The sequence below is a fragment of the Halorubrum sp. B53 genome, assembly GCF_059752395.1.
Genome location: NZ_MWTH01000016.1, coordinates 1 through 55,548 on the forward strand (window position 1 = coordinate 1; position 55,548 = coordinate 55,548).

The 55,548-nt window shown below is 70.9% G+C and carries 58 protein-coding genes (1 of these 58 only partly in view); 33 read left to right on the forward strand and 25 right to left on the reverse strand.

The genetic code is table 11. The features are described from left to right. The coding region (locus B4V06_RS16455; protein ID WP_498170654.1) for an RNA-guided endonuclease TnpB family protein at positions 1-664 on the forward strand (664 nt) is incomplete at its 5' end. A 181-nt stretch (positions 665-845) separates the two neighbouring features. On the opposite strand, the gene B4V06_RS16460 is transcribed toward B4V06_RS16455, so the two are convergent. Continuing rightward, positions 846-2,027, reverse strand: coding sequence for a PGF-CTERM-anchored ABC transporter substrate-binding protein (locus B4V06_RS16460; RefSeq protein WP_498170656.1), 1,182 nt, complete (start codon positions 2,025-2,027; stop codon positions 846-848). Between the two features lie 62 nt (positions 2,028-2,089). Here B4V06_RS16460 and btuC point away from each other — a divergent pair, with 62 nt between their 5' ends. The 14 genes from btuC (at position 2,090) to B4V06_RS16530 (ending at position 17,256) form a co-directional block, all read left to right on the forward strand. Then, positions 2,090-3,256 (forward strand): vitamin B12 ABC transporter permease BtuC, encoded by a 1,167-nt coding sequence (btuC, locus tag B4V06_RS16465; protein WP_123114456.1) that lies wholly within the window; start codon positions 2,090-2,092, stop codon positions 3,254-3,256. After that, positions 3,253-4,569 carry an ATP-binding cassette domain-containing protein gene (locus B4V06_RS16470; RefSeq protein ID WP_123114455.1) on the forward strand — a complete coding sequence of 439 codons (1,317 nt, stop codon included), beginning with the start codon at positions 3,253-3,255 and terminating at the stop codon, positions 4,567-4,569. The genes btuC and B4V06_RS16470 overlap by 4 nt, the downstream gene beginning before the upstream one ends. Positions 4,570-4,956: 387 nt before the next feature. Then, complete coding sequence (locus B4V06_RS16475; RefSeq protein WP_123114454.1) at positions 4,957-5,952, forward strand: substrate-binding domain-containing protein; 996 nt, start codon at positions 4,957-4,959, stop codon at positions 5,950-5,952. Position 5,953: 1 nt separating this feature from the next. Continuing rightward, on the forward strand, positions 5,954-6,760 hold the full coding sequence (locus B4V06_RS16480; RefSeq protein WP_123114453.1) for an ABC transporter permease: 807 nt from the start codon (positions 5,954-5,956) through the stop codon (positions 6,758-6,760). Between the two features lie 7 nt (positions 6,761-6,767). Further along, positions 6,768-7,550, forward strand: a complete 783-nt coding sequence (locus B4V06_RS16485) for an ABC transporter ATP-binding protein (protein ID WP_255212578.1) — start codon at positions 6,768-6,770, stop codon at positions 7,548-7,550. A gap of 324 nt (positions 7,551-7,874) precedes the next feature. Continuing rightward, entirely contained in the window at positions 7,875-9,056 is a 1,182-nt protein-coding gene (locus B4V06_RS16490; RefSeq protein ID WP_123114451.1) for a LeuA family protein, read from the forward strand. 355 nt (positions 9,057-9,411) lie between these two features. After that, positions 9,412-11,226: a biosynthetic-type acetolactate synthase large subunit gene (ilvB, locus tag B4V06_RS16495; protein ID WP_123114450.1), complete on the forward strand. Its 1,815-nt coding sequence runs from the start codon at positions 9,412-9,414 to the stop codon at positions 11,224-11,226. Next, complete coding sequence (gene ilvN, locus B4V06_RS16500; RefSeq protein ID WP_123114449.1) at positions 11,223-11,936, forward strand: acetolactate synthase small subunit; 714 nt, start codon at positions 11,223-11,225, stop codon at positions 11,934-11,936. Before ilvB ends, ilvN begins: the two co-directional genes overlap by 4 nt. 24 nt (positions 11,937-11,960) lie before the next feature. Next, positions 11,961-13,019, forward strand: coding sequence for a ketol-acid reductoisomerase (gene ilvC, locus B4V06_RS16505; RefSeq protein WP_123114448.1), 1,059 nt, complete (start codon positions 11,961-11,963; stop codon positions 13,017-13,019). 61 nt (positions 13,020-13,080) lie between these two features. Further along, positions 13,081-14,502, forward strand: a complete 1,422-nt coding sequence (leuC, locus tag B4V06_RS16510; RefSeq protein ID WP_123114447.1) for a 3-isopropylmalate dehydratase large subunit — start codon at positions 13,081-13,083, stop codon at positions 14,500-14,502. After that, positions 14,499-15,155: a 3-isopropylmalate dehydratase small subunit gene (gene leuD / locus B4V06_RS16515; protein WP_123114446.1), complete on the forward strand. Its 657-nt coding sequence runs from the start codon at positions 14,499-14,501 to the stop codon at positions 15,153-15,155. Before leuC ends, leuD begins: the two co-directional genes overlap by 4 nt. Continuing rightward, entirely contained in the window at positions 15,152-16,150 is a 999-nt protein-coding gene (locus B4V06_RS16520) for an isocitrate/isopropylmalate family dehydrogenase (RefSeq protein ID WP_123114445.1), read from the forward strand. Before leuD ends, B4V06_RS16520 begins: the two co-directional genes overlap by 4 nt. 88 nt (positions 16,151-16,238) lie before the next feature. Beyond that, positions 16,239-16,613, forward strand: coding sequence for a DUF555 domain-containing protein (locus tag B4V06_RS16525; protein WP_123114444.1), 375 nt, complete (start codon positions 16,239-16,241; stop codon positions 16,611-16,613). Between the two features lie 103 nt (positions 16,614-16,716). Continuing rightward, positions 16,717-17,256 (forward strand): CBS domain-containing protein, encoded by a 540-nt coding sequence (locus B4V06_RS16530; RefSeq protein WP_123114443.1) that lies wholly within the window; start codon positions 16,717-16,719, stop codon positions 17,254-17,256. Between the two features lie 4 nt (positions 17,257-17,260). Here the strand turns inward: B4V06_RS16530 and B4V06_RS16535 are convergent, their stop codons facing one another. The 4 genes from B4V06_RS16535 to B4V06_RS16550 all read right to left on the reverse strand — a co-directional run bounded on the left by B4V06_RS16535 (position 17,261) and on the right by B4V06_RS16550 (position 21,290). Continuing rightward, positions 17,261-17,497, reverse strand: a complete 237-nt coding sequence (locus B4V06_RS16535) for a DUF8595 family protein (protein ID WP_498170658.1) — start codon at positions 17,495-17,497, stop codon at positions 17,261-17,263. A 105-nt stretch (positions 17,498-17,602) separates the two neighbouring features. Then, entirely contained in the window at positions 17,603-18,655 is a 1,053-nt protein-coding gene (gene purM, locus B4V06_RS16540) for a phosphoribosylformylglycinamidine cyclo-ligase (RefSeq protein WP_123114441.1), read from the reverse strand. 129 nt (positions 18,656-18,784) lie between these two features. After that, a complete protein-coding gene (locus B4V06_RS16545) occupies positions 18,785-19,453 on the reverse strand; it encodes a metalloprotease (protein WP_498170661.1) in 669 nt (222 codons plus the stop codon). 25 nt (positions 19,454-19,478) lie between these two features. Then, positions 19,479-21,290, reverse strand: a complete 1,812-nt coding sequence (locus B4V06_RS16550) for a TraB/GumN family protein (protein WP_498170663.1) — start codon at positions 21,288-21,290, stop codon at positions 19,479-19,481. A gap of 109 nt (positions 21,291-21,399) precedes the next feature. Here B4V06_RS16550 and B4V06_RS16555 point away from each other — a divergent pair, with 109 nt between their 5' ends. From B4V06_RS16555 to B4V06_RS16565, 3 genes are all read left to right on the forward strand, one after another. Continuing rightward, the gene (locus B4V06_RS16555) at positions 21,400-22,098 is read left to right on the forward strand and encodes an ArsR/SmtB family transcription factor (RefSeq protein ID WP_498170665.1); all 699 of its coding nucleotides are present in this window, start codon (positions 21,400-21,402) and stop codon (positions 22,096-22,098) included. Positions 22,099-22,180: 82 nt separating this feature from the next. Next, complete coding sequence (locus B4V06_RS16560; RefSeq protein ID WP_123114438.1) at positions 22,181-22,633, forward strand: bifunctional nuclease family protein; 453 nt, start codon at positions 22,181-22,183, stop codon at positions 22,631-22,633. A gap of 86 nt (positions 22,634-22,719) precedes the next feature. After that, positions 22,720-23,202, forward strand: coding sequence for an acyl-CoA thioesterase (locus tag B4V06_RS16565; RefSeq protein ID WP_123114437.1), 483 nt, complete (start codon positions 22,720-22,722; stop codon positions 23,200-23,202). A gap of 45 nt (positions 23,203-23,247) precedes the next feature. On the opposite strand, the gene B4V06_RS16570 is transcribed toward B4V06_RS16565, so the two are convergent. The 14 genes from B4V06_RS16570 to glpA form a co-directional block, all read right to left on the reverse strand. After that, positions 23,248-23,787, reverse strand: a complete 540-nt coding sequence (locus B4V06_RS16570; RefSeq protein WP_123114436.1) for a GIY-YIG nuclease family protein — start codon at positions 23,785-23,787, stop codon at positions 23,248-23,250. Further along, positions 23,784-24,218 (reverse strand): thioredoxin domain-containing protein, encoded by a 435-nt coding sequence (locus B4V06_RS16575; protein ID WP_123114435.1) that lies wholly within the window; start codon positions 24,216-24,218, stop codon positions 23,784-23,786. Before B4V06_RS16575 ends, B4V06_RS16570 begins: the two co-directional genes overlap by 4 nt. Before the next feature lie 85 nt (positions 24,219-24,303). After that, positions 24,304-24,588 carry a DUF7545 family protein gene (locus B4V06_RS16580; RefSeq protein WP_123114434.1) on the reverse strand — a complete coding sequence of 95 codons (285 nt, stop codon included), beginning with the start codon at positions 24,586-24,588 and terminating at the stop codon, positions 24,304-24,306. A gap of 96 nt (positions 24,589-24,684) precedes the next feature. Further along, a complete protein-coding gene (locus B4V06_RS16585) occupies positions 24,685-25,767 on the reverse strand; it encodes a metal ABC transporter permease (protein ID WP_498170667.1) in 1,083 nt (360 codons plus the stop codon). Further along, positions 25,767-26,507, reverse strand: coding sequence for a metal ABC transporter ATP-binding protein (locus B4V06_RS16590; protein WP_123114433.1), 741 nt, complete (start codon positions 26,505-26,507; stop codon positions 25,767-25,769). Before B4V06_RS16590 ends, B4V06_RS16585 begins: the two co-directional genes overlap by 1 nt. Before the next feature lie 94 nt (positions 26,508-26,601). Next, a complete protein-coding gene (locus B4V06_RS16595; protein ID WP_498170668.1) occupies positions 26,602-27,612 on the reverse strand; it encodes a metal ABC transporter substrate-binding protein in 1,011 nt (336 codons plus the stop codon). A gap of 183 nt (positions 27,613-27,795) precedes the next feature. After that, positions 27,796-28,287, reverse strand: a complete 492-nt coding sequence (locus B4V06_RS16600; RefSeq protein WP_123114431.1) for a YbaK/EbsC family protein — start codon at positions 28,285-28,287, stop codon at positions 27,796-27,798. Positions 28,288-28,401: 114 nt separating this feature from the next. Then, entirely contained in the window at positions 28,402-29,127 is a 726-nt protein-coding gene (locus B4V06_RS16605; RefSeq protein ID WP_498170670.1) for a ribosome assembly factor SBDS, read from the reverse strand. A gap of 92 nt (positions 29,128-29,219) precedes the next feature. Then, positions 29,220-29,420, reverse strand: a complete 201-nt coding sequence (locus B4V06_RS16610; RefSeq protein ID WP_123114429.1) for a DUF7576 family protein — start codon at positions 29,418-29,420, stop codon at positions 29,220-29,222. Between the two features lie 98 nt (positions 29,421-29,518). Then, the gene (locus B4V06_RS16615; RefSeq protein WP_498170671.1) at positions 29,519-30,964 is read right to left on the reverse strand and encodes a CRTAC1 family protein; all 1,446 of its coding nucleotides are present in this window, start codon (positions 30,962-30,964) and stop codon (positions 29,519-29,521) included. Positions 30,965-31,124: 160 nt separating this feature from the next. After that, on the reverse strand, positions 31,125-32,105 hold the full coding sequence (locus tag B4V06_RS16620; RefSeq protein ID WP_498170672.1) for a hypothetical protein: 981 nt from the start codon (positions 32,103-32,105) through the stop codon (positions 31,125-31,127). Between the two features lie 117 nt (positions 32,106-32,222). Next, positions 32,223-33,791, reverse strand: a complete 1,569-nt coding sequence (locus B4V06_RS16625) for an anaerobic glycerol-3-phosphate dehydrogenase subunit C (RefSeq protein ID WP_498170673.1) — start codon at positions 33,789-33,791, stop codon at positions 32,223-32,225. Beyond that, a complete protein-coding gene (glpB, locus tag B4V06_RS16630) occupies positions 33,788-35,167 on the reverse strand; it encodes a glycerol-3-phosphate dehydrogenase subunit GlpB (protein ID WP_123114425.1) in 1,380 nt (459 codons plus the stop codon). Before glpB ends, B4V06_RS16625 begins: the two co-directional genes overlap by 4 nt. Next, the gene (glpA, locus tag B4V06_RS16635; RefSeq protein WP_498170674.1) at positions 35,167-36,906 is read right to left on the reverse strand and encodes an anaerobic glycerol-3-phosphate dehydrogenase subunit GlpA; all 1,740 of its coding nucleotides are present in this window, start codon (positions 36,904-36,906) and stop codon (positions 35,167-35,169) included. Before glpA ends, glpB begins: the two co-directional genes overlap by 1 nt. Positions 36,907-37,314: 408 nt before the next feature. Here glpA and glpK point away from each other — a divergent pair, with 408 nt between their 5' ends. Beyond that, entirely contained in the window at positions 37,315-38,856 is a 1,542-nt protein-coding gene (gene glpK / locus B4V06_RS16640; RefSeq protein WP_123114423.1) for a glycerol kinase GlpK, read from the forward strand. Further along, positions 38,857-39,963, forward strand: a complete 1,107-nt coding sequence (locus B4V06_RS16645) for a DUF7973 family transport facilitator (protein ID WP_123114422.1) — start codon at positions 38,857-38,859, stop codon at positions 39,961-39,963. It abuts the gene before it with no gap. Between the two features lie 16 nt (positions 39,964-39,979). Here B4V06_RS16645 and B4V06_RS16650 read toward each other — a convergent pair whose 3' ends face one another. Continuing rightward, positions 39,980-40,381 carry a hypothetical protein gene (locus tag B4V06_RS16650; protein WP_498170675.1) on the reverse strand — a complete coding sequence of 134 codons (402 nt, stop codon included), beginning with the start codon at positions 40,379-40,381 and terminating at the stop codon, positions 39,980-39,982. Between the two features lie 175 nt (positions 40,382-40,556). On the opposite strand from B4V06_RS16650, the gene B4V06_RS16655 reads away from it, so the two are divergent. From B4V06_RS16655 to B4V06_RS16670, 4 genes are all read left to right on the forward strand, one after another. Next, entirely contained in the window at positions 40,557-40,763 is a 207-nt protein-coding gene (locus tag B4V06_RS16655) for a hypothetical protein (RefSeq protein WP_498170676.1), read from the forward strand. An 88-nt stretch (positions 40,764-40,851) separates the two neighbouring features. Next, the gene (locus B4V06_RS16660) at positions 40,852-42,024 is read left to right on the forward strand and encodes a Cdc6/Cdc18 family protein (RefSeq protein ID WP_123114419.1); all 1,173 of its coding nucleotides are present in this window, start codon (positions 40,852-40,854) and stop codon (positions 42,022-42,024) included. Between the two features lie 122 nt (positions 42,025-42,146). Further along, complete coding sequence (locus tag B4V06_RS16665) at positions 42,147-42,830, forward strand: HAD-IIB family hydrolase (RefSeq protein WP_123114418.1); 684 nt, start codon at positions 42,147-42,149, stop codon at positions 42,828-42,830. 554 nt (positions 42,831-43,384) lie between these two features. Next, entirely contained in the window at positions 43,385-43,894 is a 510-nt protein-coding gene (locus B4V06_RS16670; protein WP_498170677.1) for an MOSC domain-containing protein, read from the forward strand. 43 nt (positions 43,895-43,937) lie between these two features. On the opposite strand, the gene B4V06_RS16675 is transcribed toward B4V06_RS16670, so the two are convergent. Beyond that, on the reverse strand, positions 43,938-44,222 hold the full coding sequence (locus B4V06_RS16675; protein WP_123114416.1) for a DUF357 domain-containing protein: 285 nt from the start codon (positions 44,220-44,222) through the stop codon (positions 43,938-43,940). A 145-nt stretch (positions 44,223-44,367) separates the two neighbouring features. Here B4V06_RS16675 and B4V06_RS16680 point away from each other — a divergent pair, with 145 nt between their 5' ends. The 5 genes from B4V06_RS16680 (at position 44,368) to B4V06_RS16700 (ending at position 47,968) form a co-directional block, all read left to right on the forward strand. Further along, positions 44,368-45,093, forward strand: coding sequence for an RNase P subunit p30 family protein (locus tag B4V06_RS16680; protein WP_498170679.1), 726 nt, complete (start codon positions 44,368-44,370; stop codon positions 45,091-45,093). Next, positions 45,077-45,700, forward strand: coding sequence for a class I SAM-dependent methyltransferase (locus B4V06_RS16685; RefSeq protein WP_498170680.1), 624 nt, complete (start codon positions 45,077-45,079; stop codon positions 45,698-45,700). Before B4V06_RS16680 ends, B4V06_RS16685 begins: the two co-directional genes overlap by 17 nt. Positions 45,701-45,707: 7 nt before the next feature. Continuing rightward, positions 45,708-46,187 (forward strand): Rpp14/Pop5 family protein, encoded by a 480-nt coding sequence (locus tag B4V06_RS16690; RefSeq protein WP_123114414.1) that lies wholly within the window; start codon positions 45,708-45,710, stop codon positions 46,185-46,187. Positions 46,188-46,191: 4 nt separating this feature from the next. Further along, positions 46,192-46,983, forward strand: coding sequence for an archaeal proteasome endopeptidase complex subunit alpha (gene psmA / locus B4V06_RS16695; protein WP_498170682.1), 792 nt, complete (start codon positions 46,192-46,194; stop codon positions 46,981-46,983). 91 nt (positions 46,984-47,074) lie between these two features. Further along, positions 47,075-47,968 (forward strand): SDR family oxidoreductase, encoded by an 894-nt coding sequence (locus B4V06_RS16700; RefSeq protein WP_123114412.1) that lies wholly within the window; start codon positions 47,075-47,077, stop codon positions 47,966-47,968. Between the two features lie 2 nt (positions 47,969-47,970). Here the strand turns inward: B4V06_RS16700 and B4V06_RS16705 are convergent, their stop codons facing one another. Beyond that, entirely contained in the window at positions 47,971-48,495 is a 525-nt protein-coding gene (locus B4V06_RS16705; protein WP_123114944.1) for a DUF7984 family protein, read from the reverse strand. Positions 48,496-48,730: 235 nt separating this feature from the next. Between B4V06_RS16705 and B4V06_RS16710 the strand changes: the two genes are divergently transcribed. From B4V06_RS16710 to B4V06_RS16720, 3 genes are all read left to right on the forward strand, one after another. Further along, positions 48,731-50,656, forward strand: a complete 1,926-nt coding sequence (locus B4V06_RS16710; RefSeq protein ID WP_498170684.1) for a beta-CASP ribonuclease aCPSF1 — start codon at positions 48,731-48,733, stop codon at positions 50,654-50,656. A gap of 80 nt (positions 50,657-50,736) precedes the next feature. Beyond that, on the forward strand, positions 50,737-51,108 hold the full coding sequence (locus B4V06_RS16715; protein WP_123114410.1) for a methylglyoxal synthase: 372 nt from the start codon (positions 50,737-50,739) through the stop codon (positions 51,106-51,108). A gap of 76 nt (positions 51,109-51,184) precedes the next feature. Further along, a complete protein-coding gene (locus tag B4V06_RS16720; RefSeq protein ID WP_123114409.1) occupies positions 51,185-51,688 on the forward strand; it encodes a DUF7332 family protein in 504 nt (167 codons plus the stop codon). Between the two features lie 24 nt (positions 51,689-51,712). Here the strand turns inward: B4V06_RS16720 and B4V06_RS16725 are convergent, their stop codons facing one another. The 3 genes from B4V06_RS16725 to B4V06_RS16735 all read right to left on the reverse strand — a co-directional run bounded on the left by B4V06_RS16725 (position 51,713) and on the right by B4V06_RS16735 (position 53,667). Next, positions 51,713-52,363, reverse strand: a complete 651-nt coding sequence (locus tag B4V06_RS16725; protein ID WP_255212552.1) for a DUF6517 family protein — start codon at positions 52,361-52,363, stop codon at positions 51,713-51,715. 98 nt (positions 52,364-52,461) lie between these two features. Continuing rightward, positions 52,462-52,782: a transcription factor S gene (locus B4V06_RS16730; RefSeq protein ID WP_123114408.1), complete on the reverse strand. Its 321-nt coding sequence runs from the start codon at positions 52,780-52,782 to the stop codon at positions 52,462-52,464. Between the two features lie 84 nt (positions 52,783-52,866). Continuing rightward, complete coding sequence (locus B4V06_RS16735) at positions 52,867-53,667, reverse strand: alanyl-tRNA editing protein (protein WP_123114407.1); 801 nt, start codon at positions 53,665-53,667, stop codon at positions 52,867-52,869. A 162-nt stretch (positions 53,668-53,829) separates the two neighbouring features. Here B4V06_RS16735 and B4V06_RS16740 point away from each other — a divergent pair, with 162 nt between their 5' ends. Beyond that, positions 53,830-55,548, forward strand: partial view of a DUF7289 family protein gene (locus B4V06_RS16740; RefSeq protein ID WP_498170686.1) — the 5' portion only. The gene runs 81 nt beyond the window's last position; the window shows 1,719 of its 1,800 coding nt (coding positions 1-1,719); its start codon is at positions 53,830-53,832; the stop codon falls past the right edge of the window.

A 55,548-nucleotide genomic window follows, 5' to 3' on the forward strand; every position in this document is an offset into this window, starting at 1 on the left:
CAACTTCGCCGCCGTCTCGTTCGGCGGTGAAGCGGTGTTGTATCCCGGTGGCGCACTCAAAGAGGACGAATACTACTTCACGAAGAAGAAGGCTAAGTGCGACGATTCCTCGTCTCGTGAGGCAGCCCGTCTTGACCGCAAGCGGAGGGGTCGCCGGACACACTTCTTGCACGCACTCTCGAAAGCGATTGTCGAGGAGTGCGTTGAACGAGGTGTTGGAACGCTTGTCGTTGGCGACCTCGGCGGGATCCGAGAGGGCGACGAGAACGGCGAGTCTCGAAACTGGGGCGACCACGGGAACCTCGACTTACACGGCTGGGCGTTCGACCGCTTCGCGACGCTGCTCGACTACAAGGCAGAAGCCGAAGGCATCGACGTGGAGTTGGTGTCGGAGTGCGATACGTCGAAGTCCTGTTCGGCGTGCGGCCACACAGACGATAACCAACGGGTCGAACGTGGCTTGTACGTGTGCGAGGAGTGCGGCACGGTTGCGAACGCGGACGTAAACGGTGCGGAGAATATTCGACAAAAGGTACTCCCGAGTCTCGCCACGGATGGCGGCGATAGGGATAACGGCTGGTTGGCACAGCCAGCGGTTCACCTGTTCGACCGTAGTGAGGGCCGTTTCGCCCCACGAGAACAGGTCGTGAACCGCGAACCATAATATCCCAACTCAGCGGTGCGGTACCGTGGGATTCCCGCGTCTTCAGGCGCGGGAGGATGTCAAGCGGGCGGTAGACTCCGCCCGGACCGCGCGGCGGGATTCGTCTCCGATCGGCCACCGCACGATCGGTCGGCAGTCAGCACGCAGTCGGCGTCACTGCGGTCAGCGCCGCCGCGCGCGATCAACGCCGTCGTGCAATCAGCGCCGTCGCGATCGCGGCGATCAGCGCCGCGACGACGCCGAACCCGGGCGCCGAGTCACCGGTCGATCCCTCACCGGTCGACCCGTCGCTCCCGTCCTCCGTCGATCCGTCGTCGCCGTCGCTCGTGGTGTCTCCGTCGCCGCCGTCGTCTCCGTCGGCGCTCTCGTCCTCACCGTCGGTCGCGCCGTCGCTCTCGGTCTGGAGCTCCTCGACGGCGGTCGAGAGCGTGGTCGTGGACTCGATCACGCTGCGCGGCGCGGGCTGGTTGAGGTAGTTGACGTTCATCACGACGTAGTTCCCCTCCGTCCCGGCGGTCGTGCTCGCGTACGGCTCCTCCTCTAAAATCACCGCGTCGGGGGTCGTCACGAGGATCAGTTCGGGGTCGGTCTGGAGGATGACCTCGTTGGAGAGCTGCGGGTAGCCGTCGCCCTCGGCGGCCGCGACGTTGGTCACGCCGCCGGCTTCCATGATGGAGTTGATGAACGTGTTGCCCGCGGCGACGTAGCCGTCGCCGAGCGGGTACAGCGCGTTCGGCCGGTCGAGGCCGGCGGTCCGGTTCTCGGCGGCCGCGACGGCCTCGTTCATCTCCGCGTTCGTCTCGGCGGCGGCCTCGCAGTTGCCGACGAGCCGCCCGGTCGTCTCCGTCTTCTCCGCGATGGCCTCGATCGAGGTCGCCTCGGCGTAGTGGTACACAGTGAGGTTCTGGGCGCGGAGGGTCTCGGCCGTGCTCGCCGAGGAGGCGTTCGGGACGAGCACGAGGTCCGGCTCGGTGTCCACGACGCGCTCGACGCTGACGCCGAAGCCCTCGGCCGAGACGTTCTCGCGCTCGCTCGCCCCGTCGAGGTACGCGGCGTACTGGGTCACGCCGACGACGCGGTCGCGGGCGCCGATCTCCCAGAGCGTCTGGGCGGCCGACGGGTTCGTCGTCGTGATCCGCTCGGGCCGCTCGTCGAGCGTGATCGTCGTCCCCGTCGCGTCCGTGATCTCCAGCGGGAACTCGCACGCGGCGTCCGTCTGCTGGGCGCCCGGCCCGTCGGTCGAGTGGTCGATCGTCGGCGACGCCGTCGTCGTCGGCTGTGCGCCCGCGGCCGGGCCCGCGACGCCGCCCACCAAGGCGGTCGTCACGAGCAGGGCCATCGCGATGACGTACCTGTGTCGCATCGGATCGATGAGACGCCTCGTCCAATAAGTATTTACCTACTACAAGTTTTGTTGGAGAACGAATGAGTGCCTGGAGGCGGGCGTCGGTCTGGTCGGCGGGCCTAGCGGCCGCGCTGGGCGTCGTGATAACGGTGAGCGCCGCGATCGGCCCCGCGCCCATCTCCCCCGCGGAGACGGTGAAGGCCGTGTTGAACGCGATCGTCGTGCCGGCCGGGATCGAGACGACGGCCGCCGGGATCGGTACCCTACGGCTCCCCGGCGTGGGCCCGCTGACGCTGCCCGGCGTCGACCTCGCGTACGCCTCGCCGTTCGCGTACCCGGTCGACGACGTCCACGCGCGGATCGTTGTCGGGGTCCGGCTCCCCCGCATCTTGATGGCCGCGCTGGTCGGCTTCGCGCTCGCGGCGGCCGGCACCGTCATGCAGGGGTTCTTCCGGAACCCGATGGCGGACCCGTCGATCATCGGCGTCTCCTCCGGCGCGGCGGTCGGCGCCGTCGCCTTCATCGTCTTCCCGACGGCGCTGTCGGCGACCGTGACGCTCCCACTGATCGGCGCGGTCGACGTGGGGCTCTCGTACGGCGCGGGCGTCAGCCTCTTCGCGTTCGTCGGAGCCCTCGCGGCCGCCTTCGGCGTGTACGCCATCGCGACCCGTCACGGGCGGACGCCGGTGGCGACCCTGCTGCTCGCCGGCGTCGCGGTCCAGACGTTCCTCGGCGCGGTCATCTCGTACCTCCAGCTGCAGGCCGGCGAGTCGCTCCGGCGGATCGTCGCGTGGCTGATGGGCCACCTCTCCGGCGCGTCGTGGAGCGAGGTCGCCGCGACGGCGGTCGTGGTGCCGCCGCTGTTCGTCCTCCTCTTAGTGTACGCCCGCGACCTCAACGTCCTCCTCCTCGGCGAGGAGGAGGCGCGCGGGCTCGGCATCGCGGTCGAGCGCACCAAGCGGATCCTGCTGGGCGCCTCCGCGCTGATCACGGCCGCGGGCGTCGCCTTCGCCGGCGTCATCGGCTTCGTCGGGCTGATCGTCCCGCACATGCTCCGGCTGGTCGTGGGCCCCGACCACCGGGTGCTGCTGCCGACCGCGGCGCTCGCGGGCGGGTCGTTCCTCGTCGCCGCCGACACGGTCGCCCGCGCCGGGAGCACGGAGCTGCCGGTCGGCATCGTCACCGCCGCGGTCGGCGCGCCCTTCTTCATCTACCTGCTCTCGAACCGGGAGGTGCACGAGCTGTGAGCGCCGACGAGCGCGCGGAGGGGAACGAGGGCGAAGCGAGCGACGGCCCGTCGGCAACCGACGCCGGCGGCGGCCCCCTCGTCGGAGTCACCGACCTGACCGTGTCGTTCGGCGACGTGCCCGTCGTCGCCGGCGTCGACCTCCGGGTCGAGCGCGGCGAGTTAGTCGGGCTCGTCGGCCCGAACGGCGCCGGGAAGACGACGGTGCTCCGGGCGATCAAGGGAACGCTCGCGCCCGACTCGGGGGAGGTCCGGCTGGACGGGACCGCCGCCGCCGACCTCTCCGCGCGCGAGGCCGGCCGCCGGGTCGCCAGCGTCCCGCAGGACACGAGCCTCGCGTTCGACTTCCGGGTGCGCCACGTGGTGGAGATGGGACGGACCCCGCACCTCGGGCGGTTCGACGGGCACGGCGCCGACGACGACCGGGCGGTGCGAGAGGCGATGGACGCGGCCGGCGTGGCGCGCTTCGCCGACCGATCGATCGCGGAGGTCTCGGGCGGGGAGCGTCAGCGCGTCCTGCTCGCGCGAGCGCTGGCGCAGGGGACTCCGGCGCTGCTGCTCGACGAGCCGACCGCGAGCCTCGACGCGAACCACGCCGTGCGCACCCTCGAACTCGTCCGCGACCTCGTCGACGACGGGCGCGGCGCGCTCGCGGCGATCCACGACCTCGACGTGGCGGCCCGGTACTGCGACCGGATCGTCGTCCTCGCGAACGGCGGCGTCCACGCCGCCGGGCCGCCCGGCGAGGTCCTGACCGCCGACGCGCTGCGAGCGGCCTTCAACGCCGAGGCGTTCGTCGGGCGCAACCCCGCGACCGGGACGCCCGCGGTCACCGCCTTCGACGCGGTCGGTGCGGCCGGCACGTCGGGCGCGACCAACGAGCGCGACGCGGACCGCGACGAGACCGGGCCGCGACGCCTCCACGTCGTCGGGTCCGGGCGGGACGCCGCCCGGGTCATCGCGCGCCTCGCGGCCGCGGGCCACGAGCTCTCGGTCGGCGTGGTGCCCGAGGGCGACGCCGCCGCCGAGACGGCCCGCGACGCCGGCGCCGAAATCGTCGCCGCGCCCGCGTTCGAACCGGTGGGAGCGGAGGCCCGGGAGGCCGCGGTCGCGCTCGCGAGCGACGCCGACGCGGCGATCGCGGTCGGCGGCGGAGCGGGCGGCGACGGAACGCGGGTCGAAGGGGACCGGGCCGACCCGAACGCGGCGGTCCTCGCGGCCGCCGACCGGGCGATCGAGATCGACCGCGACGTCGACGACGCCGACCTGCTCGACGCGGTTCGTGACCCGGGCGGCGACCTCGACTCGACATAACTCGACCGCGTCGGCGGCCCCTCGCGACCCGACTCTCGGCGGGCGGTGAGCCGTTCGGCTATCGAGACGGCGTCGCCGCGGATCGGTTTATAAATGCGACCGTCCGATCGCCGCGCGTCGCGCTCTCGTCGCCGGGCCGTCGCGCGTCGGTCGGATACCACCTGACGGCAATCGACTCCGGTATCGGACACGGCGGGCGCTCGGCGGTTCAGCGGGGCCGAGCCGAGTGATCGGGACAGATCGACGCTACACGACCTGAACCGCCGGGTTCGTCCCTGTGTTCGTCTCTCACGGCGCACAATTGATTACTGTTAAACATCATAGCTGCAGATAAATATTCTTTATAAGCATATGCCCTTATGAATGGCACCGGTACGAGGTGGTACGATGGAACGAAGACAGTTCCTGCGCGGCACCGGCGCGACGATCGGCGGCTCGCTGCTCGCCGGCTGCGCCGGGAGCGACGGACGCACCGTGACGGTCGACTACGCCTACTACAACCCGGTCAGCCTCGTCCTGCGCGAGAAGGGGTGGCTGGCGGAGGCGTTCGCGGAGACGGACGTCGACGTGGAGTGGGTGCTGAGCCTCGGCAGCAACCAGGCCAACGAGTACTCGCAGGGCGGGGAGGCGGAGGTCGCCTCGACCGCCGGGATCGCGGCGCTGATGGCGCGGTCGAACGGCGTGCCAATCACGACGCCGTACGTCTACTCCGAGCCCGAGTGGACCGCGCTCGTCACGTTCGCGGAGACGGGGATCGAGTCGGTCGCCGACCTGGAGGGCAAGCGCGTCGCCGCCACCCGCGGCACCGACCCGTACTTCTTTTTGCTGCAGGCGCTCGACGACGCCGGCCTGAGCGAGGACGACGTCGAGGTCGTCCACCTCCAACACCCCGAGGGGCAGTCGGCGCTGGTGGGGGGCGACGTCGACGCGTGGGCCGGGCTCGACCCCCACATGGCCGAGCTGGAGCTGGAACACGACGGCGCGGAGCTGTTCTTCCGCGAGCCCGCGTACAACACCTACGGCTTCCTCAATTTCCTCGACGGCTTCCTCGCGGATCACCCGGAGGACGCCCGACGCGTCCTCGAGACCTACGAGCGCGGCCGCAGGTGGGCGATCGACAACCCCGAGGCGACCGCGGGGATCCTCGCGAGCGAGTCGGAGATGTCCGAGGCGGTGGCCGAGCGCGTGTTCACGAAGCGGACCGACCTCTCGGAGCCGATTCCGGGCGACCCGCACCGCGACCTGCTCGCCGACCTCGCGCCCATCCTAGAGCGCGAGGGACTCGTCACCGACGACGCCGACCCCGCGGGGAGTATCGACGACCTGCTCGACCCGGAGTTCGCGAGCGAGACCGTGAGCGACGCCGGTTCCGGAGGCGAGTGAGATGGCGACGACGCGAGAGACGGGACGGGCGAGCGCCGACGCCGCCGCCGAGACCCTCCCCGACGCCGACCGGTTCCGGTGGCTGATCGGGTTCGTCGTGCCCGCGGCGATCGTCGTCGCCTGGCACCTGCTGGTCGCGACCGGCGTCTTCGCCGCCCACCAGCTCCCGGCGCCGCTGCGGGTGGTCGAGACGCTCTACGGGCTCGGCGCCTCGGGCGAGCTGTGGGGCCACGTCGCGATCACGGTCCAGCGCGTGTTCCTCGGGGTGCTCCTCGGCGCGAGCGTCGGGATCGCTCTCGGAACGCTCACCGGACTCTCCGAGCTTGCCGCCGACCTGCTCGATCCGCTGCTCCAGAGTCTCAAGAACATCCCCTCGCTGGCGTGGGTGCCGCTGTTCCTGCTGTGGTTCGGGATCGGCGAGGGCGCGAAGGTGCTGCTGATCGCCGTCGGCGCCTTCTTCCCGGTGTACCTCAACCTCTCGGCGGGGATCGGCGAGGTGAGCGAGGACCTGCTGGAGGTGGCCGAGGTGTACGACCTCGGCCGGATCGAGTCGCTCCGACGGGTGGTGTTCCCGGCGGCGGTACCGAGTCTGCTCGTCGGGATCCGCGGCGGCGTCGGACTGGCGTGGATGTTCGTCGTGGCCGCGGAGCTGATCGCGGCCAGCGAGGGGATCGGGTTCCTGCTGAGCGACGGTCGCGTGCTCGCGCGGCCGGACATCATCGTCGGTTCGATCCTGCTTTTCGCCTTCCTCGGGAACCTCTCGGACCTGGCCGTCAAGGAGGTGGAGAACCGTGTCGTCGGTCGGTGAGGGAGCGATCCCGGACGGCGACGCGAGCGAGGAGAGGCCGGAGTCGACGACCGACCCGTCGCTCGCGGTGCGCGGGCTCACCAAGCGCTACGGCGAGACGGTCGCGCTCGACGGCGTCGACCTCGCGGTCGACGAGGGGGAGTTCGTGGCGGTCGTCGGCCCCTCCGGCTGCGGGAAGTCGACGCTGCTGCGCGTGCTCTCCGGGCTGGAGGAGCGCTTCGAGGGCGAGGCCGCGGTCGGCGGGACCGACGTGCGGAGGGCCGGCAGCGACCACGTCGGGATGGTGTTCCAGGAGCCGCGGCTCCTCGCGTGGGCCGACGTCCGGGAGAACGTCGCGATCGGGCTCCCGGCGGACGTCGACCGCGACGACCCCGCCGCCAGCGACCGCGTTGACGACCTGATCGAGACGGTGGGGCTCGACGGGTTCGCGGAGAGCCGCCCGGGCGAGCTCTCCGGGGGGATGGCCCAGCGGGTCTCGCTGGCGCGGGGGCTCGCCTACGATCCGGAGGTGTTGCTGCTCGACGAGCCGTTCTCGGCGCTCGACCGGCTGACGAAGTACGAGCAGCAGGACCACCTGCTCGACGTATGGGCGGAGCGGGGAACCACGGTCGCGCTGGTGACGCACGACGTCGAGGAGGCCGCCTACCTCGCCGACCGCGTGGTCGTCCTCGGCGGTCAGCCCGGGACGGTCGAGGCGGTGATCGACGTCGACGCCGACCGCCCCCGCGACCGGACCGACGGGGGACTGCTGGCGGCGCGCCGCGAGATCACCGACGCGCTCGGGCTCTGAGCCGGACGGACCTGACCGCATCGAGCCGACTCGGACCGGGTTCGCCTCCGCTCGCGCGCCCCGGCCGCGGCCGAAACGAAACGAACGTCGATACCCCTTATTAACCGGGTTCCGAAATCACAGTCCCAGATCGCGCCGGGACGAATATAAATAATATAAGGAGTACCCACGACGTTGGTGTCGTGCGGTTTTCCGCCGACCGCGATCCCCGCAGCCCTGTCGCCGCGGAGTCGTTTTTGCGAACGGCACAAGCGTTAAGTTCTCCACCGTACTGTCGTGAACCGATGACAGACATCACGGAGGCTTCGTCGGACACCCCGGCGGATCGAGTTCTTCCAGGGCACGATAGCTTCTAACATCGAAATCGGTCCTGTACGGATCTTCGACACGACGTTACGAGACGGAGAACAGTCACCACGGACGTCGTTCAGCTATGACGAGAAACGCCGCATAGCGGCGACGCTGGACGACATGAACACCCACGTCATCGAGGCTGGGTTCCCGGTGAACTCGGACGCGGAGTTCGAGGCCGTGAGCGACATCGCCGCCGCGACGGACACCACCGTCTGCGGGCTGGCGCGGGTCGTCGAGGGCGACATCGACGCCGCGATCGACTCCGGCGTCGAGATGGTCCACGTGTTCGTCTCCACCAGCGACGTGCAGCTGGAGGACTCGATGCACGCGACCAGAGCCGAGGCGAAGGAACGCGCGGTCGACGCCGTCGAGCAGGTGAAAGACGCCGGCGTCGAGTGCATGTTCTCGCCGATGGACGCCACCCGGACGGACCCGGACTACCTGACGGAGATCGTCGAGGCGGTCTCGGACGCCGGCACGGACTGGATCAACATCCCGGACACGTGCGGCGTGGCGATGCCGACGAGCTTCGGGAAGACGGTGAAGGCCGTCGTCGAGGCGACCGACGCCCGCGTCGACGTGCACACGCACGACGACTTCGGGATGGCCGCGGCGAACGCCGTCACCGGCTTCGAGAACGGCGCCGAGCAGGCGCAGGTGTCGGTCAACGGGATCGGCGAGCGCGCCGGCAACGCCGCCTACGAGGAGGTCGTGATGGCCGTCGAGTCGGTGTACGGCGTCGACACCGGCATCGACACGACCCAGATCACCAAGCTGGCGCGGATCGTCGAGGAGGCGTCCGACATCCCCGTGCCCGCGAACAAGCCCGTCACCGGGCGCAACGCGTTCGCGCACGAGTCGGGCATCCACGCGGCCGGCGTCATCGAGAACGCCGACACGTTCGAGACCGGCGTGATGACCCCCGAGATGGTGGGGGCCGAACGGGAGTTCGTGCTCGGGAAACACACCGGCACCCACAGCGTGCGCAAGCACCTGGTGGAGGCCGGCTTCGACCCGAGCGACGGAGAGGTCCGGCGCATCACCAAACGCGTCAAGGAGTACGGCTCCGGCAAGCGGCAGGTGACCGCCGGCGACGTCGAGCGCTTCGCCGAGGAGGCGGGCATCGACCGCGAGGAGGAGGTCCGGGTCTGATGGCCGCCCCCCTGACCGGGGAGCCCGCCGAGCGACCGCCGTCAGCGTCGACGGCGGCGCTCGCGGTCCCGTTCGTCGCGGGCCGATCGACCGGATCGGCGTCCCGACAGGGATTTATATCGCGGCTCCGTTGGTCAGGGCGAGATGCGACGGCACACCGCGGTCCCGACGACAGCCGACGTCGCCGGAGCCGTCGCGCCGATTATTGTAGGGGTATAAGCCCCTACACTACCCCTTCCTCACCGACCCGACGTACCGACGAACGCCAGCGGACGGGCGGCCGTCCGCCCGCGGTTCCGGCGTTCGGACCGAACTTCGACGCGTACGAGATGCCACACCGAACACCACCACGACAATGAGCGACACAGCAGCACACCCACGAGAGGACGACCCCGAGGGCGCCGAAGAGCCGGCGGAGGGAGCCGACGACGCCCCCGCCGCCGACCCCGACGAGACGCCCGCCGCGGGGGCGGTCTCGACCGGCGCGGAGTCGGTCGTCGCCGCCCTCGAGGCGGCCGGCGCGGAGACCGCCTTCGGCGTCCAGGGCGGCGCGATCATGCCCGTCTACGACGCCTTGTACAGTTCGTCGATCGACCACGTCACCATGGCCCACGAGCAGGGCGCCGTCCACGCCGCCGACGCGTACGGCGTCGTGTCCGGCGAACCGGGGCTCTGCCTCGCGACGTCCGGCCCCGGGGCGACGAACCTCGTCACCGGGATCGCCGACGCCGACATGGACTCCGACGCGATGCTCGCGTTGACCGGGCAGGTGCCGACCGAGTTCGTCGGCAACGACGCGTTCCAGGAGACCGACACCATCGGCGTCACGCGACCGATCACGAAACACAACTACTTCGCGGGCGGCGCCGACACCGTCGGCGACACCGTCGGCGAGGCGTTCGAGCTGTCGCGGGCCGGTCGCCCGGGACCGACGCTCGTCGACCTCCCGAAGGACGTCACGCAGGACGAGACCGACGAGACGCCGGGGCCGGCCGCACCGCCGGCCGGCACCGACCCCGACCCGAACGCCGACGCCGACGCGGTCGAGGCGGCCGCGCGGGCCATCGAGGAGGCCGAGCGCCCCCTCTGTCTGTTCGGCGGCGGCGTCATCAAGGCCGAGGCGAGCGACGCCGCGCGGACGTTCGCGCGGACGTACGGGATCCCGGTGACGACGACGATGCCGGGGATCGGCTCGTTCCCCGAGGACGACGAGCTCAGCCTCTCGTGGGCCGGGATGCACGGCACGGGCTACGCGAACATGGCGATCACCCACACCGACTGCCTGATCGCGGTCGGCACCCGATTCGACGACCGGCTCACCGGCGGCATCGACACGTTCGCCCCGGAGGCGGAGGTCGTTCACGTCGACATCGACCCGGCCGAGATCTCGAAGAACGTCTACGCGGACCACCCGCTGATCGGCGACGCGGAGCGCGTCCTCGACCAGCTGACCGCGGCGGTCCGCGAGGCGCCCGACGCCGAGGCGTGGCGCGAGCGGTGCGCAGAGTGGAAGGAGACGTACCCGCTCACCTACGCGACGCCCGAGGACGAGCCGCTGAAGCCGCAGTTCGTCGTCGAGGCGTTCGACGAGGCGACTGACGACGACACCATCGTGACGACCGGCGTGGGCCAACACCAGATGTGGGCCTCCCAGTTCTGGACGTACACGGAGCCCCGGACGTGGGTCTCCTCGCACGGCCTGGGCACGATGGGGTACGGCGTGCCCGCCGCGGTCGGCGCGCGCGTCGCCGCCGACAACATGGGCGAGCCCGACCGCGACGTGATCTGTTTCGACGGTGACGGCTCCTTCCTGATGACGATGCAGGAGCTCTCGGTGGCCGTCCGCGAGGACCTCGATATCACCTTCGCCGTGCTCAACAACGAGTACATCGGCATGGTGCGCCAGTGGCAGGACGCCTTCTACGAGGGGCGCCACATGGCCTCCGACTACACGTGGATGCCCGAGTTCGACAAGCTCGCCGAGGCGTTCGGCGCCCTCGGGCTCCGCGTCGACGACTACGACGAGGTCGCGCCGGCGGTCGAGGAGGCCCTCGACTACGACGGGCCCGCCGTGATCGACTTCCACGTCGACCCCGAGGAGAACGTCCTGCCGATGGTGCCGAGCGGGGGCGCGAACGGCAAGTTCGCCACCGCGGAGGACCAGCTATGAGCGGCGATTCGTCCGACTCCCGACCCGCGACCGACGGCGGCTCCGCCGCCGATGCCCCCGACGACGACTCCCGGCCCGCGCCGAGCGAGCAGCCCGGCCCCGAGGAGCGACCCCACCCGGAGGGGCGTCGGAACCTCGAGGGGATCCGGATCGACCCCGTCGTCGAGGCGGAACACGAGTCGCGGCGCGCCGTCATCTCGGCGCTCGTGGAGGACGAGCCGGGCGTGCTCGCGCGCGTCTCCGGGCTCGTCTCCCGCCGCCAGTTCAACATCGAGAGCCTCACCGTCGGCCCGACGACCGTCGAGGGCCACTCGCGGATCACGATGGTCGTCGAGGAGACGGACCCCGGCATCGACCAGATCGAAAAGCAGATGGCGAAGCTGAAACCGGTTATCTCCGTCGGCGAGGTGTCCGGCGACGCCGTCACGGCCGAGCTGGTCCTGCTGAAGGTCGAGGCCGACGACCCCGCCGCGGTCCACGCGGTCTGCGACATGTACGACGGCCGGACGCTCGACGCCGGGCCGCGGACGATCACCGTCCAGCTCACCGGCGACGAGGCGCGGATCGACGACGCGCTGGACGCGTTCCGCCAGTTCGGCATCATCGAGATCGCCCGGACGGGCCAGACCGCGCTCGCGCGCGGCGATACCCCGACGGCGCCCGGAGAGAAACCCGGAACGGCCGGTGAACCGACGACGCACGACAGCTGACGCAGTTCCAACACACGATACACAATGAGCGACAACGACATGCAGACGGTCGAATCCAACGTATATTACGACGAAGACGCGGACGGCGAAGCGATCGCCCAGAAGGTCGTGGCCGTCCTCGGCTACGGCTCGCAGGGGCACGCGCACGCCCAGAACCTGAACGAGAGCGGCGTCGACGTAATCGTCGGCCTGCGCGAGGACAGCTCCTCGCGGGAGGCCGCCGAGAGCGACGGGCTCGAGGTTGCGACGCCCGCCGAGGCCGCCGAAGCGGCCGACATCGTGAGCGTCCTCCTCCCCGACACGGTCCAGGCGGACGTCTACGAGGAGTCGATCGAACCGAACCTCGAGCCCGGCGACACGCTCCAGTTCGCGCACGGGTTCAACATCCACTACAACCAGATCCAGCCGCCCGAGGACGTCGACGTGACGATGATCGCGCCGAAGTCGCCGGGCCACATCGTCCGCCGGAACTACGAGAACGACCAGGGGACGCCGGGACTGCTGGCGGTGTACCAGGACGCCACGGGCGAGGCCCACGACGAGGCGCTCGCGTACGCGGCCGCCATCGGCTGTACCCGCGCCGGCGTCGTCGAGACGAGCTTCCGGGAGGAGACCGAGACCGACCTGTTCGGCGAGCAGGCCGTCCTCTGCGGCGGCATCGCCTCGCTGATCAAGCAGGGGTACGAGACGCTCGTCGAGGCGGGGTACTCCCCCGAGATGGCGTACTTCGAGTGCATGAACGAGATGAAGCTCATCGTCGACCTGATGTACGAGGGCGGGCTCGGCGCCATGTGGGACTCCGTCTCGCACACGGCGGAGTACGGCGGGCTCACCCGCGGCGACGAGATCATCGACGACCAGGTCCGCGCGAACATGGAGGAGGTGCTCGAGGGCGTTCAGAACGGCACCTTCGCCCGCGAGTGGATCTCCGAGAACCAGGCCGGGCGGCCGGCGTACACCCAGCTGCGTAACGCCGAGAAGAACCACGAGATCGAGGCCGTCGGCGAGGAGCTGCGCGGCCTGTTCGCGTGGCAGGAAGAGGGCGAGGAAGAGGAAGAAGAGTCGGCGGAGGTGACCGCGTGATGGGCGTACGCGGCGACGCGAACCGAGCCACTGTGACCGCGTCCCGCGCGGGTGATCCCCGATGAGCGAGGGGACTCTGTACGACAAGGTGTGGGACCGACACAAGGTGACGGAGCTGCCGACCGGACAGGACCAGCTGTTCGTCGGGCTCCACCTCGTCCACGAGGTCACCAGTCCGCAGGCGTTCGGGATGCTGCGGGAGCGCGGCCAGGAGGTCGCCTTCCCGGAGCGCACGCACGCGACGGTCGACCACATCGTACCGACCGGGAACCGCGACCGACCGTTCGAGGACGAGGCGGCCGAGACCATGATGTCGGAGCTCGAGGAGAACCTCCGGGGGTCCGGCATCAACTTCTCCGACCCCGACTCCGGCGACCAAGGCATCGTCCACGTCATCGGGCCGGAGCAGGGGCTCACGCAGCCCGGTATGACGATCGTCTGCGGCGACTCCCACACGTCGACGCACGGCGCGTTCGGCGCGCTGGCGTTCGGCATCGGCACCTCGCAGATCCGCGACGTGCTGGCGACGGGCTGCGTCGCCATGGAGAAACAGAAGGTCCGCCGGATCGAGGTCACGGGCGAGCTCGGCGAGGGCGTCACCGCGAAGGACATCATCCTGACGATCATCGGGAAGCTCGGGACCGACGGCGGCGTCGGACACGTCTACGAGTACGGCGGCGAGGCCATCGAGAACCTCGGCATGGAGGGACGGATGTCCATCTGTAACATGTCCATCGAGGGCGGCGCCCGCGCGGGGTACGTCAACCCCGACGAGACCACCTACGAGTGGCTCCGGGAGACGGACGCGTTCGAAGACGATCCCGAGGAGTTCGAGCGGCTGAAGCCCTACTGGGAGTCGATCCGGACCGACGACGACGCGGAGTACGACGACGTCGTCACCATCGACGGCTCGGCGATCGAGCCGACCGTGACGTGGGGGACCACGCCCGGACAGACCGCGGGCATCACGGAGCCGATCCCGGACCCGGACGATCTCCCCGAGGAGGACCGCGACACCGCGCGTCGCGCACAGAAGCACATGCGCGTCGAACCGGGCGACACGATGGAGGGCTACGACATCGACGTGGCGTTCCTGGGCTCGTGTACGAACGCGCGCCTGAAGGACCTCCGCGAGGCCGCGGCGTTCGTCGAGGGCCGCGAGGTCGACGACGACGTGCGCGCGATGGTCGTGCCCGGCAGTCAGCGCGTCCGCGACGCCGCAGAGGCGGAGGGGCTTGACGAGATATTCACCGAGGCGGGCTTCGACTGGCGCGAGCCCGGCTGCTCGATGTGTCTCGGGATGAACGACGACCAGCTCGAGGGCGACGAGGCGAGCGCGTCCTCCTCGAACCGGAACTTCGTCGGCCGGCAGGGGTCGAAGGAGGGCCGGACCGTGCTGATGAGTCCGATCATGGTCGCGGCCGCGGCGGTGACCGGCGAGGTCACCGACGTCCGCGAGATGGAGGAGGTGGCGACCGTATGAGCTCTCCCGAGTTCAGCGACGGCGAGGCGCCGGCCGAGAAGGTCACCGAGGTCTCAGGGACGGGAATCCCTGTCCGCGGGAACGACATCGACACCGATCAGATCATCCCGGCGCGGTTCCTGAAGGTCGTCACCTTCGACGGGCTGGGGCAGTTCGCCTTCTTCGACCAGCGGTTCGACGACGACGACAACGAGAAGGACCACCCGTTCAACGAGGAGCAGTACCAGGGCGCGAACGTCCTGGTAGTCAACGCCAACTTCGGCTGCGGCTCCTCGCGCGAGCACGCGCCGCAGGCGCTGATGCGCTGGGGGATCGACGCCGTCGTCGGCGAGTCGTTCGCGGAGATCTTCGCGGGCAACTGCCTCGCGCTCGGGATCCCCACGGTCACCGCCGACCAGGAGGATATCGAGGCGCTCCAGGACTACGTCGAGGCGAACCCGGACGCCGACGTCGACATCGACGTGGCCGCCGAGACGATCACGTACGGCGACACCGTGATCGACGCGACGGTCCACGACGCGCAGCGGAAGGCCCTCGTCGAGGGCGTCTGGGACACCACGGCGCTGATGGGCGCGAACGCGGGCGCCGTCCGCGAGACCGCCCGGTCGCTCCCCTACGTTCCGGAGGCGGACATCCCGGGGGACGGGGCGTGAGCCACGAGATCGCCGTCATCGAGGGCGACGGGATCGGCCGGGAGGTCGTCCCCGCGGCCCTCGAGGTGTTGGAGGCGTTCGACCTCGCCTTCGAGTTCGTCGCGGGCGAGGCCGGCGACGCGACGAAGGAGGCGACCGGCGAGGCGCTCCCGGCGGAGACGTACGAGCTCGCCGCGGGCGCGGACGCCACGCTGTTCGGCGCCGCGGGCGAGACCGCCGCCGACGTCATCCTCCCGCTGCGCGACGCCGTCGACTCGTTCGTCAACGTCCGGCCGGCGAAGGCGTACCCCGGCGTCGACGCGCTCCGCCCGGAGACGGACGTCGTCTTCCTCCGCGAGAACACCGAGGGCGTCTACTCGGGCCACGAGGACCGGCTCTCCGAGGACCTCTCGACGCTGACGCGAGTGGTCACCTCCTCCGCCTCCCGCGAGCTGGCGGAGTACGCCTGCGAGTTCGTCGAGGACGGTCGAGGGCCCGCCGGCGGCCCCGAGGACGGGTTCACCGTCGCGCACAAGGCGAACGTGATGCGCGAGACGGACGGGCGGTTCCGCGAGGAGATGCTCGCGGTCGCCGAGGAGCGCGGCGTCGACGCCGACGAGGAGCTGATGGACGCGTTCGCGACGAAGCTCCCGATGGACCCGACGCAGTACGGCGTGATCGTCTGCCCGAACCTCGCCGGCGACGTACTTTCGGACCTGGCGGCCGGGCTCGTGGGCGGGCTCGGCCTGCTCCCGTCGGCGAACGTCGGCCACGACAACGCCCTGTTCGAGCCGGTCCACGGGACCGCGCCCGACATCGCCGGCCAAGGGGTCGCGAACCCGACGGCGGCGATACTGTCGGCCGCGATGCTGTTGGAGTACCTCGGGTACGTCGAGGAGGGGCAGCGGGTGCGCGACGCCGTGGAGGGCGTGCTCTCCGACGGGCCCCGCACCGGCGACCTCGGCGGCGACGCGACGACCGACGAGGTCACCGCGGCGATCGTCGACCGGCTCTAGGCGCCGGACCGTTCCGCGAGAGAGGGCCTCGCACGGTGACCGCGGTCGAACCACAAGAAAGGAAACCCTGCGGCCCGTCCGTCCGGGTATGAGCAACTACGAAGTCGCGATGGAAGCCGCCTGGTTGGTCCGTGACGTCGAGGAGACCGACGACGCCATCGGCGTCGCGGTCAGCGAAGCCGGCAAGCGACTCAACGAGACGGACAAGCAGTACGTCGAGGTCGAGCCCGGCGTCACCGGCTGTCCGGCCTGCGGCGAGCCGTTCGACGCCGCGTTCCTCGCCGCGAACACGGCCTTGGTCGGGCTCCTCTTGGAGATCGACATCTTCAACGCCGACAGCGAGGAGCACGCGGAGCGGATCGCGAAGAGCGAGGTCGGCGGCGCGCTGCGAGACGTCCCCCTCGAGGTCATCGAGATCATCGAGACGGAGGGCGACGAGGACGACGACCGCGACGACGAGTGAGACGCGACGAGTGAGCGTGTCGCGGTCGAACGGGGCTCGCGACCGCCGCCGCGATATCGGTCGTCGCCGAAACCTTTTCTAATAACCCGGAGTTATTTGGGGTATGGAACTTCCGACGCCACAGGACCTCCGCGAGCGACGGACGACGCTGGAGCTGACGCAGAGCGAGCTGGCCGACGCGGCGGACGTCTCCCAGCCCCTGATCGCCCGGATCGAGGGCGGCGACGTCGACCCGCGGCTCTCGACGCTCCGGCGGATCGTCAACGCGCTCCACGAGGCGGAGGGCGAGGTCGTGCGCGCGAGCGACCTGATGAACGAGACGGTGATCAGCGTCGCGCCCGACGACGCGGTGCGCGAGGCGGTCGACCTGATGGAGGAGGAGGCGTACTCGCAGCTCCCGGTCCTCCAGAACGGGGTGCCCGTCGGCTCGATCAGTCAGGGCGACGTGGTCCACGCGGGCGAGAACGTCGGGGACCACCCCGTCAGCGAGGTGATGAGCGAGTCGTTCCCCACGGTCGCGCCGAGCGCGACCGTCGACGAGGTCCGGAACCTGCTGGACCACTACAAGGCCGTGATGGTCACCGACGGCGGCGAGACGGTCGGGATCATCACCGAGGCGGACATCGCCGCGCACCTCTCGTAGCTAGCTACTCGCTGCGCGTCGTCTCGTTCGTCTCCGTCTCCTCCCGGTTCGTCTCGTTCCGCTTCGGTTTCTCCCGCTCCGCCTCCCGCCGTTCCGAGAGATGCTCCCAGATCTCCGTACAGCCCGCCCCGTCCTCCACGTCAGCGAGGTGATCCGAGTCGTCGGCGTCTCCCTCGGGACCGGCGCTCGCGTCGCCGTCGGCGGCGACGTCCGACTCCGTGGGCTCGGATCGGTCTGCCATCGGCAGAATCTACGCCCCTCGCGGGTATAAGACGGCGTTCGCGAGTAAATCGGGCCGCTGCTCCGGACTACCGGCAAAAATATCTCGTTCTCAGCGGCCGCGCGCCTACAGCTCCAGCCCGCGGATCGAGACGGTCCCGGCCGCCCCGTCGTCGCCGTCGCCCGTCGCGTCGGTCGCGTCGCTCTCCTCGACGCGCCCGATCACACGGCCGTCAGTGGCGGCCGCCAGCGACTCGGCGGCGTCGGGGTCGAGGGCCGCGACGAAGCCGGTGCCCATGTTGAACGTCCGGTGCATCTCCTCGTCCGGGACGTTCCCCTCGGTCTGCACGAACTCGAAGACGGGCTGGGGGTCGAAGGCGTCCTCGACGACGTACCGGTGGTCGCCGAGCCGCGTCAGGTTCGTCCACCCGCCGCCGGTGACGTGGGCCGCGCCGTGCACGCCGTGATCGCGCATGGGGTCGAGCAGGTCCGTGTAGATCCGGGTCGGCTCCAGCAGCGCCTCGCCGACCGTCTCGTACCCCTCGAACGGGCACAGGTCGGTGTACGCGTGCTCGCGGGTCGCGGCCTCGCGGGCGAGCGTGAGCCCGTTGGAGTGGATCCCTGAGGAGCGCCAGCCGACGAGGGCGTCGCCCGGCTCCGCCGCGCCGTCGAAGACGGCGTCCTTCGCGGCGAGCCCGGCGCAGGTGCCCGCCAGATCGAGCCCGTTGATCACGTCGGGCATCACCGCCGTCTCGCCGCCGACGAGCTCCATGTCGGCGAGCTCGGCGCCGCGGGCGAGGCCGTCGCCGACCTGCTCGGCGAACCGCTCGTCCGGCTCGTCGACCGCGAGGTAGTCGACGAAGGCGACGGGACGGACGCCGGCGGCGACGAGGTCGTTGACGTTCATCGCGATGCAGTCGATGCCGACCGTCGAGTAGTCGCCGAGCGCCTCGGCGACGAGCAGCTTGGTCCCGACGCCGTCGGTCGCGAGCGCGAGGTACCGGTCGCCGATGTCGAGGAGACCGGCGTAGTCGCCCTCGGCCTCGCCGACGGCGCCGATCAGCGCCGCGGTCGCCGCCTCGCTCGCGTCGATGTCGACGCCCGCGTCGGCGTAGGTGAGCTCGTCGTCGCCCGTCGCTTCCCCGTCGCTTCCGCCCGCCGCGCCGCCGTCCTCGGTCATGTGTGTCGAGGGACGCCGGCGGAGCAAAAGCGCACCGTTCCCGCCGGGAGGGCGGCGGCGGCGACGGGGGACGAGTCCAGCGGCGACAGAGGCGGCAGGCCGCCGTCGACGGAGGGCGGCGGGGGCCGTTCAGAACGGCCCGCCGAAGCCGAGCCCGCCCACGAAGACGAGCCCGACCGTGAGCAGGACGGAGACGGCGAAGAAGCCGGCCCACGCCGCCTTGCTCCAGTCGAGCACGGTCTTCCCGTCGAGCGGGCCGTACGGGATCAGGTTGAACGCCGCGAGGAAGACGTTGATCGCGATCCCGCGGGAGCCGATCAGGGTGATCACGGGACTCCCGACGACGGGGCCGATGAGGAGCGCCGGCAGGAAGACGAGCGTGAGGAGCAGGTTGACGACCGGGCCGGCGAGCGCGATGTGGCCGTGCTCCTTCGGGGTCAGCCGGCCGCGGTGGTGGACCGCCCCGGGCGCGGCGAAGATGAAGCCGAGGAGCGAGCTCATCACGGCGAGGAACAGCATGCTGTTGTCGGCCCGGAACTCCGCCACCTGGTCGTAGTGGACCGCGACGACCTTGTGGGCGATCTCGTGGAGGAGGAACGCGACGCCCGCGGTGAGCAGGCCGACGAGCAGCGGCGGGACCACCCCCGCCGCGAGCAGCCGGTCGAAGCCGGCGGTGCCGTTGACGAAGAAGAACGTGAACGCGACGCCGAGCGCGAGCCACGCGACGAGCAGGTCCCGCAGCTCCGTGCCGCTGAAGTAGAGCCCGGCGATCCGGCGCCCTTGGAAGGTCGAGCTCACGCTCGCCCCCCGGTCGCGGCTCGGTTCACGCGCCACCCCCGCCCAGGAGGGTATTCCGAACGAGCTCCGCGCCGGCGTACGCGCCGTCGACCAGCAGGCGGCCCACCTCGTCGACGCCGCCGACCTCGGCGCCGAACATCGCGGGGATCACGTAGACGGCGAACAGGAAGCTCGCGACGATGCTGCCGACGTTCGTCATCGCGACGACGACGATGAGCTTGAACAGCGGCACGTCGAGCATCGACGAGACCAGATCCGAGGGCGACAGCGTCTCGTCCGAGAGGAGGTCGTTGAGCGTCCCGATGTCGCCGACGTTCACGGTGAGGTGCCGGAGCTCGACGTACCCGGTGAACCAGCCGGGCGCGAGCATCGGGTTGATCGAGGTCATCCACGCGACCGCGCCGCCGACGCCGGCCGAGATCCACCGCGCGCCGGCCACCTTCGCGAAGCCGAAGGCGAATATCCCGTTGATGAGGAACCACGCGCCGAACAGCCGGAAGAGGAAGGCGTTCTCGACGCCCGCCAGCGCCAAGAGGACGAAGAAGCCGACGAAGCCGACGGTGATCGCGTACCCGATCGCCTTCTTCCACGGCAGCCTGCTCCCGCCGCGCTCGCGGCCGACGAGCCCCTCCATCGGCGGGAGCGTCTCGGGGTTCGCGAGGTACCCCTCGATCCCCGCCTGGTGGCCCGCGCCGACGACGGCGACGACGTCCTTACCCGCGTCGCGGAGCGCGACGAGGCGGTGGGCGATGAACGCGTCGCGCTCGTCGATGAGCGCCTCGGCGCCGCCCGGCGAGAACTGGCGGAACTCCTCCATCATCATCGTCACCACGTCGGTGTCGGTGAGCTCCTCGACGTCGAGCTCCTCGATACCGCCGTGGTCCGGCTCATCGTCGCGGCCGGTCAGTCCGAGCAGCGTCGCCACGACCACGCCGAGCGTCAGCCCGAGTGCGATCCCGAGGCCGAGGCTGCCGATCGCCGTCACGGCGAGGCCGCCGAGGTACGTCGAGACGAGCCCGTTCGCGACGCCGGAGGCCGCCGCGGCGATCCCGGCGCCCGCGCCGAGCCCGGCCGCCGCGTAGAGCCGGCCGTCCGGCGAGAGCGCCGCCTTCCCGACCTGATCGACGGCGATCCCGACGGCGACGGCGGCGAGCACACCGCCCGTCACGCTCGTCAGCAGCGCGTCGGTTATCCCGAGCGCGCCGCCGAACAGGCCGATCGCCGGCCCCGCGAGGATCCCGGCGAACAGCCCCGCGAGGACCCCGACGATCCGCGAGTCGGTGACGCCGAACGCGAGCCCGCCGACCATCCGGAGCTTCTCCGTAATCGTCATCCGGGCCCAGAAGCGCTGGATCGTCGTCTGGATGTCTCGGTCGACGAGGGCGACGTCGATGCCGAGCCCCTCGGCGACGTCGATGGCCGCGCGCATGTCCGCGCCCGGCTCGATGTCGAAGCGGTCGCCGAGCTGCGTCTGGACGTACGAGAGCATCCAGTACGCGAGGAACTGGAACACCGTGTTCCCGCGCAGGAGGTCGCCCGCGTCGAGGTCGTCCGGGGTCTCGCCCTGCAGCTGGCGGTACCGGCCCTCGTCGAGCTCGACCGCGACGACGTCGGGGCGCTCGCGCTCGATCGCCTCCTCGACCCGGTCGACCGAGTGTTCGGAGACGTGGGCGGTACCGACGACCGTCACGGAACCGTCCTCGACCCCGTCGGCCGTCACGGGGTCACCCTCGGCCTCGTCGCCTATCTCGGAGGGCGGCACGGGGCCGGACGCCCCGGAGTCGCTCGCCGTCGGGGGCGCGGACGCACCGTCGGAGCCCCCTGGCGTCTCTGTCATTACCGGGACGTACCTCCTCGCCGCGTTTAGGGTTTGTGAGTCGATACCGGGCCGGCGGGGTCGTTATCGATCCAACAAATTTGTATCCTCACAGCGCGGAGGGCCGATCATGTCGCGGCTGTTGCCCTCCCTGCCCGACGCGACTCCCGAGGACCGGGAGCCGCGGGTCGTGGGCGTCGACGACGAGGACGCGGACGACCTCATCGCCGCCCTCGGCTCCGAGACCGCCCGCGAGATCCTCACGTGTCTCCACGACGAGCCGGCGACCAAGTCGGAGCTCGCCGCCGAGGTCGACACCTCTCTCCAGAACGTGCAGTACCACCTCTCGAAGCTCGACGGCGCCGACCTCGTCGACGTCGTCGACACGACCTACTCCGAGAAGGGCCGCGAGATGGACGTGTACGCGGCCGCCGACGAGCCGCTCGTGCTGTTCGCCGGCGGCGCCGAGGAGTCGGCCGGGATCAAAAGCGCGTTGATGCGGCTGCTCGGCGGGTACGCGCTCATCGGGCTCGCGGCCGCCGTCGCCCAGCGCGTCCTCTCGGTGGCGGACCCGACGGCGCGCGTGACGACCACGACCGGGGGCGGGGACGCGGGCGTCGCCACCGAGGACGCCGCGGCCGACGGCGGATCGACCGGGGGCGCCGCCGACGGGGGCGACGCGGCGATCGACGGGACGGTCGAGTACGTCGTCGACCCCATCGCCGAGTACGCCGTCTCGCTGCTCGAGCCCGGCGTCGTCTTCTTCCTCGGCGCGGCGCTCGTGTTCACCCTCGCGTGGGCGTACTGGTACCGGACGAGCGGGGCGTGACCGGACCGGCACGGCGCGCCCGGATCGGGGCTCGCCGTCGCCCGTGGGACAGCTATTCATGCCGCCGCCGCCACGATCCGGTATGGAACACGAAGCCGAGGTCGTCGGGGTCGGAGCGGGCTCCGCGCCGGGCGGCGACGTCCCGGCCGTCATTCTCTCCGCGCGGGGCGAGTACGTCCCGATCTTCGTCAGCGCCGACCAGGCGCAGTCGATCGGATTGGCGTTGGAGGGCGAGCCGTTCGACCGGCCGCTGACGCACGACCTGCTGGTCGACATCCTCACCGAGTTCGGGGGCGCGATCGACCGCGTTCGAGTCGACGACCTCCGCGACGGCACCTTCTACGCGAAGGTCGACGCGGAGCGGTACGAGGACGGCGAGCCCGAGCGGTTCGTCTTCGACGCGCGCCCCTCCGACGCGCTCGCGCTGGCCGTCCGGGTCGACTGCCCCGTCGTCGTCTCCGACGAGGTGGTCGACGAGGCGGGGCGATCCCCGGACTCCGTCCGCTTCGACGACGGGCCTCCGGACGAGTCCTGACGGCGAGGCGACTCGGACGGCGCGGGACCCGCGTACCGCCGGGCGGAGAGCCGGAGATTCAAGTCGCGCGCCCGCGCACCGCCGGTATGGACGAGACGGCGACCGTCGCGGAGTCGTACACGGAGATGACAGAGATGCTGTTGCCGAACGACACGAACAACCTCGGGCGAGCGCTCGGGGGCGCCGTCCTCCACTGGATGGACATCTGCGGCGCGATCGCCGGGATGCGCTTCTCGAACCGACAGGTGGTCACCGCCTCGATGGACCACGTCGACTTCATCGCGCCCATCGAGATGGGCGAGGTCGCCGTGATCGAGGGGTACGTGTTCAACGTCGGCCGGACGAGCCTCGACGTGAAGGTCGACGTGCGCGCGGAGAACCCGCGGACCGACGAGCAGCGCCGCACGACCACCTCCTACTTCACGTTCGTCGCGCTCGACGACGAGGGGTCCCCCGCGAGCGTGCCGGAGCTGATCTGTCCGACGCCGGAGGAGGAGGCCCTGCGCGACGAGGCGATCGAGGGGCGGCGCGAGCAGCTCACGGACATCGTCGAGCGCTACGATATATAAATAGACGGCCGGCAGTGTATAAACGAACGATCGCTGCGACGGCCGTTACTCCCCGGCGACGACGTCGACGCGCGCGCCGCTCTCCGCGGCGTCGCCCTCGCCGGTAACGTCCCCGTCGGGCGCGTCGCTCCCGCCGAGCACCCCGACCGCCGCCACGTGCGCCTCTCTGATTCGCGCGGCGAACGCGTCGAGGGAGTCTCCTTCGGCGCCGGCCAGGTGGCTCGGGCAGTCGCAGTCGGACGCGCCGAACCCGTCGACCGGGCCCGCGGGGAGGCGGTCGGCGACGGCGCACTCGACGTCGGCGCCGACGCTCCGGACGACGCGGTCGATCCGGGCCGCCGGGTGGCCGAGCAGGTGGTCGACGTGCCAGTGGCGGACGTCGTGGTCGCCGCGGGCGATCCGGCGGTGACGGTCGACGCGCGAGAACCCGCCGGCGCCGAGCGCGCTCCCGGTGTACGCGTAGGCGCCGGCGTCGAAGCGGCGCTCGCCGAGCGCGCCGACCTCGATCCCGGCTGGGGCCGCGACCTCGACGAGGAGAGTGTAGGTACCGCCCTCGTCGGGATCGGGCGACCCGGCCCCGCTCACGGCAGCGCCTCCGGCGGGTCGCTCGCGGCCGGGCGGAGGTCGTCGACGAGGTCGCGCGCGGCGTCGGTCAGCCGGTACTCCTCGTGGACGTCGGCCGGGTCGCGGCCGCGGCCGGACAGCGTCCCGACAACGTCGGCGATCCGGTCGTAGTTGTCGCGGACGAGCCCGCCGACGATCCCCGGGGTGCCCGCGCGGTCGGCCAGCTCCTGGGCCGCCGACCGGCCGGCGTACACCCGGCGCTCGCGCGGGTCGACGAGCACCATCGCGAACGGGCGCGAGCCGAACTGCGCGTCGAGGAAGGGGCCGACGGGGTCGGCCTCCCACGGCACCGCGACGACGCCCTCCAGCCGGCGGAGCGCGAGCGCGGCGACCGAGCAGTAGGGGCAGTCGCCGTCGAAGATCAGCACCGGCGCGTCCGAGTCGGAACTCATAGACGGAGGTACGTCCCGCGGCGGCTTAAGCGGCCGGCCGGCGGCGGGAAACTGGTGCGAAAAGCGGTGACAACGCGAGCGCGTCTCAGTGCGAGTGGCCGAGCGCGTCCTCCAGCGACTGCCCGAACCGCTCCTCGAACAGCTCCGCGGCCGTCTCGTTCATTTCCGCGATGTCCTCGGGCACGTCGCCCTCGCTGTGGTGGACGATGACGTGCGCCTGCTGGGCCATCGCCTGCACCACGACGTCGCTGACGACGCGGGTGCCCTGCTCGCCCTGGTCGCTGAGCACGTCGACGAGACCGGCGGGCAGTTCGAACGACTCCTCGTCACCGTCGGGACCGGTGATCGTGTAGGTTTCCGTCTCTCCCATACGCGCAACTGGCGGTCTGGATATAAGGGTCTGTGGAAAGCGCGCGCGGCGAGCGCACGCGCGCCGCGACGCAGGATCTGGCCCCTCGCCCGGCGGCTACCCGTGCGCCGAGATGGCCTTCACCGAGAAGCCCGAGACCGCGATGCTCGCGAGGTAGATGGCGATCGCCGTGACGACGATCGAGCCGCCGGAGGGGAGGCCGAGGCCGATCGAGACGGCGAAGCCGCCGAGCACCGACAGCTGGCCGAAGATCACGCCGAGGTACGTCGCCTCGCGGAAGCTCCGGGCCACCTGCGAGGCGGCCGCGACGGGGACGACGAGCATGGCGGCGACGAGGATGACGCCGAGCACCTGCATCGCGCCGACGACGACGACGGCGGTCATCACCACGAGCAGCGTGTTGTAGCCGGTGACGTTCAGCTGGGCGACCCGCGCCGCCTGCTCGTCGAAGGTGATGAAGAGGAGCTGCTTGTACGTCAGCGCCACGCCGCCGACGACGAGCAGGGAGAGCGCGCCCATCAGCCGCGCGCCCTCGGCCGTGACGACCGCGAGGTTGCCGAACAGGTACCCCTCGATGTTGATCGCGGTCAGCCCGCGGCCGTAGCTGACGATCAGGGTGCCGACCGCGAAGCTCCCGCTGAGCATGATCGCGATTGGCACGTCGCCGTAGGCGTCGGTGCGCTCGGTGAGCCACTGGACGACCAGCGCCCCCGCGATCGCGACGACGAGCGCGACGAGCAGGAGCGAGCTGCCCCACCCCGTCGAGGCGTTGACGAGGATGCCGATCGCGACGCCCGCGAACGCCGTGTGCGCGAGCGTCTCGCCGATCAGCGCCATCTCCCGGTGGACAAGGAACGAGCCGACGAGCGGGGCGACGACGCCGACCAGAACGCCCACCGCCATCGACTGCCACATGATCGGGTGCCGGAACACGTTCGTGCCGAACGCGGCGTCCATCCCCCGCCCGAGCGAGCGGAACGCGGCGTACAGGTCGCTCGCGACCGGAAGGTCCTGCACCCAGTAGAGGAGGAGGAATCCGAGCATCCCGGCCGCGACGACGGCCGTGAGCCCGATCCCCGCGAGCTCGGCTCGCCGGCGGAGTCCACGGTCGGGCCGGCCGGGCGCCGGCTCCTCGGCGGGGTCCTCCCTCTCGCCGTCCGGCGTCGCGGTCCCGCTCATCAGTGGTGGTGGTGGACGACCTGTCCGGTCGCGCCGTACGCCTCCGAGAGCGCGTCGCTCTCGACGAACGACTCGGTGTCGCCGTGGTGGTACAGCTCGGTGTTGATACAGGCGATGCGGTTCGCGCGGTCGGTGACGACGCCGATGTCGTGCTCGATGAGGATGATGGTGATCCCGTCGTCGTTCAGCTCGTCGAGCAGCGCGTAGAACGCGTCGCGCGACTCGGCGTCGACGCCCACGGTCGGCTCGTCGAGCGCGAGGAGGTCCGCGTCGCTCGCGAGGGCGCGCGCGATGTACGCCCGCTGCTTCTGTCCCCCCGACAGCTCCGTGACGAGCCGGTCGGCGAGGTTGCCGATCCCGACCGTCTCGATGGCGTCGGCGACGGCGGCGCGGTCGGCCTCGGAGAGCCGCCCCCGGCCGGCGTGTGCGAACCGGCCCATGGTGACGCACTCGCGGACCGTGACGGGCATCGCCCCGCCGCGGCTCGTCGCCTGCTGGGAGACGTAGCCGATCCGGCCGCCGTCGTCGAACTCGTCGATCGGTCGACCGAACAGCTCGACGGTCCCCTCGTCGGGCTCGTGAAGCCCGAGCATGAGGTGGAGCAGCGTCGTCTTGCCGGAGCCGTTCGGACCGACGAGCCCGAGGAAATCGCCCGCCTCGACCGTCAGAGAGACGTCTCTCACGGCGACGGTGTCGCCGTAGGCGAACGTCACGTCGTCGAGGTCGACGATTTCGGTCACTGCGTGTCCCGTCTCTGGGTCGCCCGAACGTTTAGCTCTTTTAGTCCGTCGGCGGCGGGGCGGTCGGCCGGCGCCGCGGCCCGGCGGCGCCGGTTCACCGGACGCCGAATCCGCGCTCGAACGCGGGGACGTTGACCTCGGTCATCTGTTCGAGGTAGCCGTAGCCGGCGTCGTTCCACTCCCGCGTCGTACCGCCCGCCGGGCTGACGGCCGCCATCTCCGTCGCGTCGCTGTTCTCGACGATCGTCTCGGCGAGCGTCGTCGACGCGAAGCGGTCGTACAGCACCGTGTCAATTCCCTCGTCGTTCACCAGCTCGATGGTGTCGGCGATCTCGCTCTGGCTCGGCTCGTTCTGCGGCGAGACGCCGACCGGCGAGTGGAGGCGGAACCCGTAGCGCGCCTCCAGGTACTGGAAGGAGTTGTGGCCCGCGATGACGGCCACGTCGCGGTCGGCGCGCTCGGCGATCGACTCGAAGGCGGCGTCGACGCCGTCGAGCTCCTCGGCGTAGGCGGCCGCGTTGTCGGCGTAGGCCTCGGCGTTGTCGGGGTCCGCCTCGCCGAGTCCGGTCGCGATGGTGTCGACCATCGCCGCCGCGAAGACCGGGTCGACCCAGACGTGGGGGTCGTACCGGCGGCCGTCGTTGCTCTCCTCGCCGTGGGTGTCGTCCTCGTGGCCGTCGTCACCCGCCTCGCCCTCGTGCGAGTGGTCCCAGTCGAGGAGGTCGTCCTCGACGCCGTCGAGCGCGTCGATGACCGCGACGGAGTCGTAGTCGGCCTCGAGCGTCTCGGCGAGGTCCTGTGCCCACGCGAACTCGGGGCTATCGAGGTAGACGAACGCGTCCGTCGAGGCGACGTCCGCGGCGAGGTTCCCGTCCGGCGTCCAGCCGTGGCCGAGCCGACCGATCTCGACCGGGTTCTCGAAGCTCGCGCGGTCGCCGGCGACCCGATTCGCCCAGTCGCTGAGCGTGAAGAACGCGGCGTACCCGCCGTCGAACCCCGCGTCGCCCCCGTCCGCGGCGCCCGAGCAACCGGCGAGCGAGGCCGTCGTGCCGGCGGCCAACAGCCCCGCCCCGCGCTTCAGCACCGACCGACGTGAGTGGCTCATACCGATCCCTAGCGGGCATTAATAGAAAAATGTTATTACTTCATAACTCTATTTTAATAACCCACTCCGCGGAGAGCGGGTTCGATTAACAACGGCGAGTCCGAGTGTCAACGCCGGTCGAGTCGGCCACCCTACGGTCGGGCGCACCGCATCCCGGAATCGCGCGATCGCGGGCGACCACGCTCACTCCGTGAGGTCGACGGTCGTCGCGTCCGCGAGCGCCGCGAGCCGCTCCGGCTCGATGGCGAACACCGCGCTCGGCGTTCCCGCCGCGCCGTAGACGGTGTCGTAGCCGGCCAGCGTCGGGTCGAAGACCGTCGGGAGCGCGGCGTCGTGACACAGCGGCGGCACGCCGCCGATGCTCCAGCCGACGGCCTCGCGGATCCGCGTCGGGTCCGCCATCGCCGCCTCGGCCGCCCCGAAGTGGGCCGCGACCGCGTCCAGGTCGAGCCGGTTGGCGCCGCTGGTGATCGCGGCGACGAGGCGGTCCCCGTCAGCGTCGGCGTTCCCCGAGAGCGACACCACGATCGTGGAGGCGATCGCCGCGGTGTCGCAGCCGACGGCGTCGGCCGCCGCCGCCGCCGTCTCCGTCCCGGCGTCGAACTCCAGCACCTCGAGGTCGACGCCGTATCGGTCCCGCGCCCGTGCCGCGAACTCCGCCGCGCGCTCGTGCATGCAGAGAAAGAGACTCGCGGCGGAGTATGAAGCTCTCGGCCGCGGCACGTCTGTCGGCGAGACGGCGGGGGGCCGGGCGCGTCGACGCCCTATCGCGTCCGCCGCTCGTCTCCGTTATCGAGTTCGCAGCTCGTCTTTGTCCTTGATCACGCGGGCGTCGCCCTCGCCGGAGGTGACCTCGTTGACGAGCTCGTAGAGGTCGTTCTGTAATCCGGCGGGGAACGTGAGCACGCCGACCCACGAGCCGTCGTTTTGCCACTCCTCGCGCTCCAGATCGCCGAACTCGCGGATCTGGGCCTGCCCGGAGCCCGCGTAGTCCGCGGGGAGCTGGACCGCCATCGTCACCTCCTCGAAGCGGATCGGGATGACGGGCCGGAGCGCCTCGAGCGCGTCGTCGACCTGGTTCTCGACCGGCTCCATCGGGTCGACCTGGAACCCGGCCTCCTCTAACGCGCGCTCGATGCGCTCGGGCGGGTGCGGCGAGTCGTCCATCTGCGGGTTCACAGCGTTGCGCGTGATGGTGGTGACGAGCTGGTTGTGCTTCCGTTCCAGCATCTCCTCGCGCTGCTCCGCCGTGATCTGGATCTCCCCGCGCTCGACGACCTCGGGGATGATCTCCAGCGCGTCCGTCGTGCCGAAGACGGTCTCTAAGTCCTCCTCGGCCGGGCGGTCGCCCCGCGAGGCGTTCTCGAACACGTCCTCGGCGGCGATCACGTCCTCCAGGTCGCCCTCGAACTCCCCGCGCTTCATCGCGAGCGCCGCGTCCGGGTCGATCAGCACCTCGAACCGTTCGCCGTGCGACTCAAGTCGGGCCGTCACGGCCTCGTCGAGCGATATCATACCCAGAGATACCACCCCCGTACTGAAAAAGCCTCCCGCGAGGGGGCGCGTGTCGCCGACCCGGCGAGCGCCGCGAGCCGCCGCCTCTCGGGTCAGGCGTTCGCCCGGGGTCGCTCGTCCTCCCAGTCGTCTCGACAGGCCTGCGAGCAGAAGTGCCGGTGCTCGACGTCGTCCCCGTCGACCCACGTGACGGTTCGACGACCGACGCCCAGCGCCGGCCCCCCACAGGTCGCGCAGCGCGGCGCGGACTCCTCGTCGACGTCCTCCTCGAGGTCGGAAGTCGGATCTACCATACCCGTCCGTGCGTCCCCGGACACTTGAACCCGCGAAGGGCGGCAGTTCTGGCCGGGCGATCGGCTTCGACCGAGGAAACGTCGGCGCGTCGGCCGCGCTACCGCCCGACCGACCCGTCGCCGCGGAGCCGGCGACCGCCGGTCGGTGCCGACCGTTGCTGCGACGGGTGTTCGACCGCGACCTCCGCGTCCGGCGTGGGGTCGGGGAGGATCCGCTCGCGGCCGTCCGGCCACCGGACGACGACCCGGCGCGGCGTCGCGCCGCCGAGCCCGAAGTGCGCGACCGGCTCCGTCTGACAGAGGCAGCCGCCGCCGGCGTCGACGGTGCGGCGCTGGATCCCGGTCTCCGTCTCCAGCCTGACGACGGCGCCGCGGGCGGGCGCGCCGTGTCGCGTCGTCGGCCGGACGCGGAGCCAGCCGGCGTCAGCGGCGCCCGGGACGTCGTAGGTCGCGATCGGCTGCGCGGCGACCTCGCCGTGGACGACGACGAGCTCCAAGGCGCCGTCCTCGTCGATGTCGGCCGCCACCGCGCCCGTCCCGAAGCCGTCCGGCTCGGCGGCGCCCCCCGGGTCGACGGGCCGCCAGCGGGAGCCGTCGTCGCCGGCGTCGGACCCGTCCCCGCCGATCCGCTTGTAGAGCCGGTTCGGTTCGCCCGAGACGTTGTAAAACAGCTCCTCGCGGCCGTCGTTGTCGAAGTCGGCCGCGACGACGGTCCGGACGCGGTCGGGCTCCCCGAGGGCCGGCGGCGCGACGTCCTCGAACCCGCCGGCCGAGTCGTGGCGGAGGAGGCGGTTCGGGCCGTTCTCGTTGCCGACCGCGAACGCGAACGTCCCGCCCTCGTCGACGAGGGCGGCGCCGCGGGTGTCGCCGGCGGGGTCGGCCAGCGCGCCGCCGCCGGTCGGGTCGTAGTGGCCGCGCTCGTTCCGGAACAGCCGGTTCGGGCCGCGCTCGACGCCCGCGAACAGGTCGCCCTCGCCGGAGCAGTGCGGGACCGCGAGCAGGGACCGACAGCCGCCGTCGACCTCCAGCCCGACGGCGTCGGCCATGTCGGTGATCTCGCCGTCGTCGCCGAGCTCGTAGAACGCGAGGGGCGCGGCGTACCCGGAGACGGCGACCCCGTACCGGCCGGTCCCCAACCGGTCGAGCGCGGCGACGGACCGGCCGGCGCGCACGTCGAGGCGGTCGGCGTTCACGTCGAGCGCGAACACGTCGGTCCAGCGGTACGCGTCGGATTCGAGTCGGCTCAAGAGGAGGTCGGGGTCGCCGCCCCCGTCCACGCCCTTGGTGCAGTTGTGGACGTACACCTCCTCGCAGCCGTCGGCGTCGAGGTCGGCCGCGCACACGCCCATCCCGTGACGGGTCCCGTCGGCGACGATGCCGCAGGCCGTGTCGACGAAGCGGTCCCCGTCGCGGGCGTACAGGCGGTTCGGCTCGCCGTAGCCGGCGACGAAGACGAGCGGTCCGTCCAGTCCCGGCGTCACCGCGACGCCGTACCCGCGGATCGGGTCGTCGTCGCCGACGAGGTCGGACCGCTCCGTAAACATGGTCCCCCGTCACCGCTCGGAGAATATGAACTCACGGGTTGGATTCGGCCCGAGAGCGATAAATACGATTCCGCCGACGGCCGACCGCGACGGATTTCGGTTACGGAGGATCGAGGAGAACGCCTCGCGCTTCAGCGGGGGGGAGCGTGTCAACGCGTCGCTACAGATTGCGCTCGATGTACCGGTTCAGCTCGCGGACACGCGTCTCGTCGAACGTCCACGTGCCGCGCCACACCCGCGGCTCCGCCTCCACGGCGAGGAGGCCGACGCCCCCCTCGATACCGCGCCTGAGGTCAGTTCCCACCTCGTCAGCGACCGAGCGAGGCCCCTCCGGCGGCCGGTACACGACGAACCAACTGCGGGTGAAGTCCCGATCGTCGCCCCCGTGGATCACCGCGTCGAGGCCGCGGGGCAGGTCGTCCGGCACGCCGTACAGGTGCGTGTCGACGCCGGCGTCGGCCACGCTCTCGTACACCTCCCGAGTCCCGACCTCGTCGTCGAGCCGCGAGAGCCGCTGGAACGAGGACCGCAGCGTCCCGTCGCCGGCCACCCACGCGGCGCGTTCGATGAACCGAGAGATGGTGATGAGGAGGAGCTTCTGCCGGTTCGACTCGGGGTAGCCGCGGAGGGTGAAGGTCGTCTCGCTGAGCCGACTGACCACCGCCGGGAGGTCGACGTCCTCCAGCGAGCGCGTCCCGGTGATGTACAGGTCGGAGTTCACGAACAGCACGGCGTCGCCGAGCTCGCCGAGCGTCGAGCCGGCGACGACCTCGTCGCCCTCCACGAGCAGCGCGAGGTTCTCGACCGCCGACGGGTCGTCGCCGTCGAAGGGGACCGCGTCGTTCCGCCGGAGCGCGTCGACGTCGATCACCGGGCCCTCGCCCGCGTCGGCGGTTCGCATGGTCAGCCGCTCGGCGGAGAGCCCCGACCCGCCGGTGACGCCGGCCCCGTCGGGCCGGGCGTCACGTTGCTCGGACCCGGTGCCCGCGTCGCCCGCGAGGCTCCCGTCGGTCACCTCCACCGGGCCCTCTCCGAACGTGTCGGCGAGCATGTTGAGAACGGGGTCCGGGTCGGTGCGGTTGACCACGACGATGGACCGCTCGACGTCGTCGAAGCGATCGAGGAGCTGTTCGAGCGTCACGAGCAGTTGTCCGGAGTTCCGGAGAATAAACGTTCGTCTGAGGTTATCTCGTCTGAGAACCGGACGCGTCGACCGGGTCGACGGGCGGTCGGAGAAGTGGGAGACAGAGGCGACCGATCAGGCGCTGACGGTCTCTTCGAGCAGCTGGAGGGGGTGTTTGATCTCGTAGCCGGTGCCGTGTTCCATCTGCATCGCGCAGGTGGGACACTCCGTCATCCCCACGTCGCCCTCGGCGTCCTCCATGTGCTCGAACATCTCCTCGCCGATCTTCATCGACTTCTCGTACTTCTCCTCCTTCCAGCCGTAGGTGCCCGAGATGCCGGAACAGGAGTCGCCGACGTCCTCCATCGTCACGCCGTCGACGTCGCGGAACGTCTCGACGGCCTGCCGGGAGAGCCCCTGGTTGCGGGCGTGACACGGGGCGTGGTAGGCGAACGAGCGCTCGTCGGCGAGCTTCGTCCCCGCCAGTTCGCCCTCCAGGTCCTCGTTGATCCGGAGGTACTCCAGCGCCTCGTAAGTGTGCTCGGAGACGTCCTCGATCCCGTGGATGTCGAACAGCTCGGGGTACTCCTGCCGGAGCGACATCGAGCAGGAGGTACAGGAGGCGATCACGTCGGCGCCCTCGCCGATCGCCTCGATCAGGCTCTCGACGTTCGTCTCCGCGTGCCGGCGCGCGTCTTTCAGCATGCCGTTCGCGAACATCGGGGTGCCGGAGCACTTCTGCGGGGGCACCATCACCTCGTAGCCGAAGTGCTCGTACACCCGGACCATCGCCTTGCCGACCTCCGGCGTGTTGTAGTTGGAGTAACAGCCGTGGAAGTACGCCACGCGCTTGTCCGGGTTCTGTACCTGTGCCCCGCCGCGCGCCTTCCACCACTCGCGGAACGTCTCCGTGGCGAACTCGGGGAAGTCGCGCTCTTTCGGGATACCGAGCGTCTTCTCCATCGCCCAGCGGACCGGCCCGAAGTTCATCACGAACGAGGAGGTCCGCGGGAAGACGCTCGCCAGCCGCGCGGAGGTGCGGTAGTTCGCCAAGATCCGGTTCCGGACGTACTCCACCGACAGCTTCTCCATCTGCTCTTCGACGAACTGGCCGCGCGCCTCGTTGTGCATCTGCGAGAGCGGCACCGAGGAGGGGCAGGCGTCGTCACAGCGCATGCAGTTCGAACAGGAGGTGATCGACTCGTCGATGTCGTGGTCCTCCTTCCGCTTGAGCCGCCACTGCTCCGGGCCCTGGAACTTCGGCCCCGGGAACTCCTCGTCGACCTCGGCGACCGGACAGGAGGTGTCACAGCTCGTGCATTTATAACAGGAGTCGGCCCCCTCGCGGAGGTCGAGGTCGCCGCCGGGGAACACGTCGACCGGGTCGTACGCGTCCGGGTCGAGCTCCGCCGACTCGGCCCCGCCGGTCGCGCTCTCGACGCCGCCGTCGGTGGCCGCGTCGTTCGTTGCGCGTCCACCATCAGTGGCCGCGTCGTTCGTTGCGCGTCCACCATCAGTGGCCGCGTCGCGCTCGGCGCCGCCGTCGGTGGCGACCGCCCGCTCCGGCTCGTCGTCGTGAGGGACGAAGACCGAGGGGCGCTCGTCGCGACCGGCCGCCGGGACGCCCGGGCTGCCCCCCGGCTCGCTCCCGTCGTCGCGCTCTTCCCCCGCTCCGTCCGTGTCGTCGTCTGTGTCTCGTGTCATTGGGTCGCCTCCGTCGCCGCCTGCCGCCCGGCCACGAGGCCGGTCGCGAGCGACACCCCGCTCGCGGACTTCTCTCGCGCCACGTCCGCGCCGCCGACGACCCCGCCGGCCGCGAAGACGTTCGCGTACTGTGCCTCTCCGTCCCCGTCGAGGGGTCGCCCGCGCTCGTCGGGGCGCACGCCGAACCGCGCGTACGGTTGGTCGCCGAACGCGTCGTCGACGAACCACTCGTAGCGGTCGTCGGGCTGCTCGACGTGTAAGTCGAAGACGGGTTCGCGGACGCCCTCGCGGTCCGAGTCGAGCCCCTTCCCGACGAGCCCGCCGGTCGCGAGCACGAACGCGTCGGCGCCGTACGGCGTCTCCCGGCCCTTCCGGTCGACCGCGACCGTCTCGACCCGCCCGTCCGCCTCGGTCTCGATCCCGACGACGGGGTTGCCGGTCTCGAATCGGACGCCCTCGGCGTCGAGCGCGTCGTAGAGCCGGTCCTCTAAGCGGAGCCCGGGGAGGCTCGGCGGCCCCATCGGGATCTCGAAGGCGTCGGCGCCGAGCCGGTCGGCCAGTTCGGCGCGGACCTCGTCGCCCCGGTCGTCGCCGAGGAACGCCGGGAAGCCGACGCGCTCGACGCGGTCCACGCCGCCGTCCGCGTCGACGACGTCGTGGAGGTGCGGGGCGACCGCCTTCGCCAGCGCCTCGCGCGCGGGGACCCCGTCGATCTCCTCGTCGTGGTCGAGCGCCTTCGCGAGGCGGGTGACCTTCGTGTCGGCCCGGAACGCCTCGGCGAACTCGACCTCTGCGCCGGCGACGTCGAAGGGGACACCGGCCGCCTCCAGCCGGCCCGCGAACGCCCGCGCGTCGTACTCGGTCAGCGATCGGAAGCCCACGATGAGCGCGGGCCGGTCGTCGCTGGCGATCCCCGCCTCCGCGGCGGCCGGGTACCGCGCGGTCGGCTTCACGCTCCCGCCGAACGTTGGCACCAGGGCGTTGCGGTCGGTGTGGCCGCCGCGGTACGCGTCGCCCGCGAGCTCGTCGAACAGGTCCAGCCCCTCCCGGAGCGCGTCGGCGCCGACGATCCGGTAGGGGTGCGTCTCGGGGAGCCGGTCGATCCCCTCGAAGGGATCGGCGAGCGGGCCCTCCGGGTCGGGCCAATCGTCGCGGTCGAGCTCGCGGCCCGCGGTCGGCGGTCCCTCGCGGAGCGGCTGCGCGGGCTCGGTCGCGGGCACGTAGCCGAGCGCGTCGATCAGCCCCGACGCCTGTCGGAGCGTACTCGCCTTGTGGGAGACGAGCCGCACGTCGGCGCCCTCGCGGGACGCCGAGATCGCCGCCGTGATCGCCGCCAGCCCGCCGCCGACCACGAGGACGTCGCTGTCGATCGCCATCAGCGACCCCCGTCCGTAGCGGCGGTTCCGGCCTCGCCGCTACCGGCGTCGGACTCGGCCGGGCCGCCCGGCGAGCCGGCGTCGAAGGCGCCGAAGTCGATCTCGCTATCGAGGTTCGCCGGGTCGCCGTCGCGGTTCATCGTCGTCGCGTGCAACAGGAGGTTCAGCATCGCCTGCGAGAGCTGTCGGCCCCACAGCGCGTGGCGCTGGCCCTTCCAGCGCTCCTGGTACAGCTCGTCTTCCGCGTCGCGAACGACGGGCTCCGGGTACTCCTGCGCCAGCTCCGCGGCGATCCGGTGGGTACAGAAGCCGCCCTGGCAGTTGCCCATCGAGGCGCGGGTGCGGAGCCGGACCGCGTTGAGGTCGCTGCCCGCGTCGCCGATCGCGTCCTGCACCTCCGCGCGGGTGACGCCCTCGCACTCGCAGACGATCGGGTTCGGGTCGTACTCCCCGAGCACGTCGTCGGCGCGCGACCCGAGCCGCTGGCCGGAGCGGCGGGCGACCGGGGAGCGGAGGCCGAACTCGTCCATGAGCTCCTCCATGCGGGCGTCGCTCTCCGAGCCCGGGAGGGGCACCTCGGCGGTGTCGCAGGTCGCCTCGTGGCCGAGGGTGTCGCAGACGTGGTCGCTGATGGACTCGGCCATCATGCGGTAGGTGGTGAGCTTCCCGCCGACGATGGTCGTCATCCCGGGCAGGTCGTCGCGCTCGCCGTGGTCGAGGAGGAAGTAGTCGCGCGTGATGTCGGTCGGGTCCTCGGTGCCGGTCCCCGGCGGCTCGTAGAGGGGGCGGACGCCCCAGAACGACCGCAGCGTCCGGGCGTCCTTCAGCGCGGGCACGAGCTCCGAGAGCGTCTCGATCATCAGGTCGACCTCCCAGTCCTCCTCGGGGTAGTCCTCGGGGTCGTCGACCTCCTCGTCGGTCGTCCCGAGGATGCAGGCCGTCTCGTGAGGCACGACGATGTCGGCGTCCCCCTTCGGCCGGCACCGGTTGATGACGGTGTCGACCTGTCGGGTGTTCATCACCGTCATCACTCCTTTCGAGGGGCGCACCTCGACGTCGACGCCGGCCATCTCGCCGACGTTCCCGGCCCACGCGCCGGTCGCGTTGACGACGTGGCGCGCACGAATCTCCTCGGTCGTCCCGGGCTCGCGGTGGACCCGCTTGCCGGGGCCGGTCTCGTGTTCGACCTCGACGCCGACGACCTCGCCGTCCTCGACGAGCACGTCCGTCACCGGGGCGTGCGTCTCGATCCGGGCGCCGTGCTCGCGGGCGTCGGCCGCGTTGGAGACGCAGAGCCGGAAGGGGTCGACCGCGCCGTCGGGGAGCGCGATCGCCTTCTCGACGTCACGCGCGAGGTAGGGCTCGCGGCGGCGGGCCTCTTCGCCGTCGAGCACCTCGACGGGGATGTCGCACGCCCGACACCCCTCCAGCTTCTCCTGGAAGTACTCCTCGGAGTCCTCCGGGCGCTTGACGAACATCCCGCCGGTCTCCTCGACGCAGTGCGACGCGATGTCGCGGAGCACCCGGTTCTCCTCGATACACTCCTTCGCGCTCTTCTGGTCGGAGACCGCGTACCGACCCCCGCTGTGGAGGAGCCCGTGCATCCGTCCCGTCGTGCCGTGCGTCAGGTTCCCCTTCTCGACGAGCACCGCGTCGAGCCCCCGTCGCGCCAGGTCCCTGACGACGCCGCAGCCGGTCGACCCGCCACCGACGACCACGACGTCCACCTGTTGGTCCATAGCCAACCGCTTGGACGCCGTCCACTTTACTTTACCTCCTCCTCACGGGTTCGCATAACTATCAGGGACGTTCAAGTGGTGCAAGCGTTGGCAGCAGCGATTTGTTTATATATTACCTTTTTGAATCGCGCTCAAAAGCGGATTTTAACAGTTAGATTATTATGGTAGTACATTATGTTCACGAACGGCGTGGTAGCTTCCGTGAAGATATACCGCGGCGACGACGGTGACGCCCCCCCGAACCGGGACCGCGCGGCCGGCGCGCGGGCCGGACGCGGTCTCTCGGGCGGGGGCACCTCACGGCGTCGACTCCCGGCCCGGCCGGGACGCGTCCCCCTCGGGAACCGCCCGAGGCGGGATCGTCGACGTCGCCGCGGGCGGACCAGCGCCACAGGAGGGATCCAAAACATGACACAGTACGTCGGTGCGATTGACCAGGGGACGACCGGCACCCGCTTCATGGTGTTCGACCACGAGGGCCAGGTCGTCGCGAACGCTTACGAACAGCACGAACAGATCTACCCGAACCCGGGTTGGGTCGAGCACGACCCGATCGAGATCTGGGAGAACACCCAGCAGGTCGTCCTCGACGGCCTCGCGGACGCGGGGCTAGACGCGGACCAGCTCGAAGCGATCGGGATCACCAACCAGCGCGAGACGACGATCGTCTGGGACAAGGACTCCGGGAAGCCGGTCCACAACGCCCTCGTGTGGCAGGACCGGCGGACGACGGACCGCGTCGAGGAGATCCAAGAGGCGGGCAAGGTCGAGGAGATCCGCGAGAAGACCGGACTGGAGTGTGACGCCTACTTCTCCGCGACCAAGACCGAGTGGATCCTCGACAACGCGGAGCCGCTCAAGATGCAGAGCTCCCGCGGCGGCGACCTCCGCGACCGCGCCCGCGAGGGCGAGCTCGTCATGGGCACGATCGACTCGTGGCTCATCTACAACCTGACGGGCAACCACATCACGGACGTCACGAACGCCTCCCGGACGATGCTGTACAACATCCGGGAGATGGAGTGGGACGACGAGCTACTCGACGAGTTCGGCGTCCCGGAGGAGATGGTCCCCGAGGTACGCCCCTCCTCCGACGAGGAGTACTACGGCCACACGGACGCCGACGGCTTCCTCGGCGAGGAGATTCCGGTCGCCGGCGCGCTCGGTGACCAGCAGGCCGCGCTGTTCGGCCAGACCTGCTTCGACGAGGGCGACGCGAAGAACACCTACGGCACCGGGTCGTTCTACCTGATGAACACGGGCAACGAGGCCGTCGAGTCCGACCACGGGCTCTTAACGACCATCGGCTTCCAGATGTCCGGCGAACCCGTCCAGTACGCGCTGGAGGGCTCGATCTTCATCACGGGCGCCGCCATCGAGTGGCTCGAGGACGTCGACCTGATCAACAACGCGGCCCAGACCGCGGAGCTGGCCCGGTCGGTCGACTCGACCGACGGCGTCTACATGGTCCCGGCGTTCACGGGGCTCGGCGCCCCGCACTGGGACGGCCGCGCCCGCGGGACCATCGTCGGGATGACCCGCGGCACGAGCAAGGAGCACATCGTCCGGGCGACGCTCGAATCGATCGCCTACCAGACCCGCGACGTCGCCGAGGCCATGGAGGCCGACTCCGGCGTCGAGACGACCAGCCTCCGCGTCGACGGCGGGGCGGTCAAGAACAACTTCCTCTGTCAGCTCCAGTCCGACATCATCCAGACGGAGATCGCGCGACCGGAGGTCGACGAGACCACCGCGCTCGGCTCCGCGTACGCCGCGGGCCTCGCGGTCGGCTACTGGGACTCCGTCGACGAGCTCCGCGACAACTGGCAGGTGGACCGCGAGTTCACCCCCGAGAAGGACCAGGAGGAGGTCGACAAGCTGTACAGCCGGTGGGACGACGCGGTCGAGCGCTCCCGCAACTGGGCACAGGACGACGAGGAGGACGAGTAGATGAGCGCCGAGGCTTCGGCGCTGGTGGCGTCAGGCGACCTGCTCGCGCAGTCGGGCGGAGTGCTCGCGCAGTGGAACGCCGGTTCGATCGGCGCGGTGCTCGACATCCTGCTCGACCCGACCATCTGGCTCGGGGCGGCGGCCGGCGGGGCGTTCGGCGCGGCGCTCGGTGCGCTCCCGGCGTTCATCTTCACCGGCTTCCTCGTCATCGCCGGCGTGTGGGGCGGTGACGCTGCCATGGGGTCGGGCGTCGGCGTCGGGTTCGGTCCCGTCTTCGGGCCGCACATCTCCTTCGCCGGCGGTGCGGCGGCGGCGGCGTACGCGGCGAAGAACGGCGCGATGGAGTCCGGCTTCGACTACCACAACGCGAAGGACATCGGCTTCGCGCTGGGGAGTCGCCCGGACATCCTCGCGGTCGGTGCGGCGTTCGGTGTCTTCGGCATCGTGCTCGAACAGACGCTCCGGAACCTGGCGATCCCGACGGACCCGATCGCGTTCACCGTCGTCGCCAGCGCGCTGGTCCACCGGGCGGTCTTCGGCTACTCCGTGATCGGCAACGTCAGCAGCAAGGCGAGCGGCTACTTCGACATGGGGCCGTTCGAGCGCGAGGAGATGCGCGACCCCGGTGAGGTGCCCGGCGACGGCGACAAGTCCAGCGAGGACCGCCTCGCGGTCGAGCCGTGGCTGCCGAACATGTACAAGTGGTCGCACGTCGCGGCGATCGGCGCGGCCGCCGGGCTGGCGGCCTCCTACGCCGCGATCCAGACCGGAAACGTGTTCCTCGGGTTCGGTATCAGCGCGGCGACGCTGCTGTTCCTGAACCTCGGCGTGGACCGGATCCCGGTCACCCACCACATGACGCTTCCGGGCGCGACCGCGTGGGCCGCGTTCACCGGCGCGGGCTTCAGCGGCACGGTCGGGCTGATCGCCGGGGCCGGCTTCGGTCTCCTCGGCGCCGTGATCGGCGAGGCCTTCCAGCGCGTCTTCTACGCGCACGGGGACACGCACGTGGACCCGCCGGCCGCGGCGATCTTCATCACGTCCTCGATCCTCGCCGTGCTGGCGATTCTCGGCGTCCTCGGTTCGATCTGGGTTCCGGGCACCTAAGCCCGGTCTTCCGTATTTATCCAGTCGGAAGCACCGAGGAAAGAACCACGTACGAAACGACACCAGCGATGATCCCGACACCAACCGAGGTAACGAACCCTTGAGTGAACACGAACGCGGCGGCGGCGACGACCGACAGCACGGCCAGTCCGATTCCGGCGGCGCCGTGATGGTACGCACCGACCGTCGGGTGTTCGCTGAGCGACGTCCGATCGGACGCCGGAACCCGGACGCTCGCGTGATACGGGATGTACAGCCGGACGCCGATGCCGGCGGTCGCCGCGACGATCGAGGCGAACTGGACGTCGTCGACGAGCTCGCGGACGAGGAGGAACGCGGCGATCGCGACGATCAGCGCGACCGCCTTGCTCCGCTTGTCGGCCTTGACGACCGACTCGTCGAACTCTGGTTCGGACATACTCCGCGGGAGGCGGGCGGACGGGTTAAGATTGTGGACGGCGCGGCGATTGCCGCCGTCGCCGACCGCGTCGTCGCCGTCCGCGGCGCCGACGTCTCCCCCGCCAGTGGGTCCGACCGACCCCGGACCGAGGCGGTCGGGATGGATTTAACGTCGTTCGACGTGAGGCGACGGTATGAACGTGGGTACGCTGGGGCTCGAGAGACGGGACGGTCGCAACATGCTCGTCGTCGCGGCGATCGTCACGCTCGTCGTGACGGTGACCGCGGAGGGCCCGGTCGGCGCGCGCGTCGTCGCCGGCGCCATCGTCGGCGCCGTCGCGGCCGCCGTGTTCGCCGTCTCGACGCTGCTGATAAACCGGTACAAGCCCGACCACTGGTAGGACCGCGGCGGTCGCCCGGTCGCCGACGGCGGCGGCCGCGGCAGCGTAGTTCGTGCCAGTTTTATCCGGACACGCGGGAGGGACGACCGTGAACATCGACGACCGGATCGAGCGCCGGTTGGGGTACGACGCCGGGGCCGGCGTTCTGGTCGACCTCGACGCCGTCTCCCCCGTCGCGCACGTGGAGTCCCCGATCGGTCGGGGGCCGGCGTTCGAGCGATTGCTCGACGCCTTCAGCCCGGCGTTTTCCGGGTCGCTCCCGCCGAGCACCTACGTGCACGGCCCGAAGGGGAGCGGGAAGTCGGCCGCCGTCTCGGCGCTGTTCGACCGGCTTGCGGCGCACAGCGGGCCGCGGCGAGCGATCCAGACCTCGACGCGCGCGGTCGAGCCGACGCTGCCGGGGTTCGTCTACGTCGACGCGCGGCGCGGCTCGACCCGGTTCCGGCTCTACCACACCATCCTCTCGGCGATCGGCGACGACCCGATCCCCGAACACGGGATCGGCACCGACGAGCTCGCCGACGAGCTCCGGGAGAGCGTCCGCACCGGTCCGGACGTGGTCGTCGCGGTCGACCACGCCAACGAGCCGGAGACGCCGGACGCGACGACCGTCGTCGACTGGCTCACCGACGTCAGCGGACACATCGCGCCCGTCTGCCTCGGTCGGGACCCGCCGGAGGCGATCGAGTGGGAGCCCGACGCGTCCGTGGCGTTCGAACCGTACCGGCGCCACGTCCTCGTCGAGCTGCTGACGAGCCGGTGTTCGACCGGCCTCGGCCGCGACGCGATAAGCCACGACCAGATCCGCGAGGTCGGCGAGTGGGCCGAGGGAGACGCCCACGACGCGCTCGCTGCGATAGCTGGCGCCGCGATCAGCGCGGAGCGGGAGGGCGCCTCCACGATTCGGTCGGCGGACCTCGACGCGGGGATCGAGGGAGTGCCGAAGCCCGGAGTGGCGCTGGGCCGCGTGCTCGCGCTCTCCGAGAGCCGCCGCCGCCTCCTGTACGAGCTGGTCAGCCTGCCGGAGGACGACCGGGCCTCGGTGAGCGCGGCGACGGAGACGATCGCCTCGCGGCCCGCCGTCGACCTCTCGGCGTCCACCGTGCGCCGGGTGCTGTACGAGCTCGCGGACGCGGGGCTGCTCGACCGGGTGACGGTCCGCCAGAGCGGCGGGAAGGGCCGTCCCCCGAGCCGGCTCGTCCCGCGGTTCCCGACGCTCGTGTTCCGGGAGCTGTTCGACCGGCCGTCGTGGCCGGCCTGAACCGCCCCGCTTGACCAAGCCGCCGCGGTCGACGACCGCGGACCTCCCTTTTTAAATCGCCGCACGGACGCGACGCCGAGCGCGAACGCAAGACAGTTGCGCCCGGCCGCCTCACCGCCGGTATGACCCCGCCCCTCGCGCTGGACATCGACGGGACGCTGACGACGCCGAGCGGCCGGATCGACCCCCGCGTCTTCGAGCTGTTGCCCGACTGGGACGCGCCGGTCGTCTTCGCGACGGGGAAGGCGTTCCCCTACCCGGTCGCGCTGGCGCACTTCCTCGGCCGACCCGAGTTCGTGATCGCCGAGAACGGCGGTGTCGCGTACGTCGACGGCGAGACGGCGGTCCTCGGCGACCCGACCGCGCCCCGGGCCGTCGTCGAGGCGTTCCGCGAGCGCGGCGGGGAGGTCGGCTGGGGCGACGGCGACACGGTGAACCGGTGGCGCGAGACGGAGGTGGCGCTGTCGCTCGACGCCGACGAGGCGCTGCTCCGCGAGGTCGCCGCGGCCGCCGACGGCGACGTGACGGTCGTCGACACCGGCTACGCGTACCACGTCAAATCGCCCGCCGCGAGCAAAGGGAAGGCCCTCGAACGCGTCGCCGATGCGCTCGGGATCGCCACCGAGGCGTTCGTCGCGATCGGCGACAGCGAGAACGACGCCTCCACGTTCGCCGTCGCCGGCGAGTCGTACGCGGTCGCCAACGCCGACGCGACCGCGCGCGAGGCGGCCGACGTCGTCCTCGACGAGGCGTACATGGACGGGACGGAGACGGTGCTGGCGGCCCTCCGCGAGCGGGGCGAGTGAAGCGAGCGAGAGCCTCCGGTAGGGGGATTTTATAAGTAATCACGACATCCCGCGGAGGTTTTTTAAGTAAGATTGCGGTGGCGCGCCTCCGAGCGGTCGCCGCCGGCGACCGCGAGGAGTCCGCGAGGGACGCGGTGAGCGCTCGAAGAGCGCGAACCGCGAGGCTGGGGAGGCGTGAGGCTGCGGTGCGGTTGCGGTGGGTAGGATTCAAAGGGGCAGTCGCGAGGACGGCGCAGGTGACGCAAGGACCGCAAGGAGCGAGCAGCGCGAGCGACTGAGGACCGCAGCGAGCGTGCGCCGTCCTCGCGACTGGGGCTTTGGCGGTGTTCACCGCAGAGTTGTCGGCCGCGTATAGCCGAGCGGCTGGGGCTTTGGAGGTGCTCCCCGTCGACCCGCAGTCAACGACTTATAAATGAGCCAGCCGGTGACGGCGGAGTATCGGCGGTCGGGCCTCGCACTCGTCGTAGGGCGTTCGATACCGCTGAAGACAACGACGATACGTCGACCACCGTCCCGCCGCAACCGCTTTGTCGCTCGTGGTCGTCTGACGCGGCATGACCGGACGGATCGAGGCGATTCACGTCGCCGCCGAGTCGGGCGAGCCGATGGAGGAGCGAGACCGCGTCGAGGCGGTGTCCGGGCGGGGATTGCGCGGCGACCGGTACTTCCTCGAGCGCGGGACCTACTCGCAGTCGGCGCGGGACGTGAGCCGCGAGCTGTCGCTGATCGAGGGCGAGACGCTCGACGCCGTCGAGCGCGACTACGGGATCGCCGTCGGCCCGGACGAGCACCGGCGCAACCTCACCACCGGGGACATCGGGCTCAACCGCCTCGTCGGGGCGCGGTTCCGCGTCGGCGACGCGGTCTGCGAGGGCGTCGAGCTCTGCGAGCCGTGCTCGTACCTCGAGTCGCTGCTCGAACGCGAGGGGGTCCGCGAGGCGCTCGTGCATCGGGGTGGGCTCCGGGCCAGAATCGTCGAGGACGGCGCGATCGAGACCGGCGCGCCGGTCCGGATCCTCGGCGACGCCCCGGACGCGGCGCGCTCGCGGCTCGAGGACGCGTAGCGGGGGTCGCCGCTCAGACGAGGACGCGTCGCCGCGCCGCCGCTCACGTCGTGAACAGCTCGGTGTCGTCGGGGACGGCGAACAGCCCCAGCCGGACGCCGGCGTCGAGCCAGCCGTACCCGTACGAGTACGACGCGAGCGCGTTCACCGGGTCGCCGTCCTCCCGGAAGTGCCGCCCGTCGTCGAGGTACGACTCGGCCATCTCGACCACGTCGGCCGCGGCCTCGCCGAGCGGCGTGTCGGCCGGCGGCCGCGGCTCCGCGGCGGCCAGCGCGTCCGCGAGCATCCGCTCGTAGCGGTCCGTCTTCTCCTCCAGGTCGGCGCTCATGCGCTCCGGTTCCCCCGAGCGACGCAAAAACCTCCCGGGGAGCGCGGCGCCGAGCGAGCCGCCCGCGCGCCGCGCCGACCCGACGCGGTCGCCCCCGCCGCCCGAAAGCGCAACGACGATACCCGCGGAGCCGAAACGGCCGGCCATGTACGAGGCCGTTCACGCCCACCCCGACGGCGACGCGACCGTCGCCCGCCACGCGGCCACCGCGGCGCGGTACGGCTACGACGGGGTCGTCGTCCGCACGCGGGACGCGCTCACCCCGGCCGGCGATGACGGCGAGCCCTCACAAGAGGCGGCCGCGCTCCGCGAGGAGTACGGGGTCGACGTCGTCGACGCGGTCGAGGTCGACGCCGACGACGCCACGGGCGCCTCGGGCGCGGTGGGCAACTACCGGACCGAGCGCACCGTCGTCTGCCTCGTCGGCGGCGACGACGGCCTCAACCGGTTCGCGGTCGAGGAGCCGCGCGTCGACGTGCTGGCGCGACCGATGGACGGCCCGGGAGACTTCAACCACGTCCTCGCGAAGGCGGCCCGCGACAACGGGGTCCACGTGGAGTTCGACCTCGGCCCGCTGCTCCGCGCGAGCGGTGGCAAGCGCGTTCGCGCCCTCGCCGACCTGCGGAAGCTCCGCGAGATCGTGACCTACTACGACGCGCCACACGTCGTCAGCGCGAACGCGTGCTCGCACCTCGGTCTCCGCGCGCCCCGCGAGCTGGTCGCCGCCGCCGAGGCCGTCGGGTTCGACCCGGAGTGGGTCGAGGAGGGGCTCCGGGCGTGGGGGGCGATCGCGGCCCGCAACCGCGAGCGGCGCTCCGAGGCCTTCATAGAGCCCGGGGTCCGACGTGGCAGGTATGAAGAAGAGCGTTGAGGAGCACGCGGCGCGCTTCTCCGAGAAGGCCGCCGAGTACGACGACTCGAAGAGCGACGAGTACCACGCCTGCGCGAGCCTCGTCGTCGACTACGCTGACCCGGACCCCGACGACGTGATCCTCGATCTGGGAGCCGGCACCGGCGCGATCGCCCTCGCGCTCGCGACCGACGCGGAGCGCGTGCTGGCCCGAGACGTTAGCGAGGGGATGATGGACGAGGGGCGCCGCAAGGCCGAGGAGCGCGGTCTCGCGAACGTCGAGTTCGCGTACGGCGAGTTCCGCGATCCCGAGATCGACGCCGATCAGCGGATCGACGTCGTCACCTCGAACTTCGCGCTCCACCACCTCGCCGACGACGAGAAGCGCGAGGCGATCCGCGAGATGGCCGCGACCGGGGCGCGCCGGATCGTCCTCGGCGACGTGGCCTTCTTCGAGGAGCCGGACCCGGAGGCACCCTTTTACGGCCCCGAGGTCGACGACCCCGCCACCGTCGGCACCCTCGTCGAGGCGTTCACCGCCGAGGGGTTCGCGGTGACCGCTGTCGAGCGCGTTCACGACCAGGTCGCCGTGATCGTCGCGGAGCGCGGGGCCGCGCTGTCCGGGTGACCGCGCCGTGAAACACCTCCCCAAACACCTCCGGCCGCGCTGGCGGTACGTCGCGGTCGGGATCGAGACGTGGCCCGACGCCGAGGTCGGGCGCCGCGCGTTCCAGCGTGCGCTCTGGTACGCCGCCGGCAACCTGATCGGCGACGCCGGCAGCGCCGACGCGGACCTGACCCTCCTCAGCTTCTCGCACGGCGACGGCGTCGGCGAGGCGATCGTTAAAGTGCGACACGGGCACGTCGACGAGGCGCGGGCGGCGATCGCCTGCGTCAGCGAGATCGACGGCGACCCGGTCGGGATCCACGTCCGTGGGATCTCGGGGACGGTACGTGCCTGTGAGGAAAGATATATGGGTCGCGCGGGCGCTAATTCTACACAGCGAGACGTCGCGTTCCGGGACGCCGAGCGGCCCGCCGTCGTGCGCGAGGACGCGTGCGACGTGCGGGTCGAGTCGGGTTACGTCGGCGCGGCGGCGTTCGACATCGAGTGATATCATGCAGGGCCAATCCCAACAGCAGGCGTACGACCGAGGAATCACAATCTTCTCTCCCGACGGCAGGCTCTACCAGGTCGAGTACGCCCGGGAGGCGGTGAAACGCGGGACGGCGAGCGTCGGCGTCCGCGCCGAGGACGGCGTCGTCCTCGCGGCCGACAAGCGCGCCCGCTCCCCCCTGATGGAGCCGGAGAGCATCGAGAAGCTCCACAAGGCCGACGACCACGTCGGCGTCGCGAGCGCGGGCCACGTCGCCGACGCCCGCCAACTCATCGACTTCGCGCGCCGGCAGGCGCAGGTGAACCGCCTGCGCTACGGCGAGGCGATCGGCATCGAGACCCTGACGAAGACGATCACCGACCACATCCAGCAATACACCCAGGTCGGCGGCGCGCGCCCCTTCGGCGTGGCGCTGATCGTCGGCGGGATCGAGAACGGCGAGCCGCGACTCTTCGAGACCGACCCGTCCGGTACCCCCTACGAGTGGCAGGCGCTCTCGATCGGCTCGGACCGGAGCGACCTCCGCGACTACCTCGAAGCGGAGTACGAGGAGGGCCTCTCCACCGACGAGGCGGTCGGGCTCGCGCTCGACACCCTCGCGCAGTCGAACGACGGCGAGTTAGCTCCCAACGGCGTGGGCGTCGCCACGATCACCGTCGAGGACGACGACGGCTACACCGAGCGGTCGAACGAGGAGATCGAGGCGATCCTCGACGAGCGCGACCTGCTCGCGACTGAGGAGGACGACGAGGCGGCGGACGACGAGGCGGCGGACGACGCCGACGAGGAGTGAGTCGCTCGCCGCTCAGCGCTTTTTGACTCGGACCGCCCGCGACGGCGGCGCCCACACCGCCCCGCTCGGTCGACGCCCGGTCGGGAGAGTTATGCCGACGGGGGCCGACCGACGACGCGTGCAGAAGACGGTACTCATCACCGGCTGTTCCTCGGGTATCGGCCGCGCCGCGGCGCACGCGTTCACCGACGAGGGATGGACCGTGTACGCGACCGCTCGGAATCCGGCGGACATCGAGACGCTCGGCGAGGCGGGCTGCGAGCTCGCCACGCTCGACGTGACGGACCAGTCCGACGTCGACCGCGTCGTCGACCGGATCCTCGACGAGGAGGGCGCGATCGACGCCTTGGTCAACAACGCGGGGTACGGCCAGTTCGGTCCGATCGAGGACGTGTCGACAGCGAAGGTCCACGAGCAGTTCGACGTGAACGTGTACGGCCCGCATCGGCTCATCAAGGCCGTGTTGCCGGCGATGCGCCGCGAGCGCGACGGCACGATTATCAACGTCTCGTCGGTCGCCGGGCGCGTCTCGTTCCCCGGCGGCGGCGTGTACAGCGGCTCGAAGTTCGCCGTCGAGGCGATGTCGGACGCGCTCCGCAACGAGGTCGCCGAGCACGGGATCGACGTCGTCGTCGTCGAGCCGGGCCCGGTGAAGACGAACTTCTCGAAGCGCGCCCAGGCGGAGACGGGTACCGGTTCGGGCGCGGACGGGGGCGACGAAGGCGACGACGCCGGGATCGACCGCTCCGGCGCCTACGAGGAGTTCTACGCGATGTTCGAGGACGCGCAGCTGATCGGCGGCGACGGTCCGGGCGCGGTCGAGCCCGAGCTCGTCGCCGGCGCCATCTACGACGCCGCGAGCGCGACGCGGCCGCCGGCGCGGGTCCAGCCGGGCACCGCCGCCCGCGTCGGCGTGCTCGCGCGGTTCCTCCCGGACGCGCTGCTCGACCGCGGCTACGAGTTCGTCCGGAAGTTCACCTCGTAGCGTCAGTCGTCCGGGTCCGATCCGTCGCGGCCCGACCCCACCGCGAACGGGCTCTCTTCCTCTCGCCACTCCCAGCCGGGGAGCCGCGTCTGAAAGCCCGCGGCGAGCGCGGCGTCGAGGTCGTCGGCGCCGGCCGAACCCGCGCCGTCGGCCGTCTCGTCCCCGCTCACGTGGACGTCGACGAAGTGGAACGTCGCCTCCGCGAGCAGCGAGAGCGGGCGGCCGCCGGCGATCGTCGCCGCCAGCTCGCGGCCGAGGACCTCGTCGACGACGAAGCCGGGGTAGTCGCCGGCGACGTCGAGGTCGCGGAGGAGCGCGACGCAGCCGGCGGCGTTGACCGCCACCTCGCCGTCGGCGAAGACGGCGTCGACCTCGCGGCGGTACGCCTCGCTGGTCACGGGGTCGACGTCCGTCTCGAACAGCGTCCCCAGTCGCTCGCGGGCCTCGTTGATGCGAGGGACGACGACCGGCGCGCGGTCTCGCACCCACGCGCGTTCGTCGCGGACCGTCTCGGGGGTGACGCGCATGGGAGCGGGGACGACGCCGCCGGGCAAGGAGTTTGCCCTTTGCGAAGGGTTTTATAATAACGGGGGTATACGTCCACCTAAGCGGGTTTTCGCTGGCTGTTCCCGCACGGTATCGCCTACGGACAGTACTACCACTATGCCTACCCCGTCACGGTCGACCGTTCGGCGACGAGCCACGGACCGGCGCGCGGATGCGCCCGACGGCGGCGGCGACCCCAACTACCCGCGGTAAGATATGAGTCAAGTCGACAAGCAGCTCGATACCCTGAAATCAGAGATCGAACAGGAGATTCCGAACGACATCACGGTCACCGACGTCAAGTACGAGGGCCCGGAACTCGTCGTCTACACCCGCGACCCGAAGCGGTTCGCCGGCGACGGCGACCTGATCCGCCGGCTCGCCTCCAAGCTCCGGAAACGAATCACGGTCCGCCCCGACCCCAGCGCCCTCTCCCCGCCGGCGCGAGCGGAGGAAGAAGTCCGCGACGTGATCCCCGACGACGCCGGCGTGACTTCCCTCGACTTCCACGAGGACACCGGCGAGGTCGTCATCGAGGCCGAGAAGCCGGGCATGGTGATCGGTCGACGCGGCTCCACGCTGCGCGAGATCACCCAGGAGGTCGGCTGGACCCCCGAGGTCGTTCGGACGCCGCCGATCGAGTCCTCCACCGTCTCGAACGTCCGCGGCTTCCTGAAGACCGAGCGCGAGGAGCGCCGTGACATCCTCGAACGCGTCGGGCGCCAGATCCACCGCGAGGAGATGTCCGACGACGAGTGGGTCCGGATCACGACGCTCGGCTGTTGCCGCGAGGTCGGTCGGGCCGCGTTCATCCTCTCGACGCCCGAGACGCGCATCCTCATCGACTGCGGCGACAAGCCCGGCGCGGAGGGCGAAGTGCCGTACCTCCAGGTCCCCGAGGCGCTCGGCGCCGGCGCGGCGACCCTCGACGCCGTCGTCCTCACGCACGCCCACCTCGACCACTCGGCGCTGGTCCCGCTCCTGTTTAAATACGGCTACGACGGCCCGATCTACACCACGGAGCCGACCCGCGACCTGATGGGCCTGCTCACGCTTGACTACCTCGACGTCGCCGCCAAGGAGGGGCGGACGCCGCCGTACGAGTCGGCGCAGGTCCGCGACGCGATCAAACACACCATCCCGCTGGAGTACGGCGATGTCACCGACGTGGCGCCCGACGTGAAGCTCACCTTCCACAACGCGGGCCACATCCTCGGGAGCGCCGTCACGCACTTCCACATCGGCGACGGGCTCTACAACGTCGCCTTCTCGGGCGACATCCACTACGAAGACACCCGTCTGTTCAACGGCGCCGTCAACGACTTCCCGCGGGTCGAGACCCTCGTCTTGGAGTCCACCTACGGCGGCCGCGACGACTACCAGACCGACCAGGCCGACTCCGAGGAGGCGCTCAAGGAGGTCATCAACGAGACGTACGAGCAGGGCGGGAAGGTCGTCATCCCCGCGTTCGCCGTGGGGCGCTCCCAGGAGATCATGCTCGTCTTGGAAGAGGCGATGCGGAAGGGCGAGATCCCGGAGATGCCCGTCCACCTCGACGGGATGATCTGGGAGGCGACCGCGATCCACACGACCTACCCCGAGTACCTCCGGGACGACCTCCGCGACCGGATCTTCCACGACGACGAGAACCCGTTCCTCGCGGACCAGTTCAACCACATCGACGCCGGCGAGGACGAGCGGCAGGAGGTCGCCGACGGCGACGAGTGCATCGTCATCTCCACCTCCGGGATGATCGAGGGCGGGCCGATCATGTCGTGGCTCCGCCACATCGGCCCCGACCCGGACTCGAACCTCGTCTTCGTCGGCTACCAGGCGCAGGGGACGCTCGGGCGCCGGATCCAGAACGGCTGGGACGAGATCCCGGTCGACGGCTGGGGCGGCGGGAGCCGCGGCGACACGCTCACGCTGGAGATGGGCACCGAGGTCGTCGACGGCTTCTCCGGCCACGCCGACCGGCAGGGGTTAGAGAACTTCGTGAAGACGATGAACCCGCGACCCGAGAAGGTGCTGTGCGTCCACGGCGACGAGCGCTCCGTGCAGGACCTCTCCTCTGCGTTATACCACGACTACAACATGCGGACGTTCGCGCCGAAGAACCTGGAGACGTTCCGGTTCAAATAGGTCGGCCCGCTGAATCCGCTCCTCGTCCCGCGCGTTGCGCCGACGCGAGTTTTTAAATTGCGACGGGGTGACGTCGACCCATGCGTCTCGCGCTCATCGCTCACGACGAGCTGAAAGACGAGATGGTGGAGTTCGTCACGAAGCACGCCGCGGCCCTCGACGACTGCGAGCTCGTGACGACGGGGACGACGGGGAAGCGCATCGCCGAGGAGACGGGTCTCGCCGTCGACCGCCAGGCGTCGGGCCCGTACGGCGGCGACCTCCAGATCGGCGGCATGATAGCCGACGACGCGATCGACGGCGTCGTCTTCCTCCGAGACCCGCTCACGGCGCAGGCGCACGAGCCGGACATCTCCGCCCTGCTCCGCGTCTGCGACGTGAAGGACGTCCCGCTGGCGACCAACGTCGCCTCCGGCGAGCTGCTCGTCGAGGGGCTGCTCGGCTCGACGTGACGCCGACCGCCCGAGAGTATCAGATCGGATAACGAAAGCCGCGGTATTTTAAAAGCGTCCGCCGTATCCGGCACCGATGACCAACCGCCAAGCGGCCCGGTTCGCGGCGCTGGCGACCGCGCTGCTCCTGCTCTCGGCGCTCGCCGCGAGCGGGGCGGCCGTCGGCGTCGGAGCGGCGCAGACGGGCGGCGACCCGCCGGGCGACGACGCGGACGGCGCCGCCGTGACGCCGCCCACGCGCTGTTTCGCGGGCGACGGCTACCCGATCTCGATCGGCGAGACGGGCGCGACGATCGACGCGGTCGTCCACCTCTCCGTGCTGACCGATCCCGCCGCCGGCAACGAGTTCGGGCTGGAGGCGGCCGGCGCGCTCGACGGCGTCCCCGTCGTGACGCTCGCCGCGGGGGTCCGGCTCACCGCGCGCGAGGCGGTCGCGAACGGGATCGATCCGTTCGCGGCGTTCGACGTGCTGTACGCCTACGAGCTCGACCTCCCGATGTTCGGCGGCGCGATTGGCGACTCCGACTACCGCGACGACGGCTCCCCGGTCGAGTCGGGCGCCGGCGCCGTGGCCTGCTGAGCCGCCGCGGGCGACTCGTCTCGCCTACTCGCCCGCCCCGCCCGCTCCTCCCTCTCCGCCCGCTCCCCCCTCTCCGCCCCTTCCGCCCGACGGGGAGCGCACGCCTCGGACGATCCCCAACAGCTCGCGGCGGGCGTCCGCGGGATCCCGACCGTCTGGGTACGCGTCCGCGTCGAGCGGGTAGGCGCCCCCGGCGAGGAGGTACTCGTCGGTCGCCCAGACCGCGAGCAGCGCCTCGACCGGGACCGCGTTGCCGGCGCCGCTCCCCGCGCCCTCGGCGTCGTCCGCGCCGTCGTCGCCGCCGACCTCACCGATCCGGCAGTCGCCGCGGAACGTCCACAGCGTCGCGCGCGAGGCGGTCGGATCGTCGATCGCGATCTCGCGGTCGCCGCGCCGCTCGACAGCCTCGACGTCGCGCTCGGCGAGCCGGTCGCGGAACCCCTCTCTGGCCCGCCGCTCGACGAGACGGGTGAGCGCGGCGTTCGGCGTCGTCTCCGGGCGGATCCGCAGGCGACTCGCGAAGCAGAACGGCCGCGGCGCCGGCGACTCGACCCGCTCGTACCGCACCGTGCTCGCGGTCACCGAGACCGGGCCGGCGGCGAACGGCCGGTCCGTCGCCTCGTCGACGCGTCGCCAGCCGCCGAGGCGGTCGGCGGGCACGACGGGCGGGTCCATGGTCGGCGTTCGCCGGCGAGGTAATTAAAAGCGGTCGCGGGCGGGAGAGCGCGGAGGTCGACGGGACGGAAGAGAGAGGCGTCGTCGTCGCGCGTCGGTCAGTGGTCGTCTTCGCGCCACTTGTGCTCGCAGTCCGTGCAGACGAAGAAGCGCGTCTCGGACTCGTCGGCCGAGCGGATCTGCTGCATGTACCAGTACGCGCGGTCGTTGCCGCACTCCGGGCAGTGGGCGGTCGTCTGCGGGAGCCCCTTGTCCTCCGCGTCGCTCACGTCGATGACCTCCGACTCGACCTGCGACTCGGTGGTCCACTCGTCGTCGGCGTCGTCCCGGCCGATCTCGTTGCCGCAGGAGTCGCACACCCAGTGGTCCTCGCCCTCGCCGGACTTCATCATCGAGCCGCACTCGTCGCAGAACTTCATGGCGGAACCAACCGCGGATCGTATATAAACGGCGGGATCGCGGGCGATCGGATCGGCGCCCGCCGCGCCGCGTCGGTGCGCGCGCTATTCGCCGCTGTCGGCGTGCTCGGCGAGCGCGAACCGGACGCGCTCCTCCTCGGCCCCCTTCGTCTCCCGGCCGGTAACGACGACCTCGCCGATCTCGGCGGTGTCGCCGACGTGGGTCCCGGCGCAGGCGGTGCGGTCGTAGGGGTCGGCGTCGGTCCCCGGACCCGCTTCGTCCGCGCCCGCCGCGCCGATCTCGACGATCCGAAGCTCCTCGATCGAGTCCGGGAGGAGGTCGATTCGGGTGCGTTCCGGATCGAGCGTCGCCTCCGCCTCCGCGCGGTCCATCGCGTAACTCGTCACGGGACGTTCGTCGGCGACGAGCTCGTTGAGCCGATCCTCGATCCGGTCGAGGTCGGCGTCGTCGAAGCGGTCGTACGCCGCGTCGAGGTGCGCGTGGTCGTCGTACAGCTGGTTCCCGGTGGTCTCCGCGTCGAATTCGTTTAAAAGCAGGGCGGAGAGCAGGTGCTGAGCGGTGTGGTACTTCGAGTGGGCCGCCCGGCGCGCCGCGTCGATCTCGCCGACGACGGCGGTACCGGGCTCGGGCGGCGAGGGGGCGTCTCCCTCGCCTCCCGCCGCGAGGGTGTGGTAGATGGTGTCTTTCTTCTGCACGTCGACCACGCGCCACCGCGGGTCGCCCTCCCCGTCCGCGGCGCGGAGCGTCCCCGTGTCGTGGGGCTGGCCGCCGCCCGTCGGGTAGAAGTGCGTCCGGTCGAGGACGACGCGGTCGTCGAGCGCGCGCTCGACGGTTGCCTCGAACGTCGTCACCGTGTCGTCTGCGAGGTACAGCTCCTCGGTCATGGCCGTACGGAGCGGCTCCGCCGGCTTAGGTGGTGCGCTCGGGGAGCGGCGGGCGCGGCGGGGGCGCGGCGGGCCGGACGAGCGCGGCGGGCCGCCGACGCCGCTCTCAGATACGATACTCGGACGTCGCTATTTATCCGTGCTCCCGGCGTACGTTCCCGTATGAAGCGTCCCGACCGCGCACAGAGCGAGGTGATCGGCGTCGTGCTCCTCTTGGGGCTCACGATCACCGCGGTCGGGATAACGGTCGGGCTCGGGTCGACCGCGCTCGCCGACGTCCAGTCTTCGGCCGACGTCCAGCGGATCGAGGGGACGATGACGCAGCTCGACTCGAAGGCCAGCCTCGTCGCGCACGGCGGGTCGACGAGCCAGCGCGTGCGGCTCGGCCCGGGGCGGAGCGCCGACGTGCGCGTCGACGACGACGCCGGGGTGATGCGCATCGAGGTCGAGGCGGAAAACGCGGCCGGCGACCTGGAGACCACGACGCGGAACGTCACGCTCGGGACGATCGTCTACGAGCGCGGCGACGACCGGGTCGCGTATCAGGGCGGCGGCGTCTGGCGGTCGAACGGCGACGGCTCGTGGATGGTTTCCCCGCCCGAGTTCCACTACCGCGGCGACACCCTCACGCTCCCGCTCGTGACGATCAACGGGACCGACGGGCGGCTTGGCGACGCGGCCGTCGTCACGGACGCCCCGGGCCACCCGGAGGGGCTGTTTCCTGCCGGGAACGTCTCGAACCCCCTGCTCGGCGGGAACGTGACGGTCACGGTCGAGAGCGAGTACGCGGAGGCGTGGGGGCGGTTCTTCGAGACCCGGACGCGGGCGAACGTCACGCAGGTCTCGCCGACGGAGGTCCGCGTCGCGCTCCGGACGGAGACGGTCCACCCGACGCTCAGCGCGAGCGTCTCATCGGTGGGGCGCTCTCGGCTCGACACGGGGGGGATCGACAGCCTGTACGCCGACAGCTACGACTCTAAAAACAATACTTCCTATCCCGGACGCGACAACGCGAGTAGTAATGCGGTGGTCCAGACCACCGGGGAGTTCCGTCTCACGGCCGGCGGGGGCGGTGGCACCGACATTATCACGATCCGCGGCGACCTCATCGCCGAGTCGTACAACATCCCGCCCGGCCAGGAGGACAAGCTGAACGTCACCGGCGAGCGGCGGACCGACGACTCGCTGAGTCCCGCAGACCCCATCTCGGGCGCCATAACCGAGCGGATGAACCGGATCCGCGACCAGGATCTCGAATCGAACACCGTCTCCGGGTTCGGACACGACAACGGATCCGTCAAAACCATCGACACGGACACCTACGTGAACGGCGACATCACGGTCTCTGACGGCAGCACGCTCCGGATCGAGGACGGGGCGACCCTCCACGTCGACGGAGGGCTCAACGTGAGCGAGGACGGCAGCGAAGTCGAGTTCGACGGTGCGGGCGGCGACGTCGCGGTCCTCGTCGAGGGCGGCTTCTCGATGCGAGATCAGTCGACCCTCCGCGCGCAGGGCGGGAGCAGCAGCGACCTGTTCGTCGACGGCGCGGTCGAGATACGGAACGACGCGTCGGTCACGGCGGCCACCGGCACCCGCTTCGAGCTGTACAACACCGGCAACGTCGACGTGACGGATACGGCGCAAATCGCCGCCGACGACGACGTGACAAAGAACCTGTGGCTGTACTCGAGCGGGGACGACATCTATTTCGCGGGCAAGCAGACAGACGGGATCGACTTCGCGGGCGTCATGTACGCCCCGACGAGCGACGTGACGCTTGACGATAATATGACGTTCAAAGGATCGTTCACCTCCGGGAGCTTCGATTTCGACGACGCCGATCTCAGTCTCCACTACGACGAGTCGCTTAAGAACGCC

Bases quoted from the DNA above. Each gene is read 5' to 3' on its own strand.
- B4V06_RS16460 (WP_498170656.1), bottom strand. From the start codon at position 2,027: ATGCGACACAGGTACGTCATCGCGATGGCCCTGCTCGTGACGACCGCC.
- btuC (WP_123114456.1), top strand. From the start codon at position 2,090: ATGAGTGCCTGGAGGCGGGCGTCGGTCTGGTCGGCGGGCCTAGCGGCC.
- B4V06_RS16475 (WP_123114454.1), top strand. From the start codon at position 4,957: ATGGAACGAAGACAGTTCCTGCGCGGCACCGGCGCGACGATCGGCGGC.
- B4V06_RS16480 (WP_123114453.1), top strand. From the start codon at position 5,954: ATGGCGACGACGCGAGAGACGGGACGGGCGAGCGCCGACGCCGCCGCC.
- ilvB (WP_123114450.1), top strand. From the start codon at position 9,412: ATGAGCGACACAGCAGCACACCCACGAGAGGACGACCCCGAGGGCGCC.
- ilvN (WP_123114449.1), top strand. From the start codon at position 11,223: ATGAGCGGCGATTCGTCCGACTCCCGACCCGCGACCGACGGCGGCTCC.
- ilvC (WP_123114448.1), top strand. From the start codon at position 11,961: ATGAGCGACAACGACATGCAGACGGTCGAATCCAACGTATATTACGAC.
- leuC (WP_123114447.1), top strand. From the start codon at position 13,081: ATGAGCGAGGGGACTCTGTACGACAAGGTGTGGGACCGACACAAGGTG.
- leuD (WP_123114446.1), top strand. From the start codon at position 14,499: ATGAGCTCTCCCGAGTTCAGCGACGGCGAGGCGCCGGCCGAGAAGGTC.
- B4V06_RS16525 (WP_123114444.1), top strand. From the start codon at position 16,239: ATGAGCAACTACGAAGTCGCGATGGAAGCCGCCTGGTTGGTCCGTGAC.
- B4V06_RS16530 (WP_123114443.1), top strand. From the start codon at position 16,717: ATGGAACTTCCGACGCCACAGGACCTCCGCGAGCGACGGACGACGCTG.
- B4V06_RS16535 (WP_498170658.1), bottom strand. From the start codon at position 17,497: ATGGCAGACCGATCCGAGCCCACGGAGTCGGACGTCGCCGCCGACGGC.
- purM (WP_123114441.1), bottom strand. From the start codon at position 18,655: ATGACCGAGGACGGCGGCGCGGCGGGCGGAAGCGACGGGGAAGCGACG.
- B4V06_RS16550 (WP_498170663.1), bottom strand. From the start codon at position 21,290: ATGACAGAGACGCCAGGGGGCTCCGACGGTGCGTCCGCGCCCCCGACG.
- B4V06_RS16555 (WP_498170665.1), top strand. From the start codon at position 21,400: ATGTCGCGGCTGTTGCCCTCCCTGCCCGACGCGACTCCCGAGGACCGG.
- B4V06_RS16560 (WP_123114438.1), top strand. From the start codon at position 22,181: ATGGAACACGAAGCCGAGGTCGTCGGGGTCGGAGCGGGCTCCGCGCCG.
- B4V06_RS16565 (WP_123114437.1), top strand. From the start codon at position 22,720: ATGGACGAGACGGCGACCGTCGCGGAGTCGTACACGGAGATGACAGAG.
- B4V06_RS16575 (WP_123114435.1), bottom strand. From the start codon at position 24,218: ATGAGTTCCGACTCGGACGCGCCGGTGCTGATCTTCGACGGCGACTGC.
- B4V06_RS16580 (WP_123114434.1), bottom strand. From the start codon at position 24,588: ATGGGAGAGACGGAAACCTACACGATCACCGGTCCCGACGGTGACGAG.
- B4V06_RS16585 (WP_498170667.1), bottom strand. From the start codon at position 25,767: ATGAGCGGGACCGCGACGCCGGACGGCGAGAGGGAGGACCCCGCCGAG.
- B4V06_RS16595 (WP_498170668.1), bottom strand. From the start codon at position 27,612: ATGAGCCACTCACGTCGGTCGGTGCTGAAGCGCGGGGCGGGGCTGTTG.
- B4V06_RS16600 (WP_123114431.1), bottom strand. From the start codon at position 28,287: ATGCACGAGCGCGCGGCGGAGTTCGCGGCACGGGCGCGGGACCGATAC.
- B4V06_RS16605 (WP_498170670.1), bottom strand. From the start codon at position 29,127: ATGATATCGCTCGACGAGGCCGTGACGGCCCGACTTGAGTCGCACGGC.
- B4V06_RS16610 (WP_123114429.1), bottom strand. From the start codon at position 29,420: ATGGTAGATCCGACTTCCGACCTCGAGGAGGACGTCGACGAGGAGTCC.
- B4V06_RS16615 (WP_498170671.1), bottom strand. From the start codon at position 30,964: ATGTTTACGGAGCGGTCCGACCTCGTCGGCGACGACGACCCGATCCGC.
- B4V06_RS16625 (WP_498170673.1), bottom strand. From the start codon at position 33,791: ATGACACGAGACACAGACGACGACACGGACGGAGCGGGGGAAGAGCGC.
- glpB (WP_123114425.1), bottom strand. From the start codon at position 35,167: ATGGCGATCGACAGCGACGTCCTCGTGGTCGGCGGCGGGCTGGCGGCG.
- glpA (WP_498170674.1), bottom strand. From the start codon at position 36,906: ATGGACCAACAGGTGGACGTCGTGGTCGTCGGTGGCGGGTCGACCGGC.
- glpK (WP_123114423.1), top strand. From the start codon at position 37,315: ATGACACAGTACGTCGGTGCGATTGACCAGGGGACGACCGGCACCCGC.
- B4V06_RS16645 (WP_123114422.1), top strand. From the start codon at position 38,857: ATGAGCGCCGAGGCTTCGGCGCTGGTGGCGTCAGGCGACCTGCTCGCG.
- B4V06_RS16650 (WP_498170675.1), bottom strand. From the start codon at position 40,381: ATGTCCGAACCAGAGTTCGACGAGTCGGTCGTCAAGGCCGACAAGCGG.
- B4V06_RS16655 (WP_498170676.1), top strand. From the start codon at position 40,557: ATGAACGTGGGTACGCTGGGGCTCGAGAGACGGGACGGTCGCAACATG.
- B4V06_RS16665 (WP_123114418.1), top strand. From the start codon at position 42,147: ATGACCCCGCCCCTCGCGCTGGACATCGACGGGACGCTGACGACGCCG.
- B4V06_RS16670 (WP_498170677.1), top strand. From the start codon at position 43,385: ATGACCGGACGGATCGAGGCGATTCACGTCGCCGCCGAGTCGGGCGAG.
- B4V06_RS16675 (WP_123114416.1), bottom strand. From the start codon at position 44,222: ATGAGCGCCGACCTGGAGGAGAAGACGGACCGCTACGAGCGGATGCTC.
- B4V06_RS16680 (WP_498170679.1), top strand. From the start codon at position 44,368: ATGTACGAGGCCGTTCACGCCCACCCCGACGGCGACGCGACCGTCGCC.
- B4V06_RS16685 (WP_498170680.1), top strand. From the start codon at position 45,077: ATGAAGAAGAGCGTTGAGGAGCACGCGGCGCGCTTCTCCGAGAAGGCC.
- psmA (WP_498170682.1), top strand. From the start codon at position 46,192: ATGCAGGGCCAATCCCAACAGCAGGCGTACGACCGAGGAATCACAATC.
- B4V06_RS16700 (WP_123114412.1), top strand. From the start codon at position 47,075: ATGCCGACGGGGGCCGACCGACGACGCGTGCAGAAGACGGTACTCATC.
- B4V06_RS16705 (WP_123114944.1), bottom strand. From the start codon at position 48,495: ATGCGCGTCACCCCCGAGACGGTCCGCGACGAACGCGCGTGGGTGCGA.
- B4V06_RS16710 (WP_498170684.1), top strand. From the start codon at position 48,731: ATGAGTCAAGTCGACAAGCAGCTCGATACCCTGAAATCAGAGATCGAA.
- B4V06_RS16715 (WP_123114410.1), top strand. From the start codon at position 50,737: ATGCGTCTCGCGCTCATCGCTCACGACGAGCTGAAAGACGAGATGGTG.
- B4V06_RS16720 (WP_123114409.1), top strand. From the start codon at position 51,185: ATGACCAACCGCCAAGCGGCCCGGTTCGCGGCGCTGGCGACCGCGCTG.
- B4V06_RS16725 (WP_255212552.1), bottom strand. From the start codon at position 52,363: ATGGACCCGCCCGTCGTGCCCGCCGACCGCCTCGGCGGCTGGCGACGC.
- B4V06_RS16730 (WP_123114408.1), bottom strand. From the start codon at position 52,782: ATGAAGTTCTGCGACGAGTGCGGCTCGATGATGAAGTCCGGCGAGGGC.
- B4V06_RS16735 (WP_123114407.1), bottom strand. From the start codon at position 53,667: ATGACCGAGGAGCTGTACCTCGCAGACGACACGGTGACGACGTTCGAG.